Annotated in this window: 52 protein-coding genes (2 of these 52 running past the window's edge); 30 read left to right on the top strand and 22 right to left on the bottom strand. The window is 63.4% G+C overall.

Annotated elements, in window-relative coordinates; all coding sequences use genetic code 11:
• Positions 1–422 carry the beginning of a tryptophan--tRNA ligase gene (gene trpS / locus ACZ7GB_RS06820; protein WP_472158049.1) on the bottom strand. The gene continues 619 nt to the left of window position 1, outside the view, so 422 of the gene's 1,041 nt are visible here — the first part of the coding sequence; its start codon is at positions 420–422; its stop codon lies beyond the left edge, outside the window.
• Positions 423–549: 127 nt separating this feature from the next.
• On the opposite strand from trpS, the gene ACZ7GB_RS06825 reads away from it, so the two are divergent.
• On the top strand, positions 550–1,236 hold the full coding sequence (locus ACZ7GB_RS06825; protein ID WP_078520509.1) for a rhomboid family intramembrane serine protease: 687 nt from the start codon (positions 550–552) through the stop codon (positions 1,234–1,236).
• Positions 1,237–1,312: 76 nt separating this feature from the next.
• On the opposite strand, the gene murJ is transcribed toward ACZ7GB_RS06825, so the two are convergent.
• Genes murJ through ACZ7GB_RS06840 form a run of 3 tightly spaced genes read right to left on the bottom strand, consistent with a single transcriptional unit; the run spans position 1,313 to position 6,864 of the window.
• On the bottom strand, positions 1,313–2,866 hold the full coding sequence (gene murJ / locus ACZ7GB_RS06830; protein ID WP_472158050.1) for a murein biosynthesis integral membrane protein MurJ: 1,554 nt from the start codon (positions 2,864–2,866) through the stop codon (positions 1,313–1,315).
• Between the two features lies 1 nt (position 2,867).
• Positions 2,868–5,630, bottom strand: a complete 2,763-nt coding sequence (locus ACZ7GB_RS06835; RefSeq protein ID WP_472158051.1) for a [protein-PII] uridylyltransferase — start codon at positions 5,628–5,630, stop codon at positions 2,868–2,870.
• A 58-nt stretch (positions 5,631–5,688) separates the two neighbouring features.
• On the bottom strand, positions 5,689–6,864 hold the full coding sequence (locus ACZ7GB_RS06840) for a penicillin-binding protein activator (protein WP_472158052.1): 1,176 nt from the start codon (positions 6,862–6,864) through the stop codon (positions 5,689–5,691).
• A 134-nt stretch (positions 6,865–6,998) separates the two neighbouring features.
• On the opposite strand from ACZ7GB_RS06840, the gene rsmI reads away from it, so the two are divergent.
• The 4 genes from rsmI to ACZ7GB_RS06860 all read left to right on the top strand — a co-directional run bounded on the left by rsmI (position 6,999) and on the right by ACZ7GB_RS06860 (position 10,191).
• Positions 6,999–7,904, top strand: coding sequence for a 16S rRNA (cytidine(1402)-2'-O)-methyltransferase (gene rsmI, locus ACZ7GB_RS06845; RefSeq protein ID WP_078548478.1), 906 nt, complete (start codon positions 6,999–7,001; stop codon positions 7,902–7,904).
• On the top strand, positions 7,901–8,266 hold the full coding sequence (locus tag ACZ7GB_RS06850; protein ID WP_274961825.1) for a YraN family protein: 366 nt from the start codon (positions 7,901–7,903) through the stop codon (positions 8,264–8,266). Before rsmI ends, ACZ7GB_RS06850 begins: the two co-directional genes overlap by 4 nt.
• A gap of 73 nt (positions 8,267–8,339) precedes the next feature.
• A complete protein-coding gene (gene gshB, locus ACZ7GB_RS06855; RefSeq protein ID WP_078604727.1) occupies positions 8,340–9,281 on the top strand; it encodes a glutathione synthase in 942 nt (313 codons plus the stop codon).
• A gap of 1 nt (position 9,282) precedes the next feature.
• On the top strand, positions 9,283–10,191 hold the full coding sequence (locus ACZ7GB_RS06860) for an alpha/beta hydrolase (RefSeq protein ID WP_472158053.1): 909 nt from the start codon (positions 9,283–9,285) through the stop codon (positions 10,189–10,191).
• On the opposite strand, the gene ACZ7GB_RS06865 is transcribed toward ACZ7GB_RS06860, so the two are convergent.
• Positions 10,172–11,683: a YifB family Mg chelatase-like AAA ATPase gene (locus ACZ7GB_RS06865; protein WP_078600254.1), complete on the bottom strand. Its 1,512-nt coding sequence runs from the start codon at positions 11,681–11,683 to the stop codon at positions 10,172–10,174. The two genes, ACZ7GB_RS06860 and ACZ7GB_RS06865, sit on opposite strands and share 20 nt — an antisense overlap.
• Positions 11,684–12,151: 468 nt before the next feature.
• Between ACZ7GB_RS06865 and ACZ7GB_RS06870 the strand changes: the two genes are divergently transcribed.
• The 6 genes from ACZ7GB_RS06870 (at position 12,152) to ACZ7GB_RS06895 (ending at position 18,832) form a co-directional block, all read left to right on the top strand.
• On the top strand, positions 12,152–13,030 hold the full coding sequence (locus ACZ7GB_RS06870) for an RNA polymerase factor sigma-32 (protein WP_152843676.1): 879 nt from the start codon (positions 12,152–12,154) through the stop codon (positions 13,028–13,030).
• Positions 13,027–13,839 (top strand): ChaN family lipoprotein, encoded by an 813-nt coding sequence (locus tag ACZ7GB_RS06875; protein ID WP_472158054.1) that lies wholly within the window; start codon positions 13,027–13,029, stop codon positions 13,837–13,839. The genes ACZ7GB_RS06870 and ACZ7GB_RS06875 overlap by 4 nt, the downstream gene beginning before the upstream one ends.
• Before the next feature lie 59 nt (positions 13,840–13,898).
• The gene (coaBC, locus tag ACZ7GB_RS06880; protein WP_472158055.1) at positions 13,899–15,107 is read left to right on the top strand and encodes a bifunctional phosphopantothenoylcysteine decarboxylase/phosphopantothenate--cysteine ligase CoaBC; all 1,209 of its coding nucleotides are present in this window, start codon (positions 13,899–13,901) and stop codon (positions 15,105–15,107) included.
• Between the two features lie 127 nt (positions 15,108–15,234).
• The gene (gene dut, locus ACZ7GB_RS06885; RefSeq protein ID WP_078600248.1) at positions 15,235–15,705 is read left to right on the top strand and encodes a dUTP diphosphatase; all 471 of its coding nucleotides are present in this window, start codon (positions 15,235–15,237) and stop codon (positions 15,703–15,705) included.
• A gap of 3 nt (positions 15,706–15,708) precedes the next feature.
• On the top strand, positions 15,709–16,773 hold the full coding sequence (locus ACZ7GB_RS06890; protein WP_472158056.1) for a HesA/MoeB/ThiF family protein: 1,065 nt from the start codon (positions 15,709–15,711) through the stop codon (positions 16,771–16,773).
• Between the two features lie 37 nt (positions 16,774–16,810).
• A complete protein-coding gene (locus tag ACZ7GB_RS06895; RefSeq protein WP_472158057.1) occupies positions 16,811–18,832 on the top strand; it encodes a M3 family metallopeptidase in 2,022 nt (673 codons plus the stop codon).
• A gap of 129 nt (positions 18,833–18,961) precedes the next feature.
• Here ACZ7GB_RS06895 and ACZ7GB_RS06900 read toward each other — a convergent pair whose 3' ends face one another.
• Positions 18,962–19,819 (bottom strand): cation diffusion facilitator family transporter, encoded by an 858-nt coding sequence (locus ACZ7GB_RS06900; RefSeq protein ID WP_472158058.1) that lies wholly within the window; start codon positions 19,817–19,819, stop codon positions 18,962–18,964.
• Between the two features lie 75 nt (positions 19,820–19,894).
• Positions 19,895–20,536 (bottom strand): SH3 domain-containing protein, encoded by a 642-nt coding sequence (locus ACZ7GB_RS06905; protein WP_078549772.1) that lies wholly within the window; start codon positions 20,534–20,536, stop codon positions 19,895–19,897.
• 184 nt (positions 20,537–20,720) lie between these two features.
• On the opposite strand from ACZ7GB_RS06905, the gene ACZ7GB_RS06910 reads away from it, so the two are divergent.
• Complete coding sequence (locus tag ACZ7GB_RS06910; RefSeq protein WP_078542061.1) at positions 20,721–21,707, top strand: 2-hydroxyacid dehydrogenase; 987 nt, start codon at positions 20,721–20,723, stop codon at positions 21,705–21,707.
• Between the two features lie 157 nt (positions 21,708–21,864).
• Here the strand turns inward: ACZ7GB_RS06910 and ACZ7GB_RS06915 are convergent, their stop codons facing one another.
• Positions 21,865–23,112, bottom strand: coding sequence for a PRC-barrel domain-containing protein (locus tag ACZ7GB_RS06915; RefSeq protein ID WP_472158059.1), 1,248 nt, complete (start codon positions 23,110–23,112; stop codon positions 21,865–21,867).
• A gap of 369 nt (positions 23,113–23,481) precedes the next feature.
• Here ACZ7GB_RS06915 and ACZ7GB_RS06920 point away from each other — a divergent pair, with 369 nt between their 5' ends.
• From ACZ7GB_RS06920 to ACZ7GB_RS06935, 4 genes are all read left to right on the top strand, one after another.
• A complete protein-coding gene (locus ACZ7GB_RS06920) occupies positions 23,482–25,983 on the top strand; it encodes a GcvT family protein (RefSeq protein ID WP_472158060.1) in 2,502 nt (833 codons plus the stop codon).
• A gap of 277 nt (positions 25,984–26,260) precedes the next feature.
• Positions 26,261–26,605: a carboxymuconolactone decarboxylase family protein gene (locus tag ACZ7GB_RS06925; protein ID WP_472158061.1), complete on the top strand. Its 345-nt coding sequence runs from the start codon at positions 26,261–26,263 to the stop codon at positions 26,603–26,605.
• 93 nt (positions 26,606–26,698) lie between these two features.
• Positions 26,699–27,214, top strand: coding sequence for an EF-hand domain-containing protein (locus ACZ7GB_RS06930; protein WP_472158062.1), 516 nt, complete (start codon positions 26,699–26,701; stop codon positions 27,212–27,214).
• 109 nt (positions 27,215–27,323) lie between these two features.
• The gene (locus ACZ7GB_RS06935; protein ID WP_472158063.1) at positions 27,324–28,154 is read left to right on the top strand and encodes a glycoside hydrolase family 25 protein; all 831 of its coding nucleotides are present in this window, start codon (positions 27,324–27,326) and stop codon (positions 28,152–28,154) included.
• Positions 28,155–28,209: 55 nt separating this feature from the next.
• Here the strand turns inward: ACZ7GB_RS06935 and ACZ7GB_RS06940 are convergent, their stop codons facing one another.
• The 3 genes from ACZ7GB_RS06940 to ACZ7GB_RS06950 form a co-directional block, all read right to left on the bottom strand.
• Positions 28,210–28,905: a porin gene (locus tag ACZ7GB_RS06940; RefSeq protein ID WP_472158064.1), complete on the bottom strand. Its 696-nt coding sequence runs from the start codon at positions 28,903–28,905 to the stop codon at positions 28,210–28,212.
• 141 nt (positions 28,906–29,046) lie between these two features.
• The gene (gene carB, locus ACZ7GB_RS06945; protein WP_472158065.1) at positions 29,047–32,376 is read right to left on the bottom strand and encodes a carbamoyl-phosphate synthase large subunit; all 3,330 of its coding nucleotides are present in this window, start codon (positions 32,374–32,376) and stop codon (positions 29,047–29,049) included.
• A 182-nt stretch (positions 32,377–32,558) separates the two neighbouring features.
• Positions 32,559–33,797 (bottom strand): SAM-dependent methyltransferase, encoded by a 1,239-nt coding sequence (locus tag ACZ7GB_RS06950; RefSeq protein ID WP_078520487.1) that lies wholly within the window; start codon positions 33,795–33,797, stop codon positions 32,559–32,561.
• Between the two features lie 243 nt (positions 33,798–34,040).
• Between ACZ7GB_RS06950 and aspS the strand changes: the two genes are divergently transcribed.
• Positions 34,041–35,819 carry an aspartate--tRNA ligase gene (aspS, locus tag ACZ7GB_RS06955; protein WP_472158066.1) on the top strand — a complete coding sequence of 593 codons (1,779 nt, stop codon included), beginning with the start codon at positions 34,041–34,043 and terminating at the stop codon, positions 35,817–35,819.
• A gap of 154 nt (positions 35,820–35,973) precedes the next feature.
• Here aspS and ACZ7GB_RS06960 read toward each other — a convergent pair whose 3' ends face one another.
• Positions 35,974–36,450, bottom strand: coding sequence for a hemerythrin domain-containing protein (locus ACZ7GB_RS06960; protein WP_078520485.1), 477 nt, complete (start codon positions 36,448–36,450; stop codon positions 35,974–35,976).
• Between the two features lie 68 nt (positions 36,451–36,518).
• Positions 36,519–37,229 (bottom strand): response regulator, encoded by a 711-nt coding sequence (locus ACZ7GB_RS06965; protein WP_078604711.1) that lies wholly within the window; start codon positions 37,227–37,229, stop codon positions 36,519–36,521.
• A 169-nt stretch (positions 37,230–37,398) separates the two neighbouring features.
• Between ACZ7GB_RS06965 and mce the strand changes: the two genes are divergently transcribed.
• The 3 genes from mce (at position 37,399) to ACZ7GB_RS06980 (ending at position 38,806) form a co-directional block, all read left to right on the top strand.
• Positions 37,399–37,803 (top strand): methylmalonyl-CoA epimerase, encoded by a 405-nt coding sequence (gene mce / locus ACZ7GB_RS06970; RefSeq protein ID WP_078542051.1) that lies wholly within the window; start codon positions 37,399–37,401, stop codon positions 37,801–37,803.
• A complete protein-coding gene (locus tag ACZ7GB_RS06975; protein ID WP_472158067.1) occupies positions 37,803–38,072 on the top strand; it encodes a DUF1467 family protein in 270 nt (89 codons plus the stop codon). The genes mce and ACZ7GB_RS06975 overlap by 1 nt, the downstream gene beginning before the upstream one ends.
• A 158-nt stretch (positions 38,073–38,230) precedes the next feature.
• Positions 38,231–38,806: a DUF4396 domain-containing protein gene (locus tag ACZ7GB_RS06980; RefSeq protein WP_472158068.1), complete on the top strand. Its 576-nt coding sequence runs from the start codon at positions 38,231–38,233 to the stop codon at positions 38,804–38,806.
• 22 nt (positions 38,807–38,828) lie between these two features.
• Here the strand turns inward: ACZ7GB_RS06980 and ACZ7GB_RS06985 are convergent, their stop codons facing one another.
• Positions 38,829–39,524 (bottom strand): EI24 domain-containing protein, encoded by a 696-nt coding sequence (locus ACZ7GB_RS06985; RefSeq protein ID WP_472158069.1) that lies wholly within the window; start codon positions 39,522–39,524, stop codon positions 38,829–38,831.
• Complete coding sequence (locus ACZ7GB_RS06990) at positions 39,521–40,123, bottom strand: nitroreductase family protein (RefSeq protein ID WP_472158070.1); 603 nt, start codon at positions 40,121–40,123, stop codon at positions 39,521–39,523. The genes ACZ7GB_RS06985 and ACZ7GB_RS06990 overlap by 4 nt, the downstream gene beginning before the upstream one ends.
• 108 nt (positions 40,124–40,231) lie before the next feature.
• Here ACZ7GB_RS06990 and ACZ7GB_RS06995 point away from each other — a divergent pair, with 108 nt between their 5' ends.
• The gene (locus ACZ7GB_RS06995) at positions 40,232–40,480 is read left to right on the top strand and encodes a DUF167 domain-containing protein (protein ID WP_472158071.1); all 249 of its coding nucleotides are present in this window, start codon (positions 40,232–40,234) and stop codon (positions 40,478–40,480) included.
• 27 nt (positions 40,481–40,507) lie between these two features.
• On the opposite strand, the gene ACZ7GB_RS07000 is transcribed toward ACZ7GB_RS06995, so the two are convergent.
• Positions 40,508–40,774 (bottom strand): hypothetical protein, encoded by a 267-nt coding sequence (locus tag ACZ7GB_RS07000; RefSeq protein ID WP_078569947.1) that lies wholly within the window; start codon positions 40,772–40,774, stop codon positions 40,508–40,510.
• 141 nt (positions 40,775–40,915) lie between these two features.
• Here ACZ7GB_RS07000 and ACZ7GB_RS07005 point away from each other — a divergent pair, with 141 nt between their 5' ends.
• From ACZ7GB_RS07005 to ACZ7GB_RS07025, 5 genes are all read left to right on the top strand, one after another.
• A complete protein-coding gene (locus ACZ7GB_RS07005; protein ID WP_472158072.1) occupies positions 40,916–41,653 on the top strand; it encodes a M48 family metallopeptidase in 738 nt (245 codons plus the stop codon).
• A gap of 99 nt (positions 41,654–41,752) precedes the next feature.
• A complete protein-coding gene (locus ACZ7GB_RS07010) occupies positions 41,753–43,081 on the top strand; it encodes a DUF2254 domain-containing protein (protein WP_472158073.1) in 1,329 nt (442 codons plus the stop codon).
• 76 nt (positions 43,082–43,157) lie between these two features.
• The gene (locus ACZ7GB_RS07015) at positions 43,158–43,451 is read left to right on the top strand and encodes a DUF6455 family protein (protein ID WP_083075796.1); all 294 of its coding nucleotides are present in this window, start codon (positions 43,158–43,160) and stop codon (positions 43,449–43,451) included.
• Positions 43,451–43,711, top strand: coding sequence for a DUF6455 family protein (locus ACZ7GB_RS07020; protein ID WP_078520474.1), 261 nt, complete (start codon positions 43,451–43,453; stop codon positions 43,709–43,711). Before ACZ7GB_RS07015 ends, ACZ7GB_RS07020 begins: the two co-directional genes overlap by 1 nt.
• 286 nt (positions 43,712–43,997) lie before the next feature.
• Positions 43,998–45,125, top strand: a complete 1,128-nt coding sequence (locus tag ACZ7GB_RS07025; protein ID WP_472158074.1) for an acyltransferase family protein — start codon at positions 43,998–44,000, stop codon at positions 45,123–45,125.
• A gap of 59 nt (positions 45,126–45,184) precedes the next feature.
• Here the strand turns inward: ACZ7GB_RS07025 and ACZ7GB_RS07030 are convergent, their stop codons facing one another.
• Together ACZ7GB_RS07030 and ACZ7GB_RS07035 are read right to left on the bottom strand one after the other, a co-directional pair.
• Positions 45,185–46,105, bottom strand: coding sequence for a glycosyltransferase family 8 protein (locus tag ACZ7GB_RS07030; protein ID WP_472158075.1), 921 nt, complete (start codon positions 46,103–46,105; stop codon positions 45,185–45,187).
• 28 nt (positions 46,106–46,133) lie between these two features.
• Positions 46,134–47,213 carry a glycosyltransferase family A protein gene (locus tag ACZ7GB_RS07035; protein WP_146673545.1) on the bottom strand — a complete coding sequence of 360 codons (1,080 nt, stop codon included), beginning with the start codon at positions 47,211–47,213 and terminating at the stop codon, positions 46,134–46,136.
• A 108-nt stretch (positions 47,214–47,321) separates the two neighbouring features.
• On the opposite strand from ACZ7GB_RS07035, the gene ACZ7GB_RS07040 reads away from it, so the two are divergent.
• Positions 47,322–48,092 carry a sulfotransferase gene (locus ACZ7GB_RS07040; RefSeq protein ID WP_472158076.1) on the top strand — a complete coding sequence of 257 codons (771 nt, stop codon included), beginning with the start codon at positions 47,322–47,324 and terminating at the stop codon, positions 48,090–48,092.
• On the opposite strand, the gene ACZ7GB_RS07045 is transcribed toward ACZ7GB_RS07040, so the two are convergent.
• Together ACZ7GB_RS07045 and ACZ7GB_RS07050 are read right to left on the bottom strand one after the other, a co-directional pair.
• The gene (locus ACZ7GB_RS07045) at positions 48,058–49,569 is read right to left on the bottom strand and encodes a lipopolysaccharide biosynthesis protein (RefSeq protein ID WP_472158077.1); all 1,512 of its coding nucleotides are present in this window, start codon (positions 49,567–49,569) and stop codon (positions 48,058–48,060) included. The two genes, ACZ7GB_RS07040 and ACZ7GB_RS07045, sit on opposite strands and share 35 nt — an antisense overlap.
• A 53-nt stretch (positions 49,570–49,622) precedes the next feature.
• Positions 49,623–50,525, bottom strand: coding sequence for a hypothetical protein (locus ACZ7GB_RS07050; protein ID WP_472158078.1), 903 nt, complete (start codon positions 50,523–50,525; stop codon positions 49,623–49,625).
• A gap of 518 nt (positions 50,526–51,043) precedes the next feature.
• Between ACZ7GB_RS07050 and ACZ7GB_RS07055 the strand changes: the two genes are divergently transcribed.
• On the top strand, positions 51,044–51,742 hold the full coding sequence (locus tag ACZ7GB_RS07055; protein ID WP_078548390.1) for a sugar transferase: 699 nt from the start codon (positions 51,044–51,046) through the stop codon (positions 51,740–51,742).
• Positions 51,667–53,022 (top strand): polysaccharide biosynthesis/export family protein, encoded by a 1,356-nt coding sequence (locus tag ACZ7GB_RS07060; protein ID WP_472158079.1) that lies wholly within the window; start codon positions 51,667–51,669, stop codon positions 53,020–53,022. Before ACZ7GB_RS07055 ends, ACZ7GB_RS07060 begins: the two co-directional genes overlap by 76 nt.
• Positions 53,023–53,048: 26 nt before the next feature.
• On the opposite strand, the gene ACZ7GB_RS07065 is transcribed toward ACZ7GB_RS07060, so the two are convergent.
• The gene (locus ACZ7GB_RS07065) at positions 53,049–54,266 is read right to left on the bottom strand and encodes an O-antigen ligase family protein (protein ID WP_472158080.1); all 1,218 of its coding nucleotides are present in this window, start codon (positions 54,264–54,266) and stop codon (positions 53,049–53,051) included.
• A complete protein-coding gene (locus ACZ7GB_RS07070) occupies positions 54,263–55,033 on the bottom strand; it encodes a family 16 glycosylhydrolase (RefSeq protein ID WP_078542035.1) in 771 nt (256 codons plus the stop codon). The genes ACZ7GB_RS07065 and ACZ7GB_RS07070 overlap by 4 nt, the downstream gene beginning before the upstream one ends.
• A 232-nt stretch (positions 55,034–55,265) precedes the next feature.
• Here ACZ7GB_RS07070 and ACZ7GB_RS07075 point away from each other — a divergent pair, with 232 nt between their 5' ends.
• Positions 55,266–55,455, top strand: partial view of a glycosyltransferase family 2 protein gene (locus tag ACZ7GB_RS07075; RefSeq protein ID WP_472158081.1) — the start only. 1,010 nt of this gene lie beyond the right edge of the window; the window shows 190 of its 1,200 coding nt (coding positions 1–190); the start codon lies at positions 55,266–55,268; its stop codon lies off the right edge, out of view.

Raw genomic sequence — 55,455 nt, forward strand, 5'->3', positions numbered from 1 at the left:
GCGGGGTAGGCGTAGAGGCCGAGGCTGGCCTTCTCGGCGTTCTTGCCCGCCTTGTCCTTGAACTGGGTCATCCGGTTCATCCAGCCCAGACGCGCGACGCAATTGAACGCCCAGGCCAGTTCGGCATGTGCCGAGACCTGGCTCTGGTTGAACAGGATCGAGCGTTTCGGATCGACGCCCGAGGCGATGAAGGCGGCAGCCGCCTCGCGGGTGTTGCGGCGCAGCGCGTCGGGCTCCTGCCAGACCGTGATCGCGTGCAGGTCGACGAGGCAGTAGATCGTCTCGATCCCTTCGTCCTGCTTCTGGGCAAAGCGCTTGAGCGCGCCCAGATAGTTGCCCAGCGTCAGCCCGCCAGAAGGCTGGATGCCGGAGAAGATCCGCGGTTTGAAATTGGCGTTGAGGGGTTGCGCTTGCTCGCTCATCTGATGCTCCTGATCTGCGGGGGGTGGAAGCCCGCCATTGAGGATCTCCCGGGGTGGAAATCCGCTCTCCGCTCGCTTATCGCTAAAGCGCAAAGGGCGCAACTGAGCCCGCGAGCAGGAGAGCGATATGCGCGACGGCTATGACGAACACCCGATGAACCCGCTGCCGCCAGTGGTCTGGCTTCTGGCGCTGCCGATCATCGCGACGGAGCTGTTCTTCGCGATGGGTCAGTCGGGGCTGATCGGTGGGGCGCAGGCGGCGGGCTGGCGGCTCGACGCGCTGCAGAAATTCGCTTTCTCGCCGCAGGTGATGCGCGCAATGTTCGAAACCGGTCAATATCCGCCGGAGCAGATGATGCGGATTTTGACCTATCCTTTCGTGAACGCCTCGGTGACGCAGGCGATCTTCGTGCTCGTGTTCCTCCTAGCGCTGGGCAAGATGGTGGGGGAGATCTTCTCAGGCCTCGCCGTGGCGATCGTGTTCTTCGGCGCGACGATCCTTGGCGCGCTGGTCTATGCGGCGCTGCCGTTTACGCAGATCGGGCTCTATGGCGGCTATCCGGGCGATTACGGGCTGATCGGGGCCTTCACGTGGATCTTGTGGACGCGGCTGGGGCAGGAGAATGCGAACCAGCTGCGGGCGTTCTCGCTGATCGGGGCGCTGATGGGCATCCAGCTGATCTTTGCTATGATCTTCGGCGCGCGGCCCGACTGGATCGCGGATATCGTGGGCTTTGTTGCGGGCTTCGTGCTGAGCTTCTTCGTGGCGCCCGGCGGGATGCAACGGACCTTGCAGCGGCTGCGGCGGCGGTGAAGGCTTAGGGGCGCGCCCTCCCGTGGGGAGGGTCGGGCGCGGCCCGGGGCTGGTCGCCCCGTGCCAAAGTAGCCCCTCACGCCCCGCCCGGACCGCGGCGCATCGCACCTTTCAGATCGGCCATATGCATCGCACCGATGGCGATAGCCGTGCCGAAATAGACGAGCATCCCGAACAGCACGAGCCCCAGCAGCGCCAGCGCGCGCAGGCCCGGCACGGCGAACACGCCCGGCACCGCCCAGGTCACCGCCCAGATCGCAGCCCCCATCACCAGCGCCGCGATCACGATGCGGGGCAGGCGGCGGTAGAAGCGGTGATCGAAGCTCGCGGCCTCGCCCATCGGTCGCGCGCCGAGCCAGAGCTGGCCGACCATCGCCCAGGCCGCGAGCGTCGTGCCCACCGCGGCGGCCAGATAGCCGATCACGAAAGACAGCCCGATCGCCAGCACCGCGTTCACCACCATCGCGACCAGCGCGTAGTTGAACGGCGTGCGCGTGTTCTCGCGGGCGAAATACAGGGGCTGCAGGACTTTCTGCAGCACGAAGGCGGGCAGGCCGAGCCCGTAGATCGCGGTGGCCCAGGCTGTGGCGATCGTGTCTTCATGGGTGAACTGGCCGCGCTCGAACAGGACCGAGACGATGGGTTGAGCCGCCACCAGAAGTGCTACGGCGGGGCCGACGGTGAAGAGGAGCGCAAATTCGCCTGCGCGCGAGAAGGAATAGCGGCTGCCAGCCGTATCGCCGCCGCGCAAGCGGCGAGACAGGTCGGGCAGCAGCACTACGCCGATCGCGATCCCAACCACGCCCAGCGGAAGCTGATAGAGACGGTCGGCATAGTTCAGCCACGCGATCGCGCCGTCGAAATGCGAGGCGACCTGACGGCCCACCAGAAGGTTGATCTGGACGACGCCGCCCGCCAGCATCGCCGGGATCGCGATCCGTATCAGGCGCTTCATATCCGGCGAGAGGCGCGGGCGCTTCGGCACGATCTTGAAACCCGCGCGCCATGCGGCGACCCAGACGAGCGCAAGCTGCGCCACGCCCGCGACCGGCACAGCCCAGGCCAGCGCATCGCCCACCGGCCAGCCTGCCTGATCGGCCATGAGCATCGCGATCACGAAGGTGATGTTCAGCAGCACTGGCGCGGCGGCTGCGGCGGCGAAGTGACCGGCTGCGTTCAGCACCCCCGACAGAAGCGCGCTGAGCGAGATGAAGAGGATGTAGGGAAAGGCGATCCGGCCATAACTCGTGGCGATCGTGAATCGCTCATCGCCCGCGAAACCCGAGGCCATCGCCAGCACCAGCCACGGCATCGCCGCCGAGGCCACCAGCGTCAGCAAGATCAGCACCGAAGCCAATCCCCCCATCGCCTCGCGTGCGAAGCCCTGCGCGTTCTCTCCGCCCTCCAGCTTCTTCGAGAAGATCGGGATGAAGGCGGTGTTGAACGCGCCCTCCGCGAAGAAGCGCCGGAACAGGTTGGGCAGCGAGAAGGCCACGAGGAAGGCCTCGGCCACCGGACCCGCACCCAGGTAGGCCGCGATCATCATGTCGCGCGCAAACCCGAGGATGCGGCTCGCCATGGTCCAGCCGCCCACCGTGAGGAAGCCGCGCACCAGCCGGATTGGTTTCATATTAGTTGCCCGCCCGTTTCGCGCCCGACGCGATGGCGTCCATCAGCTTCTTCTCGAGCGCCTCTTGGCGGGGTTTGGAATGCAGTTTCAGGCCGAACATGTCTTTCACATAGAAGCTGTCCACGACCTGCGCGCCATAGGTGGCGATCACCGCCGAGGAGATCGAAATATTGTTCGACGCCAGCGCCCGGGTCAGGTCGTAGAGAAGGCCGGGCCGGTCGCGGGTATCGACTTCGATGATCGTGTAGATATCCGATCCTTCGTTGTCGATGGTGATATGGGTCGGGAACTTGAACTCGCGCTCACGCTTCTTGAGCTTGTCGCGATCCTTGAGCGCCTCGCGGGCGACGACCTCGCCTTTCAGCGTCTTCTCGATCATGCCGCGCAGACGGGTCAGTTTCGACGCCTCGTAGGGGTGGCCTTCGGCATCCTGCACCCAGAAGACGGCGGTCGCGTAGCCGTCCTTCGAGGTATAGGTGCGCGCGTCGACCACATTCGCGCCGACCAGTGCGAGCGCGCCGGAGAGCCGCGAGAAGATACCGGGGTGATCGGCCAGCGCGAAGCTCACGCGGGTCGCGTCGTGATCGTCGTCGGGATGCAGGTCGATACGGATCTCGTCATCGCCCAGATCGCGCAGCAACCGCGCGAAGATCTCGTGATTGACCGTGGCGAGCGCCTGCCAATAGGGCGCGTAATGGCGGGCGAGCTCGGCGCGAATCTGTGCCTTGTCCCAGTTGTCATCCGCCTCCAGAACTTCGCGCAACGCGCGTTTGGCTTCGTCGGTGCGCTGTTCGCGATTGACCGCTTCCAGCCCGTGCTCCAGCGCCATCGCGGTCTCGGAATGCAGCTTGCGCAGCAGGGTGGCTTTCCAGTTGTTCCAGACATTCGGGCCGACGCCGCGAATGTCGCAGACCGTCAGCACGGTCAGCAGGTCGAGCCGCTTGCGCGACTTCACGCGCTTGGCGAAATCGCGGATCGTGCGCGGGTCCGACAGGTCGCGTTTCTGCGCCACGTCCGACATCAGCAGGTGGTGGCGCACCAGCCATTCGACGGTCTCGGAATCCTCCTGGTTCAGCCCCAGCCGCGGCGCGACCTTGCGGGCGATCTTCGCACCGAGGATCGAGTGATCCTCGGGTCGTCCCTTGCCGATGTCATGCACCAGCAGCGCGACATAGAGGACCTTGCGATTGATGCCTTCTTCGAGGATGTGCGACGAGAGCGGGAGATCCTCGACCAGTTCGCCGCGCTCGATCTGCGCCAGCGTCGAGACGACCTGAATCGTGTGCTCGTCCACCGTGTAGCTGTGATACATGTTGAACTGCATCATCGCGACGATCGGCTCGAATTCCGGGATGAAGGCGGCCAGCACGCCCAGCTCGTTCATCCGCCGCAGCGCGCGTTCCGGGTTGCCGTGCTTGAGCAACAGGTCGAGGAAGATGCGCTGCGCCTCGCGGTTGTTGCGCACCTTGTCGTCGATCAGGTCGAGATTGGCCGAGACGAGCCGCATCGCGTCGGGGTGGATCAGCATCCCCGAGCGCAGCCCTTCCTCGAACAGCCGCAGCAGGTTCACCGGATCGGAGAGGAACGCCTTCTCGTCGGCGACATTTATGCGCCCGTTCTCTTCGCAATAGGGGGCTTTCAGTTTGCGCCGCCTGCGGAAAATCCGCTGCAGCATCGGCGCGCTTTTCACGTGCTGCGCTTCGAGTTTCGTCAGGAAGATGCGGGTCACGTCGCCCACGGCGGTCGCGTGGCGGAAGTAATCCTGCATGAAGACCTCGACCGCGCGGCGGCCCGCCAGATCGCGATAGCCCATGCGCTCGGCCACTTCGACCTGCATGTCGAAGGTCAGCTGATCCGAAGCCCGGCCCGAGATCAGATGCAGGTGGCAGCGCACCGCCCAGAGGTAGTTCTCGGCCTCGTGGAAGGTCTCGTATTCCTCGGGGGAGAAGGCGCCGATCTTCATCAATTCGCGGGCGCGGCCCACGTGATGGATATATTTGCCGATCCAGTAGAGGGTCTGCAGGTCGCGCAAGCCCCCCTTGCCCTCTTTCACATTGGGTTCGAGCACGTAGCGCTGCCCGCCCTGACGGCGGTGGCGTTGCGAGCGTTCCTCCAGCTTGGCCTCGATGAACTCGGCCTCGCTGCCCTCGAAGAGATCGTGACGAAGGCGAAGCGACAGCGCCTCGGCCAGCTTCTCGTCGCCGCCCACGCAGCGATGCTCGAGAAGGGCAGTGCGGATCGTGATGTCTTCGCGCCCGAGCCGGATGCAGTCGTCGAGCGTACGGGACGAGTGACCCACCTTCAGCTTAAGATCCCAAAGCATGTAGAGCATCGACTCGATGACGCTCTCGGCCCAGGGGGTGACCTTGTAGGGGGTGAGAAACAGCAGATCGACATCGGAATGCGGTGCCATCTCGGCCCGGCCATAGCCGCCCACGGCGAGCACCGCGAAACGCTCCGCCTCGGTCCGGATGCCGCTGGGGTGCAGGCGCTCCGTCGCGATGCGCAGCACCGAGCGGACGATGCCGTCGGTCATCTGGGCATAGGCTTCGACCGTGTCGCGCGCAGCGCGCGGATGGGTTTCGAAATCGGCCTCGATCGCGGCGGCGGCGGCGCGGCGTTCCTCGGAGAGGAAGGTCACCGTCGCGGCCCGGATGTCCTTCGGGTCGCGCATGTCAGAGGTCGCTGCGTCGAGCGCCTCGAACAAACGCTGTTGATTTAGAAGGAGGGGCGCCCCGGTCGATGCCGGGGCGGGGTCTGTCATGCTGGTCACTGCGCAGTCTTGTCCCTTGACGGGCCCTTTCGTTTGAAGGCGGTCCGGGTCAGAACCCGAACCCGCCGAAGTTGCGCGGCGCCGGGTCTATCACGACCGCCTGGCCGTTGCGGACCTGCGCCACGGCGAGCGCCCGTTCGTTGGTGCCGTCGGGCAGGAAGCGGAAGACGCCGTTGACGCCCACGAAGCCCGAACGCTGGGTCAGGCCCTGCTTGGTCAGCGCGCTCGGATTGCCGGACTTCACCAGCGCGCCGATGGCCGCGATCCCGTCATAGGCGAGGCCTGCGATCGGGTGGGGTGCTTGGCCGTAAGCGGCGCTGTAGCGCGAGACGAACTGCTGTTGCAGTGCCGGATCGGGCTCGGCGAACCAGCCGCCCTGGGTGCCCGGCAGCGACAGCGTCGCCGGCGGAATGTCCCAGCGGGTCAGGCCGATATATTGCGTCATCTGCGGGGTCACGCCCTGCTCGCCCATCAGCTGTGTGAGCAGAGGGAGCGCGCCTGCTGTATCGGCCGTCAGGAACAGCGCATCGACGTCACCGGACTTCACGCGGCTTGCGATCTGCGGCGTCGCGTCGACCACGCCCTGCTGCGAGAACGGGTAGGAGGCCACGCCTGCGAGCGAAGCGCCCGAGCGTGCGACCGCGGTCTGGATCGCCTGTGCGCCGATCTCGCCCGCCGTGGTCTGCTCATGCACGACCATGATCCGCTTCTTGCCCTGACGTGTCGCGAAGCTCACGAGGCGGTTGGCGGTGTTCTGGAAGGTCGGGCCGAGCACGAAGACGTTGCCGCCCGCGACGTTGGTGTTGTTCGAAAACGCAAGCACGTTGATGTTGCGCGAGGCGACCGCAAGACCTGCGGCATTCGCCGATTGCGCATAGACCGGGCCGACGATGATCTTGGCGCCCTCGTCGGCGGCCTTGGTGGCCATCGCGGCCGCTTGCTGCGGATTGCCGGCGGTGTTGTAGACCTGCAGGTCGATCCGTGCGCCTTGCAGATCCTGAATCGCGAGATTTGCCGCATTCTGCAGCGCCCGCGCGAGCGTCTCGTCGCCAGCGTTGCCGGACCCGGCCGGAACCAGAAGCGCGACCTTGACCGGTGCGCTGGTGTCGATCTTCTGACCGGAATTGCCCATCGGCCCCGGCTGACAGGCCGCAAGCCAGACCAATGCGAGGAGGGCTGCGATTCGCGCGGCGAGGGCGCGGGGGTTACGAATGAGATTAAACATGATACGTCCTTTTGGGCGTTGGCGTCCGGTCCGGGCACTGAAGCAACGCCTGCGAACCGCGAGGAAATGACGCGGTCGAGACTACGCACAAGCAGGCGTGAAGTAAACGTTCCACACAAGTGATGAGGCGGGCGATGGGCGAGGGTGTTGTATCTGATGCAAACGCGGAAAATAAGGGAACCAGGAGTGTTCCGGCGCCGTTAAGCCCGGGGCTTCATTTCATTGCCACACCCATCGGAGCCGCCCGCGACATCACCTTGCGCGCCCTCGACATGCTGCGCGCAGCCGACGTTCTGGCGGCCGAGGATACGCGCAGCCTGCGGCACCTGATGGAGATTCACGGCGTGCCGTTGAACGGGCGTCAGGTGCTCGCCTATCACGACCATAACGGCGCCGCGATGCGCCCGAAAATCCTCGCAGCCCTGGAGGCGGGGAAATCGGTGGTCTACGCCTCCGAGGCAGGCACGCCGCTGGTCGCTGATCCGGGCTATCAGCTTGGCCGCGCGGTAATCGAGGCCGGGCTGCCGCTCTATAGCGCACCGGGCCCCTCGGCGGTGCTGACGGCGCTGACCCTGTCGGGCCTGCCAACGGATCGCTTCCTCTTCGCGGGGTTTGCCCCGAACAGCAAAGGCGCGCGGCGCAACTGGCTCGCGGAGTTCAAGGAAATTCCGGCGACGCTGGTTTTCTATGAAAGCCCCAAACGCATTAGGGAAATGTTAGCTGACGCGGCCCATAGTCTGGGAAAAGAGAGACAAGCGGCGCTGTGCCGGGAGTTGACGAAACGCTTCGAAGAGGTCCGCCGGGGCACGCTGGAAGAGCTTGCGGAAAGCGTGGCTGAGTCGCCGGTCAAGGGCGAAATCGTCGTCGTGGTCGACAGGCCGCATGCAGTCGAAATCGACGACGCCCAACTGGAAGAGCGCCTCGAAGCGGCATTGGCGCGCGAGTCGCTTCGCGACGCGGTCGACGCCGTCGCAGGGGCGACCGGGTTGCCGCGGCGCAAGGTATATCAGGCCGCTCTGGCCATGGAGAAAAAGAGATGAGTGGATCGCTGTCATATCATTCCGGTCTCGCCGCCGAAGAGCAAGTGATGCTGCATTACGAACGGGCAGGGCGCGCGGTCTCGGAACATCGCTGGCGGGGCAAGTATGGCGGCGAGATCGATCTGATCGCGCGCGATGGCGATACCCTGATCTTCGTCGAGGTGAAGAAATCGCGCAGCCATGCCCGCGCCGCGGAACGCCTCTCGCAGCGCCAGATGCGCCGTATATGCATTTCGGTCGAAGAATATCTGATGCGACATCCCGCTCCGGCAAACTGCAATCGCAAGGTCCGGTTCGATCTCGCCCTGGTCAATGAGGTCGGGGAGATCAAGGTGCTGGAGAACGCCTATTTCGGAATGTGACCGGCCCGTGGGTTGAGGTTGCATCCGGACGCGCCACATTGCATCAAGATTGCAGTCTAATGAGGGGGCGCGGATGGGATTGAAAGTTGCGATCCAGATGGATCCGATCGAAGCGGTCAATATCGAGGCTGACAGCACGTTTCGGATCGCCGAAGAGGCGCAGGCGCGTGGGCACGAGCTATTCTACTACACGCCGGATCGCCTGATCTACCGCGAGGGGCACGTCTATGCACGTGGCTGGCCTCTGGTGGTGCGGCGTGAGAAGGGCAACCACTTCACGCTGGGCGAAGAGACCGAGATCGATCTGGGCGACTGGGATGTGGTTTGGCTGCGGCAGGACCCGCCCTTCGATATGGGCTATATCACGACGACCCATCTGCTGGAGCGGATCCATCCCGAGACGCTGGTCGTCAACGATCCGTTCTGGGTCCGGAACTCGCCCGAGAAGCTTCTCGTTCTGGATTTCCCTGACCTGACGCCGCCGACCTTGATCGCGCGCGATTTGGAGGCCATTCGGGCCTTCAAGGCGGAGCACGGCGATATCATTCTCAAGCCGCTCTACGGCAATGGCGGGGCGGGAGTGTTCCGGCTCGATCCGAACGATCGCAACCTGTCGTCGCTGCACGAGCTGTTCATCGGCATCAACAACGAGCCTCTGATCGCGCAGAAATTCCTGCCTGCCGTTTCGAAGGGCGACAAGCGGATCATTCTCGTCGACGGCGAGCCGGTGGGCGCGATCAACCGGGTGCCGGCGGCGGGCGAGACGCGGTCGAACATGCATGTCGGCGGCCGGCCCGAGAAAGTCGAGCTGACCGCGCGTGATCGCGAAATCTGCGAGCGGATCGGCCCGTATCTGCGTGAGAAGGGTCAGATCTTCGTTGGTATCGACGTGATCGGCGACTGGCTGACCGAAATCAACGTCACCTCGCCGACGGGCATTCAGGAGCTTGAGCGGTTCGACGGCGTGAATATCACCGCCCGCATCTGGGAGGCGATCGAAGCGAAACGGAGCTGATATGTCGATCCGGCTGGTCTTTCTCAATCTTTGGCTGCGCAGCATCGCGAAACCGATGGTGCGACGGTTCCACGGGGCTGCGCAAACGCGGCGCGCGACGGAGAGATTGGCCAGCTGGGTCGTGCGCGAGCCCACCGGGCTTTGCCGTCTGCCGACCAAGCTGGCCGGGCGCAATGCGCTGTCGCTGCGCGCGGGGCGGTCCTCGGTTGGGCGCATCATTCTCTATCTTCATGGCGGCGGTTACGTCACCGGCTCCCCGTGGATGTATCGCGGTCTCGCGGGGCGTTTGGCGAAGCTGAGCGGTCTCGAGGTGGTCGTGCCGGATTATCGGCTTGCGCCCGAGGCGCCGGTCGGTGCCGCGCTCGAGGATGCGACCGCAGCTTTCGATGCGCTGGTGGAGATGGGGTACGACCCGAGCGCGATCGTTATCGCGGGCGACAGCGCGGGGGGCGGTCTGACATTGGCGCTTCTGAGCGTGCTGTGCCAGCGCGGCACGCGGCCTGCCGGGGCGATTACCTTCTGCCCGTGGACGGACCTGACCTGTTCGGGCGAGAGCCTCCGCGTCAATGCCGCGAAAGACGCGATGCTGCCTGTGGAGCGGCTTGGCGATACCTGCGAGATGGTGCTGCGCGGGCATGACGCGAGTGATCCGCGCTTTTCGCCGCTTTTCGCGGAGTTCCCCGATCCGCCTCCGGTGCTGATCCAGCATTCGATGGGGGAGATCCTGAGCGACGATGCGCTGCGCATGGCCGAGCGGCTGCGCAGCTTCGACGCGGATGTCACGGTGCAAAGCTGGCCCGACGCGCCGCATGTCTGGCAATTCTTCGACGGTCGGGTGCCCGAGGCGCGCGAGGCACTGGAGGATGCGGCGGCGGCGGCGCGCCGGATGCTCAACCTGCCACGGCGCTGAGCCGATAGCTCAACGCCTCGGCGATATGGGGCTGGCGCACGTGCTCGGCATGGTCGAGATCGGCGATGGTGCGCGCAACCCGTAGAACCCGGTGGTAACCGCGCGCCGACAGTCCGACCCGCTCGGCCATCCGGGCCAGCAGATCTCGCCCCTGCGCATCCGGCGTCGCGATGTCCTCGAGCAACTGTCCTTCGGCTTCGGCATTGACGCGGATCGCGGGGTGATCCGCGAAGCGCTGGGCCTGCCGCTCGCGCGCTTCCGCGACGCGGGCCGCGACCTCGGTGGAGCTGTCGCCGGAGGCTGGCAGGTCGAGATCGGCATAGCGCACCGGGGGCACCTCTATTCGTAGGTCGAACCGGTCCATCAGAGGCCCTGAAATCCGCCCCAGATAGTCGTCGCCGCAGCCGGGCGCGCGGGCGCAGGCGCGTTCTGCATCGCCGAGATATCCGCATTTACACGGATTCGCTGCCGCGATCAGAAGGAAGCGGCAGGGATAGCGGGTATGGGCATTGGCGCGCGAGACGACGACTTCGCCGGTCTCGATCGGCTGGCGCAGGGTTTCCAGCACGGCGCGGGGAAATTCGGGGAACTCGTCCATGAACAGCACGCCGTTATGGGCAAGGCTGACCTCGCCGGGGCGGGCGCCGCGCCCGCCGCCGATCATTGCCGCCATCGAGGCGGTGTGATGCGGTTCGCGAAACGGGCGCGTGCGCGAGATGCCGCCCTCGGCCAGCAGCCCCGACAGCGATTGGATCATCGAGGTTTCCAGCATCTCCTCGGGGCGCATCTCGGGCAGGATCGAGGGCAGCCGCGCGGCCAGCATGGATTTGCCCGAGCCGGGCGTGCCGATCATCATCAGGTGGTGGCGACCGGCAGCGGCGATCTCCAGCGCGCGCTTGGCCCGTTCCTGACCCTTCACATCGCGCAGGTCGCGCGGATGCGGTGCGTCCCGGACGAGACCCGGGCGGGCGGGTTCCAGCGGCAGGCGACCGCTGAGATGGTCGATCGCGGCGCCGAGCGTCTCCGGGGCTGTCACCTCGGCCGCCCCGACCCAGGCCGCTTCTGCCCCCGAGCCCTTCGGGCAGATCAGCCCCTTGTCCTGCGCGGCGGCCGCCATCGCAGCGGGCAGGGCACCCGCGACCGGCAGGAGCCGCCCGTCGAGCGACAGCTCCCCCACGGCGACGAGCGCCTCGATCCGGTCGCGCGGCACGACCCCGATCGCGCCCAGCAGCGCCAGCGCGATGGGCAGGTCGAAATGCGAGCCCTCTTTCGGCAGGTCGGCAGGCGAGAGGTTCACGGTGATCTTCTGCATCGGCAGCGCGATCCCCAGCGCGCCGAGCGCCGCGCGCACCCGTTCGCGCGCCTCGGACACGGCCTTGTCGGGCAGGCCTACGACCGCGAAGCCGGGCATGCCTTCGGAGAGCGCGCATTGCACCTCCACGAGGCGGGCCTCCACCCCCTCGAACGCGACCGTATAGCTCTGGCTGACCATCGGCTCTCCTGCGCCTCTTCGTCGAGGGGTAGCGCAGCCGTGGTTTAGGAATGGTTAACGGCTGCAAGGGCGGGAGCCGCGTCTTTTGCCCCTCGACTCGGAGACGAATGCGCCGCTCGAAACATCAGTGGAAATAGAGGGATAAAGGTGCAATTCCTGCATATCTGCACAGCCATCGCTTCAGTTTCGCGCACAAGATCAACATGTTGCGTTACAGTCGCTCAAGTGTCCGTGAGCACGCTTATGATATGCGGTGCTCAAGAAGGAGTGATGGCCTTCCCGTAGCGGCATGAATTTCTTCCATTTTTCGCTTGAAAACGTCGTCAAGTGCGCCACGCGCACAAAGTTTCAGGCAAAATTCAACATTTCCGTGAGGAACCAAAACATGTCATTCGCATTGGGTGGGCAAAGCAGCCACCCAATTCAAGGTTGCGCCGGTTTGGGCTGGACACCCCAGGGAGATTGTAAATGGCACTCGATGGTATGACCGATGAAACCCTGCCACGCCAAGCAATGCGGGCAGAGTTCCTGGATGCAGAAACCGAAGCGGAACTGGCGCGAGCGTGGCGCGACAATCGGGACGAACAGGCGTTGCACCGGCTTGTGACGGCCTATATGCGCCTCGCGATCTCGATGGCTTCGAAGTTCCGCCGCTACGGCGCGCCCATGAACGATCTGATCCAGGAAGCTTCACTTGGTCTGATGAAAGCCGCTGACAAGTTCGACCCGGAACGCGGCGTGCGGTTCTCGACCTATGCGGTGTGGTGGATAAAAGCCTCGATCCAGGAATTCGTGATGCGCAACTGGTCGATGGTGCGCACCGGCTCGACCTCCTCGCAGAAGGCCCTGTTCTTCAACATGCGCCGCGTTCAGGCCCAGCTGACCCGCGAAGCGCAGCAAGAGGGCGAACAGCTCGATGCGATGCAGCTGCGTCAGCGCGTGGCCGAAGTGATCGGTGTGCCGCTCGCAGATGTCGAGATGATGGAAGGCCGCCTGTCCGGCTCCGACTTCTCGCTCAATGCCACGCAGTCCAGTGAAGACGAAGGCCGCGAATGGGTCGATACGCTGGAAGATGACGGCGCGAGCCCTGAGGAAACCGTGGCCGATAGCCATGACGGTCAGACGATGAAAGTCTGGCTGGGCGAGGCGATGGGCCGGTTGACCGACCGCGAAGCCTACATCGTCCGCGAGCGTCGTTTGATCGAAGATCCGCGCACTTTGGAAAGCCTCGGTGAAGAGTTGGGGCTTTCGAAAGAGCGTATTCGTCAGCTCGAAGCGCAGGCTTTCGGCAAGATGCGCAAATCGCTTGAAACCCATCAGGGCGAGGTGCAAAGCTTCTTCGTATGAAGAAGTTTCTTGCCGCGCTCTGCCTGCTGTCTCTGACAGGTCCTGCCCTTGCAGCGGAAATATCGCCCGCCCAGCTGGATACGCTGTCGGGCGATATTGTCGTTCTGGGCGAGATTCACGACAACCCGACCCATCACCTCAATCAGGCGCGTGCGATCAAGGCGCTGAAGCCCGCCGCCGTGGTGTTCGAGCAATTGACGCCCGAGCAGGCGGCGAAGATCACGCCAGCGCTCTTGAAGGATGAGGGCGCGTTGGAAAAAGCGCTGGACTGGGACAATTCGGGCTGGCCCGATTTCGCGATCTATTATCCGATTTTCGCCGCTTTGGGCGATGCGAAGGTCTATGGCGCCGCGCAGCCGCGCGAGACCGTACGCGCCGCGATGACCAAGCCGCTGCCGGAGGTTTTCGGGCCGAATGCGGCACGCTACGGGCTCGACAAAGCCTATCCGGAAGACCTGCAGGCCAAGCTGGAAGCGGAGTCGCAAGAGGATCATTGCAACGCGCTGCCGCCCGATCTGCTGCCCGGCATGGTCGCGGCGCAACGCTTCCGCGATGCGGTCTTCGCGCGGGTGGCGCTCGAGGCGCTGAAGGAGACCGGCGGGCCGGTCGCGGTCATCACCGGATCTGGCCATGCGAAGACCGACCTCGCCGTTCCCGCGCTTCTGCGCAAGGCGGACCCGCAGGCGAAGGTCGTGGCGATCGGTCAGATCGAGGCGGAGCCGGGCACCGATCCCGGCACGCAGCCCTTTGACGACTGGATCATCACGCCGCCGACCGAACGCGCCGATCCCTGCGCCGCGTTCAAGTGATCCTTGCGCCAATGCGCCCCGGCGCTTAGACCATCTGAGAGAGTTTCACGGAGAGGCAAATGCTTGCGGGCAAACGCATCCTGTTGATCATCGGCGGCGGTATCGCGGCCTTCAAGGCGCCCGAGCTGATCCGTCTGCTGCGCGGGGCAGGGGCCTCGGTGAGCCCGGTCCTGACCAAGGCCGGGGCCGAGTTCGTCACGCCGCTGACCGTCTCCTCGCTTGCGGGTGAGGCGGTTCATTCCGACCTCTTCGATCTGACGCATGAGTCCGAGATCGGTCATATTCAGCTGTCGCGCGCCGCCGATCTGGTGGTCGTCGTGGCCGCCACCGCCGATCTGATGGCGAAGATGGCGAACGGTCTGGCCAATGATCTCGCCTCGACCCTGCTGCTTGCCACCGACAAGCGCGTGCTGATCGCGCCCGCGATGAATGTGCGGATGTGGGAGCACCCCGCAACGCAGCGCAATATCACGACGCTCAAATCCGATGGCGTGATCTTTGCAGGCCCGACCGAAGGCGACATGGCCTGTGGCGAATTCGGCGAGGGCCGGATGATCGAGCCCGAGGCGATCCTCGCCGCGATCGATACCGCGCTGTCGGACGGTCCGCTGAAAGGCCGCCACATCCTCGTGACGTCGGGGCCCACCCATGAGCCGATTGACCCGGTGCGCTATATCGCGAACCGCTCGTCGGGCGCACAGGGCACGGCCCTTGCCGCGGCGCTGCGGGACCTCGGTGCGACTGTTACCTTCGTCACCGGCCCCGCGATGGTCGCGCCGCCTGCGGGCGTGCGGGTGATCAAGGTCGAGACCGCGCGCGAAATGCTGGACGCGGTGCAGACCGCGCTGCCTGCCGAAGCGGCGATTTTCGCTGCCGCCGTGGCCGATTGGCGCGTGGCGAACGCGGCCGAGCGGAAGATGAAGAAGGACGGCACCGGCGCGCCGCCCGCGCTCGAATTCGCCGAGAATCCCGACATCCTCGCCATGGTCTCGAAGATGGGCGAAGGTCGACCGGGGCTCGTGGTGGGCTTCGCGGCCGAGACCCATGACGTCGCGCGGTTTGCGGCCGATAAACGCGCCCGCAAGGGCTGCGACTGGATCGTCGCCAATGACGTGAGCCCCGCGACCGGGATCATGGGCGGGACCGAGAACGCGGTGACGATCATCGACGAGACCGGCGCGGAAAGCTGGGACCGGATGGGCAAGCAAGAGGTCGCGCGGCGGTTGGCTGCGCGCATCGCAGAAAGCTTGGGCGCGGCTGGCGCCTGAGGGACGCTCCGCGGGGGATATTTATGCCAAGCCGAAACGAAATGCGCCTCTTTCGGCTTGGTCCAAATATCCCCGCCGGAGGCATCCGCATTTGACGCCCGCGCGACATCGGGCAGGAGAGAGACACGTGAGCACACCGATCATCAAGGTTTTGCGCGAGGACTGGGCCGATCCCGAGATTGCGCTGCCGCGCTACGAGACCCATGGCGCCGCCGGGGCCGATCTGCGCGCTAATCTCGCCCCCGAGGATCGAGAAGGGGGCATAACGCTCGCCCCGATGCAGCGCGCGATCATCCCGACCGGGCTGCGCGTCGAGATCCCCGAAGGGTTCGAGATGCAGATTCGGCCGCGCTCGGGGCTGGCGCTGAAACACGGGATCAGCCTGCCCAACACGCCCGGCACGATCGACGCCGATTATCGCGGGCCGCTGGGTGTGCTGCTGATCAATCTTGGCACCGAGCCCTACCTGATCGAGCATGGTGCCCGCATCGCGCAGGCGATCGTCGCCCCGGTGGTGCAGGCGCGCTTCGAGGTCACGGACGCTCTGGGCGACACCGCACGGGGCGCAGGCGGCTTCGGCTCGACCGGCAAGGGCTGAGGCATGCTCGGGCTGGTTCTGATGGCGGCGATCGTGGGGCTCGGGCTGGTGCTCAAGGCCTCCGCGCGTGCGATCTTCGGGATGCTCGTGCTGATCTGGGCGGCTTTGGTGATCGCGCATCTGCCCATCCCCGGATTTGGGCCGCTGGGGCGCGTTCTGGGCGGTTCGCTTGCGGGTTGGATTGGCCTCGGTGTCGTCGTCGCGCTGGTGCTGATCTATCGCCGGATGCTCGGGGCGATCCGGGCGAAGGCCGAGGTGAAGGAGCCCGAAGCGCCCGCGCCCAAACCGGGCAGCTTTTCCGAGGCCGAACTGGATCGCTATGCGCGCCACATCATGCTGCGCGAGATCGGCGGGCCGGGGCAGAAGCGCCTCAAGCAGGCTAAGGTTCTGGTGGTCGGGGCCGGGGGGCTCGGTTCGCCTGCGCTTTTGTATCTCGCCGCGGCCGGGGTGGGGCGGATCGGGGTCGTGGATGACGATATCGTCTCGAACTCCAACCTGCAGCGGCAGGTGATCCATCGCGATGCCGATCTCGGGATGCCCAAGGTCTTCTCCGCGAAAAAGGCGATGCTTGCGCTCAACCCGCATATCGAGGTGCTACCCTATAACCGTCGCCTGAGCGCCGAGGATGCCGAAGGGCTGATCGCCGAATATGACCTCGTCCTCGACGGGACTGACAATTTCGACACGCGCTATCTGGTGAATGCAGCCTGCGTGGCGACCCGCACGCCGCTGATCTCCGGCGCGATCACGCAATGGGAAGGGCAGCTGTCGCTGTACGATCCGGCGAAGGGTGCGCCCTGCTATGCCTGCGTCTTCCCCGAAGCGCCTGCCGCCGGGCTTGCGCCGAGCTGTGCCGAGGCGGGCGTGGTTGGCGCGTTGCCCGGCGTGGTGGGTTCGATGATGGCGACCGAGGCGATCAAGGAGATCACCGGCGCGGGCCAATCCGCGCGCGGGCGACTGATGATCTATGATGCGCTTTGGGGCGAGAGCCGTCAGTTCGGCGTGAAGCGGCGTGCCGATTGCGCGGTTTGCGGAGAAGTTCACGGGGCGGGGGATGGTCAATCCTGAGCACGCGCCCTAGCTTGCGATGCAAAGGAGACCCGCCATGACCAACCCGCTTCTCGCCGACTGGACCGGCCCCTACGAACTGCCGCCCTTTGCTGAGATTTCCGATGCCGATTTTGCGCCTGCTTTCGATGCGGCGCTGGCCGAGGCGCGCGCCAATATCGCGGCGATCGCGGACTCGCCCGACGCCCCGACATTCGCCAATACGATCGAGGCGATGGAGCTGGCGGAAGAGGCGCTCGAGAAGGTCGCGGGCGTGTTCTACAACCTCGCCGGTGCCGATGCGACGCCCGCGCGGCAGGAGCTGATGCGCGATCTGGCGCCGAAGCTCGCGGCGTTTTCCTCCGAGATCACGATGAACACCGCGCTGTTCGGGCGGATCGACCAGCTGTGGCAGAGCCGCGAGAGCCTCGGACTTGGCCCGGAGCAGGCGCGGCTTCTGGAGCAGTATTACCAGATGTTCACCCGATCGGGCGCGGCGCTGGAAGGGGATGCGGCCGAGCGGATGCGCGAGATCAAGCAGCGCTTCGCCTCGATCACCACGCAGTTCAGCCAGAACCTTCTGGCCGATGAAAGCGGCTGGTTCCGCCCGCTGGTCGAGGAAGACCTCGAAGGGCTGCCCGATTTCATCGTGGACACCGCCCGCGCGGCAGGCAAGGAGCGCGGGCAGGACGGGCCGGTGCTGACGCTCTCGCGCTCGCTGATCGTGCCTTTCCTGCAATTCTCGCCCAAGCGCGAGCTGCGGCGGATCGCCTATGAAGCCTGGACGTCACGCGGGGCAAACGGGGGCGAGACCGACAATCGCGAGATCGCCGCCGAGGTGCTGAAGTTGCGCGAGGAGCGTGCGAAGCTACTGGGGTACGAGAGCTTCGCCGCCTACAAGCTGGAACCCGAGATGGCCAAGACGCCCGAGGCCGTGCGCGGTCTTCTGATGCGCGTCTGGGAGCCTGCGAAGGCTGCCGCCGAGGCGGATGCCGTGAAGTTGGCCGAGATGATGCATGCCGACGGGATCAACGGCGATCTCGAGCCGTGGGACTGGCGCTACTATGCCGAGAAGCGCCGCGTGGCCGAGCATGATTTCGACGAGGGGCAGATCAAACCCTACCTCTCGCTCGACGCGATGATCGGGGCTGCTTTCGATACGGCGAACCGCCTCTTCGGACTGGAGTTCAAGGAGATTGACGGGCCGTTCTATCACCCGGACGTGCGCGGCTGGGAAGTGTCGCGCGGCGGCGAAGTGCTGGCCGTGTTCCTGGGCGATTATTTCGCGCGCGGTTCGAAACGCTCTGGCGCGTGGTGCTCGGCGATGCGCTCGCAGCGCAAGCTGGGTGGCGCGCCGGTGCCGATCGTGGTGAACGTGTGTAACTTCGCGAAGGGCGATCCGGCACTGCTAAGCCATGACGACGCGCGCACGCTGTTCCACGAATTCGGCCATGCGCTGCACCAGATGATGTCGGATGTGACCTATCAGTTCCTGTCGGGCACCTCGGTCGCGCGCGATTTCGTGGAACTCCCGAGCCAGCTTTACGAGCATTGGCTCGACGTGCCCGAGACGCTGGAAAAGCACGCGCTCCACTACAAGACTGGCGAGTCGATGCCGATGGAGCTGCGCGAGAAGCTGAAAGGGGCTGCCACCTTCGATCAGGGTTTCTCGACGGTGGAATATCTCGGCTCGGCGCTGGTCGATCTGGCCTTCCACGAGGGTGCGGCCCCGGAAGATCCGATGGCGAAACAGGCCGAGGTGCTGCGCGAGATCGGCATGCCGCATGCGATCCGGATGCGCCACGCGACGCCGCATTTCGCCCATGTCTTCTCGGGCGACGGCTATTCCTCTGGTTATTACAGCTACATGTGGTCGGAAGTGATGGATGCCGATGCGTTCGAAGCCTTCGAGGAGGCAGGCGACGTGTTCGATCCGGAAACGGCGGCGAAGCTCGAACGCTTCGTGCTGTCCGCAGGCAATTCGCGGCCGCCGGAGGAGCTTTACACCGAGTTCCGGGGCAAGATGCCGGGGGTCGAGCCTCTGCTGAAGGGCCGCGGGCTGCTTGATCCGGCCGCCTGAGCGGCTGGTGATGCCGGAGCCTCCGGCGGGGATATTTAGGGCAGTTGGAAGCAGGACGATCTGCTTTCCAACTGCTCGAAATATCCCCGGGGGGCGCCGCAAGCCGTGGGGGCAGCGCCCCCTCCGCGCTCAGCCCCGATAGACGTCCTTATGAATGATGACATCGGCCTGCGGATAGGCCTCGACGATGGCGCGTTTGAGCGCGGCGCCGATGTCATGGGCCTCTTCCAGCGTCTGATCCCCGTCGAGTTCGATATGCAGGTTCACGAAGATCTGCGCGCCTGCCGTCCTGGTCTTGAGATCGTGGAAGCCGCGCACGCCGGGCCAGTCGCGGGCGATCTTGGCGATGCCTTCGATCACGTCGTCAGGGGCCGCGCGGTCCATCAGCGCGTGCCATGCGCCAATGAAGATCTTCGCCGCGCCAGCTAGCATGATCGCCGCGGCGATCAGCGCGACAATGCTGTCCACGTCGCCCCAGCCGAACGCATGCGAGAGCCAGAGCGCGAGGATCGCGCCCAGTGTCGGCAGCAGGTCGCCCACATAGTGCAGCCGGTCGGCGGCGACGACCTTGTTGCCGGTCTTGCGCGCCACGCGGCCCTGCCACCAGATCAGGCCGAAGGTGATCGCCGCAGAGGCGACCATGACCGCGATCCCAATACCTTCGGCGGCAAGCGGGGGCGGGGTCGGGGCCAGCAGGCGCTGAACGCCGGTGATGCCGATCGTGATGCCCGCGCCCAGCACGATCAGCGCCTGACCGAGGGCTGCGAGGTCTTCGGCGGAGCTATGCCCAAAGGCGTGATCGTCATCGGCAGGCTTCGCGGCATAGAGGATCGCCAGCAGCCCCGCACCCGAGATCAGCAGGTCCACTGCGCTGTCGGCGAGCGAGGCGCCGACCGAGAGCGCTCCGGTCTGCCATAGCGCCCAGGCCTTGATCGCCACAAGCAGTGCGGCGGTGCCGACCGAGGCCAGACCCGCCGAGGTGTTCATTCGGTTTTCGTTGTCACTATAGGCCATCGCTGCCATCTCTACCTTTGCGCCGATCCTCTAGCGCAGGTGAGCGTCTCAGTCACGGGTCTCGTCGGGGTCGACGCCCCAGATTTCGGTTTTCGGCAACCAGCCATCCGCGCCAGAGCCTTCGATTTCGCACCAATCGTGGGTGCAGGCGCCGAGGCCTGCGATCGCTCCGGCCTGCGCCTTGGCGGTGACTGCGGATTTCGGGTCGGGACGGGCGTGGAGCGACACCATGTCCTGCATGACGATCACGTTGCGCACGCCCGAAATCAGCGTGTAGTGAATCCAGCCGCCCTGACCTTCGTTATCCTCGACGCGCCGCCAATGGCCGAATTCGGCGGTGACTTTCAACGGCATGCCGGGATGGGTGAAGACCCAGTCGATCCGGTGCGAGAGCGAGGGCCCGCGACGTACATTGCCCTTGGAGCCTTTCAGCGAGACATAGCGCGGGATCGGCAGGTGGGTGACCGGGCCACGGCGTTGCGGTTTCGCCAGTTGCACGTCGGGGCCGTTGGGGGCGGGCTTGGCCGCGGGCTTCGCTTGCGGCTTGGTGGTTTGGCTGGTCGCAGCAGGCTGAGCGGCGGGGGCGTTTGATTTCGACTGCGCGCCCGAGGCATTGCCCGACACGCTCCAGATTGCGCCGACCAGAATCGCAATTGAGGATACCGCCGCGAGGATTTTGCTGCCCGTCATCGTCCGCCTCATATCCCGGCCCGCCCGCTGGCTGATCCGCGGGTCTGCAACATCCGGCGCGCAATAAAATTGCGCTCCCATGTTGATTTCGGCCATTACTGCTCTTGCCGGGCCTTGTGCCTGCCCGCTTTGAGGGGCAGTTTGCATCCAACCGCCCCGCGATGGAAGAGAGGAGAGGACCGAGATGCCTGCACCGCGCCTGAGTGTTGTCGTGACGCGACGCCTGCCCGAGGTCGTCGAGACCCGGATGAAGGAATTGTTCGAGGTCGAGCTCAATCACGACGATCGCAAGATGACCCGGGAGGAGCTGGTCGAGGCGATGAAACGCGCCGATGTCCTCGTGCCCTGCGTGACCGACCGGATCGACGCGTCGATGATCTCGCAGGCGGGCGAGCGGCTGAAATTGATCGCGAATTACGGTGCCGGGGTCGATCACATTGACGTTTCCTCGGCGCGTCAGCGCGGGGTGCTGGTGTCGAATACGCCCGGCGTCGTCACCGATGATACGGCCGATATGACCATAGCGCTGATGCTGGCGGTGACGCGGCGCATTCCCGAAGGGCTTGCGCATATGCAGGCGGGCAATTGGGAGGGCTGGGCGCCCACCGCCTTCATGGGCCATCGCATCGGCGGCAAGCGGCTGGGCATTCTCGGCATGGGCCGGATCGGTCAGGCGGTGGCGCGGCGCGCCAAAGCCTTCGGGATGCAGATCCACTATCACAACCGCACCAAAGTGCACCCCGATATCGAGGAGGAGCTGGAAGCGACCTACTGGGACAGTCTCGACCAGATGGTGAGCCGGATGGACGTGATCTCGGTGAACTGCCCTCACACGCCCTCGACCTTCCACCTGCTCAACGCGCGGCGGCTGAAGATGCTCAAGCCCGAGGCGGTAATCGTGAATACTTCGCGGGGCGAGGTGATCGACGAGAACGCGCTGACGCGGGCGTTGCGCGCGGGCGAGCTGGCCGGGGCCGGTCTCGACGTGTTCGAGCATGGCGCGGAGGTCAATCCGCGGCTGCGCGAGCTGTCGAACGTGGTGCTGCTGCCGCATATGGGCTCGGCCACCGTCGAGGGGCGCGTGGAGATGGGCGAGAAGGTTCTGGTCAACATCAAGACCTTCGCCGACGGGCACCGCCCGCCGGATCTGGTCGTGCCGTCGATGACCTGATCCGCGCGAAACTGTTTTGAGGCCCCGGTGAGATCCGGGGCCTTTTCATTTGGGCTTCGGTTGAGTCGGGCCAGAAATGACGAAAGGCCCCGGGACACGCCCGGGGCCTTCGCTGGGAGCAGGGGCTGCCCCCGCTCTCCGTCACATCATCCGAAGATTACTTCGCTTCGTATTTCGGAAGCTTCTTCAGTTGCTCTTCGGTCAGACCGGTATGCACGGTGATCGAGGTGTCGTTCTGCAGAACGGTCAGCTCGCTCGCCTTGATTTCGACCGGCTTGGCGCCAATGCCGAGGAAGCCACCCACGTCGATCACGACGCCCGAGACTTTACCGTCATTGCCCTGAACCAGCTCGGACACGTCGCCGACCTTGTCGTCGTTCGGGCCATAGACGCCTTCACCACGCAGCGTGTCGGGAGCGACCGAAGCGATATCGACTTTCTGGCCGTCTTCCTGGTCAGCTTGACCCATGGTGCCCACGGCAGCGGCAGTGCTGTCGACAGCGTCGTCGATCGCGTTGCCGGTCTCGTTCGCGGCTTCCTTGGTCGCTTCGCCAGCGTTGTCAGCCGCGTTCTCGACGGCTTGGCCAGTCGCGTTTGCAGCTTCCTTGGTGTTCTGAGCGGCGTCTTTCGCCATCTCTTCGGTCTTGTCGCCAGCGTTGTTCATCGCCTGCTCGGTTTCCTGCGCGGCGTTCTGAGCAGCGTCGGCAGTGTTCTCGGCGGCGTTGTCCATCGCTTCGCCTGCGTTGTCGGCAGCCTGAGCGGTCTTGTCGGCAGCTTCGTTCGCAGCGGCGCCTGCAGCAGCGGCGGTCGCGGTGGCAGCGGCTTCGGCGTTGTCGCCAGCCTCATCCATCTTCTGCGACGCGTCGGCGTTCTGCATGTCTTCGCCGTTGCCGTTCATATCGCCATTGGCATCCGCGCTGAACGCGGTCTGCATTTCGGCGTCATATTTCGGCGCTTGGTCCAGCTGGTCCTTGCTGCCCTGAGCGACGACGAAATAGGAATTATCGGTGTCGCCATCGGGGATCAGGTTGAGCGAATCCATCGAGATCGCGACGGTTTTCTCGCCAATGCCGAGGAAACCACCCACGTCGACGAGCACGGCATCGACTTCGCCGTTGGTGCCGATCACGACGTCGCTGACTTCGCCAACGTCATCCCAGCTGTCCTGCGCTTCGTTGATCGCGGTCTTGGCGTCGACCTCGTCCTTCGAGATGTAAACGCGCTTGCCCATGAGGCCCGAGGCGTTGAAGGAGTCCGGAATCGACTTCATGAACATGTCGCCCGACATGTTGGCCGAAGCATTTGCGTTGGCTTCAGCCGTCGCGTTTGCATTTGCTTTGTCTTCGGCATGTGCGGGCAGGGCAAGCATCAGGCCGATGGCGGTAGTGGTGATGAGCTTTTTCATATCTCGTCTCCCTTTCGTTTTACGTGAGGCGCGTCGGTCCCGGTTTCTGGTTTCCCCGGCCTCTGATGGTCTCAAAACTGGTGAAACCGCGCACAGTTCCTGTGCAAATGGGGGAAAAATTTTTGCAAATCGCGGGAACAAAACACGGATTCGCGACTCGCCTCACGGAAGCGTCATCCCTCGGTTTGCGTGCGTCCAATGGGGCTTGAGCTTTCATAATCGGGTCCCGCCGGGCAGGCGCCGCGCCCCCAAAGCGCCGCGCGTGCGCTTTTGTCGTTTTTGTCGCGCGAATGTCGCCCGGATCGGATTGCGTTTGCGAATATGAGGGTCAATCTGCCCCTACGTCCGTATCGGCAAGGAGGCCCCGCGATGAAATCCCATGTGAAAGCTTTGGTCGTCGGTGGCGGCGCAGTCGGGTGCGGTGTCGCCTACCATCTTGCCAAGGCGGGCTGGGACACGCTGCTGATCGAGCGCGACGAGCTGACCTCAGGCTCGACTTGGCACGCGGCGGGTCTGCTGCCGCTGTTCAACATGAGCTACGCGACGACCCACATCCACAAATACTCGGTCGATTTCTACAAGACGCTTGAGGCCGAGACCGGTTTGAACGCGGGTTTCGCGATCGTGGGCAACCTGCGCATGGCGCAGACGCAAGAGCGGATGGACGAGTACAAGCTCTATTCCTCCGTCGCCGAGACCGCGGATGTCTATCACGAGTTCCTGACGCCCGCGCAGATGAAGGAGCGTTGGCCGCTTCTGAACACCGAAGACCTCAAGGGCGCGCTGTTCCACCCGCAGGACGGCTATATCAACCCCGCGGACGTGACGCAGGCGATGGCCAAGGGCGCGCGCCAGCACGGCGCCGAGATCGCGCGCAAGCTGCAGGTCAACGCCTATCGCTGGACCGGCTCGGAATGGGTCGTCACGCTCGAGAAGATGGTCGAGAAGGGCGGCAACCTCGTCGGCTCCGGCGAAGAGATTGAGATCCGCGCCGAGCATGTCGTGACCTGCACCGGCAACCACGCACAGCGCACCGCACGCCTGCTGGGCATCAAGATTCCCGCGATCCCGGTCGAGCACCAGTTCATCGTCACCGATGCCGACCCGGCGCTGGTCAAATGGCGCGCCGAGGGCAATCTCGAGCACCCGGTGCTGCGCGATGCCGATGCGAAATGGTATGTCCGCGAGGAACGCGGCGGCTGGATTCTCGGCCCCTACGAGCGCAACGCCCCCGCGCGCTTCCTCTATGACGTGCCGGAGACCTTCCGCGCCGATCTGTTCCAGCTCGATCTGGAGCGTATCGAAGAAGAATACATGTCGATGATCCATCGCCTGCCGACCTCCGAGGAAGTCGGCCTGAAGGACGATTTCAACGGCCCGATCTGCTACACGCCCGATGGCAACCCGCTGGTGGGCCCCGCGCCGGGCCTGCGCAACATGTGGCTGGCGGAAGGCTTCTCCTTCGGCATCACCGCCGCAGGCGGCACCGGCTATTACCTCGCGCAGATGATGGTCGAGGGCGAGGCCGAGATCGACATGGCTTCGCTCGATCCCAAGCGCTACGGCAGCTGGATGACCACCGAATACGCAGCGCGCAAGAACGAAGAGGCCTATGAGCACGTCTTCATCCTGCACCACCCCGATGAAGAGCGCGAAGCCTGCCGTCCGCTGCGCACCGCCCCCGCCTATGATCGCCAGATAGCGGCAGGCGCGCAGATGGGCCAGACCAACGGCTGGGAACGCCCGAACTATTACGGCCCCAAGGATGCGCCCTCGAGCTTCGATCATGACAGCCGCTCGTTCCGTCGCGGCGAATGGTGGCAATATGCCAAGGCCGAGGCTGAGGCGTTGCGCGACACGGCCGGTCTGATCGACGCCTCCGCCTTTACCAAACATATGGTGCGCGGCCCCGGCGCGACCGCTTTCCTCGATGCCTTCACCTGCAACAAGCTGCCGAAAGTGGGCCGGATCAACCTGACCTACGCGCTGACCGAAGCCGGCACGACCCGCACCGAATACACGATCGTGCGTCTGGCCGAGGATGAGTACTACCTGATCTCGGCCGGTGCATGGACCGATTACGACGGCGACTTCCTGCGCAAATCGATCGAGGATTTCCGCGCGTCGGGCGGCGATTATGTCGATTGCCACGACGTGACCACCCAATGGGGCGTCTTCGCGCTGGCGGGCCCCAATGCGCGCAAGATCCTGCAGGAGGTGGTCAAGGACGCCTATCCGGAGACGGTGCTGTCGAACAAGCGCTTCCCGTGGCTCTCGATGCGCAATATCGAGCTGGGCATGTGCCCGGTCCGCGCCGTGCGCGTGGCCTATACGGGCGAGCTGGGCTGGGAACTGCATCACCCGGTCGAATTCGGCCGCTACCTCTGGGACCTGCTGGTCGAGGCGGGCGAGAAGCACGGCATGAAGCTCGTCGGCGCACGCGCGCAGAACTGGCTGCGTCAGGAGAAGAGCTATCGCGCCTTCGGCAACGAGCTGGGCCGCGACGCGACCCCGCAGGAAGCCGGTCTCGACCGCTTCATCGACCTCGAGAAGGAGTTCACCGGAAAGCAGGCGATGCTCGACACCGGCATCCGCTCGAAATGCGTGACGCTTCTGATCGACGGGCCGGACGATGCCGATCCCTGGGGCAAGGAAGTCATCAAAAAGGATGGCGAGCGTGTCGGGCGTCTGACCTCGGGCGGCTGGTCGGTGGCCTTCGGCAAGCAGATCGGCATGGGCTATGTGCGCCCCGATCTGGCGGAGCCGGGCACCAAGCTGAGCGTGCGTATCCTCGGCGCCGATTACCCGGCGGAAGTGACCGAGGACAGCCCGCACGATCCGAGCAACGCGCGCATCCGCGTCGACGGCTGAGCCTCGATTGATTGAGACCGGAGAAGGGGGGCGCTGCCCCCCTTTTCGCTGCGCGAATTCACCCCCCGGGATATTTGCGCCAAGGCGAAGGGGGAAACTCTGCGGTCTTCGCCTTGGTGTAAATATCCCGGGGGAGGCGCGCGTCTCGCGCCGGGGGCGGAGCCCCCTCAACTTTGGTCACATCACGCAGCGCCATCCCTTTGGGTTGACGCAGGTCAAGGATTTCGCCCGCGCCCCGTGTCACGCCGCGAGGGACGAAATGCGAAGGAGACCTGCGATGAGCTACAAGGCGAAAATCGACGAGATGCGCAACGAGCTACGCGTGATGAACAAGACGATACCCGACGCTGTCGGCGGTTTCGGTGTGCTGTCGAAAGCGGTGAAGGAGAACGGGCCGCTCGATGTGAAGGCCAAGGAATTCATCGCGCTCGGCATGGCGGTCGTGCTGCGCTGCGAGCCCTGCATCATGTTCCATGTCGAAGCGCTGATGAAGGCAGGCGGCACGCGCGAGGAGCTGGGCGACGTGCTGGCCATGGCGATCCAGATGGGCGGTGGCCCGGGTGTGATGTATGCCGGCCACGCGCTGGCCTGCTGGGACGAGCTGGCCGCCGCGAAAGGCTGAGCCGGTCCGCTCTGCGACATGTTGTCAGGCCCGCGCCGGAAAGGCGCGGGCCGTTTCGTTTCATTCACGACATATCCATTGAAGGACAGACAGATGAAACGCATCGCTTCTCTCGCCGCCCCGTTTGCCGCCGCACTGCTGCTCGGTGCCGCTCCGGGTTTCGCGCAAACCGCCCCGGTGCCGGGGCAGGAATTTCTCCTGCAATGGGATCTCGATGGCGATGGCGGCGTCACGCTGTCCGAAGCCCGCGAGCGGCGCGGCGACATCTTCACGATGTTCGACGCGAACGAGGATGACGCCTACTCCGTCGCGGAAATCGCGATGATCGACGAGCATAAGGAAATGGAGCGCGAGGCTGGCAAAGGTCCGGGGCATCAGGTGCCCGAGGGCATGGGGCAGGGGCCCGGCAAGCGACAGGGTCAGGGCCGCAACGCGATGCGTTCGGGGCATGATATTCCGACCGCCGAGGGGCTGCGGGCCTTCGATGCGAATGGCGACGGGGTGATCTCGCGCGCGGAATTCGTGGGTGGCACCGATCAGTGGTTTGCGATGCGTGATCGCAACGGGGATGGCGTGCTGACCCAAGCCGATTTCGGCCCCCGGAGCTAATCGCGCCCTCTTAGGCGAAGCCTCGCCGATGTCAAAAGACGCCCGCCTGTCAGCGATGACAGGCGGGCGTTTGCATGAGAGGCTGGGAAAAAATCACGGGGGAGTGAGCATGGGGATTTCACGCAGGTTCTTCGTCTCGGGCGCAGCCTTGGCCTTGGCGGGCTGCGGCGGCGCGCCAAGTGGCAAGCAGGCCAAATTGATGCGTCCGGCAGTGTTGTCGGCCTCGAACTACCGGGCGAGCGGTATCCCCGCGCGCTTCGGCGATACCGATCCGCATGATTGGGAAGGTCTGGCGCCGGCGCGGCTGCCGGTCCACGGGATCGACGCGGCGCGCTATCAGGGTGAGATCGACTGGCGCCGGGCGCGCGCGGCGGGGGTGTCCTTCGCGTGGCTCAAGGCGACCGAGGGCGGCGATCACTCCGATCCGGGTTTCCACATCAACGCGACCCGCGCGCGGGCGGCGGGCGTGCCGGTCGGGGCCTATCACTTCTACTATTTCTGCCGCTCCCCCGAAGAGCAGGCCGATTGGTATATCCGCAACGTGCCGCGCCGCCGGGGCGATCTGCCGCCGGTGCTGGATATCGAGTGGAACCACACCTCGCGTACCTGCCAGCGTCGCCCCGCGGCCCATGTCACCCGCGCCGAGATGCACCGCTTCCTCGCGGCCCTGACGCGTCATTACGGCACGCGCCCGGTGATCTACACCACGATCGATTTCTGGCGGGACAACGATCTGTCGCGCTTCTCCGGCTATGAGATGTGGCTGCGCTCGGTCACCGCGCACCCGATGGAGCGCTACCCCGGCGCCGATTGGAGCTTCTGGCAGTATAGCGGCACGGGTGTCGTGCCGGGCGTGCCGGGGAACGTGGACATGAACGCTTTCGCGGGCTCTCCGGCCGCGTGGCAAAGCTGGCTCGCGCGGCGGGCGCAGCGGGTCTGAGTATATAAAAAAGGCGGCCCCGAAAGGCCGCCTTTCCCCTGCAAGCGCGTCGCGGTCAGAGACCGGGGATGACGCGGATCAGATCACGCTGCTTGAACGTGGTGCGCCGCTGCGGACCGAAGGCGAAGGTCGCGCCGATCGAGACGTAGTTGCTCGACCCCAGATCGTCGCCATCGGCATGGCCGAAATCGCCGCTCAGCGTCACATTGCCGAGCTTGTAGTCGACGCCGATCTGCGTGCGGTTCGCGTCGAAGCTCTCGACGTCGATATGGTCATAGCCCGCAGTCACGCCGAACGCGTCGTTGACGGCATAGCGCCCCGACAGGCCGAACAGGTTGCCGCTGACGCCGTCTTCCTTGGCGTGCGAGACATAGGCTTCGCCGCCGAACTGGCCGTAGGAATGACCCGCTTCGAGGCCATAGTAATCCAGTCCTGCGCCTTCAGCGTGGTCGTGGCCCGCAAAGGCGCCGAAGGAGGTGGCCGGACCGGCGTGGTAGATCGCGTGAAGTGCGACGTTGTTGGCGTCGGTGTCGCTTGCGCCGAAGCTCGCGAAGGCGAGATCGCCTTGCAGCGAGAATTGCCGGTTGAACCCGACTTCGAGCGAGCCGGTGGCCGAGGTCTTGTCGAGATCGCCGTCATCGGTGAATTGCGAAAAGCCGATGCCGACGGTGCCGCCGGTGATTTCAGCCGCGCTGGAGATTTGCGGGAGCGCCGCGAAAAGGGCCGCGGCTGCGAAAACGCATTTCTTCATAAACTTGCCTCATGAAATTGTTTTTAGGCTTTAGCCATGCGTGAGCCACCGAGGCGCAGCAAGATCACCCTCGAGTTGAAAAAGAAACTCGCGGAAACCGTGTTCCGCGAGTCGCATCATTTCTCTAATTGTATCCGTCGCTTACTGCAGCGAGCGGACGTTCACCTCGCCCTCTTTCCGGCTCTTGATCGCCGAGACGGCGGCGATGGAGGCGGCGGCGGTGGTGAAGTAGGGGATCTTGTCATAGAGCGCGACCGCGCGGATGTCGCGGCTGTCCGAGATCGCCTGGCTGCCGTCGGTGGTGTTGAAGACGAGGTCGATCTCGTCATTCTTCAGCCGGTCGACGATGTTCGGGCGGCCCTCATAGACCTTCAGAACCTTCTCGCTTTCCACGCCATGCTCGGCGAGCCATGCGGCGGTGCCGCCGGTGGCGACGATGGTGAAGCCCATCGAGACCAGCGAGGCGGCGGCTTCGGCCAGATCGTCGGTCTTGTTCGAGTCCTTGATCGAGAAGAACACGCGACCGCTTTCGGGCAGTACGGTGCCCGCGCCGAGCTGGGCTTTCCAGAAGGCCGAAGGGAAGTCGCGATCCCAGCCCATCACCTCGCCGGTCGAGCGCATTTCCGGGCCGAGCAGCGTGTCGACGCCCGGGAAACGGGCGAAGGGCAGCACGGCCTCCTTGACCGAGAACCACGGCGTTTGCGGGTCGGCCAGCGTCAGCGGATCGGCGAAGGGCAGCGGCGTGTCGGGGCCAACGCCTTCGGGATAGGGCGGGCGCGCCGGGAAGGCCGACAGCTTCTCGCCCGCCATCAGGCGCGCTGCGATCGACGCGATGGCCGAGTCGGTGGCTTTCGCGACGAAGGGCACGGTGCGCGAGGCGCGCGGGTTGACCTCGAGGACGTAGATATCGCCGTCCTTGATCGCGAACTGCACGTTCATCAGGCCGACCACGTTGAGGCCCTTGGCCATCTTCTCGGTCTGCACCTTCAGCTCGGCCACGATCTCGGGGCTCAGCGAGTAGGGCGGCAGCGAGCAGGCCGAGTCGCCCGAGTGGACGCCAGCTTCCTCGATATGCTGCATGATGCCCGCGACATGGACGCTTTCGCCGTCGCAGAGCGCATCGACGTCGACCTCGATCGCGCCCGCCAGATAGCTGTCCAGCAGCACCGGGTTGTCGCCCGAGACCACCACGGCCTCTTTGATGTAGCGCTTGAGGTGGTCGAGGTCGCGCACGATCTCCATCGCGCGGCCGCCCAGCACGTAGGAGGGGCGGATCACTAGCGGATAGCCGACGCGGCCGGCGATCTCGAAGGCTTGCTCGTCCGAGCTTGCGATGCCGTTGACGGGCTGCTTCAGGTCCAGACGGTTGAGCAGGTCCTGGAACCGCTCGCGGTCTTCGGCGAGGTCGATCGCGTCGGGCGTGGTGCCGAGGATCGGGATGCCTTCGGCCTCCAGCGCGTTCGCGAGCTTCAGGGGCGTCTGGCCGCCGAACTGCACGATCACGCCATGCAGCGTGCCGTTATCCTGCTCCACCCGTAGGATTTCGAGCACATGTTCCAGTGTCAGAGGCTCGAAATACAGGCGATCCGAGGTGTCGTAGTCGGTCGACACGGTCTCGGGGTTACAGTTGACCATGATGGTCTCGTAACCCGCATCGGTCAGCGCGAAACAGGCGTGGCAGCAGCAATAGTCGAACTCGATCCCCTGGCCGATCCGGTTCGGACCGCCGCCAAGGATGACGACTTTCTTGTTGTCGGAGGGCCGTGCCTCGCATTCGACCTCGCCCATCGCGGGGGCTTCATAGGTCGAATACATGTAGGGCGTCTGCGCTTCGAATTCGGCGGCGCAGGTGTCGATGCGCTTGAAGACCGCGGTGACGCCGAGGTTGCGGCGGGCCCGGCGGACCTGCGCCTCGTCGCGGCCGGTCAGCGTGGCCAGACGCGCATCCGAGAAGCCCATCATCTTGAGATTGCGCAGGCCCTTCTCGTCGAGCGGCAGGCCCTTCTTGCGAATCTCGTTCTCGGCCTCGACGATTTCGCGGATCCGGGCGAGGAACCACGGATCGAAGGAGGTCGCGTGCTGGATCTCGTCATTGCTCAGCCCGTGGCGCATCGCCTGTGCGATCAGGCGCATCCGGTCGGGCGTCTGCTGCGAGATCGCCTTGATGACGGCGGCCTTCTCCGGCGCGCCTTCGATCTCGATCTCGTCGAAGCCGCTCAGGCCCGTCTCCATCGACGCCAGAGCTTTCTGCACGGATTCGTGGAAGGTCCGGCCGATCGCCATCGCCTCGCCCACCGATTTCATCGCGGTGGTCAGTTCGGGCTTCGAGCCTGCGAATTTCTCGAAGGCGAAGCGCGGGATCTTGGTGACGACGTAGTCGATGGTCGGCTCGAACGAGGCGGGCGTGACCTTGGTGATGTCGTTGTCCAGCTCATCGAGCGTGTAGCCCACGGCGAGCTTCGCCGCGATCTTCGCGATCGGGAAGCCGGTGGCCTTCGAGGCCAGCGCCGAGGAGCGCGACACGCGCGGGTTCATTTCGATCACGACCATGCGGCCGTCTTCGGGGTTGATCGCCCATTGCACGTTCGAGCCGCCGGTCTCGACGCCGATCTCGCGCAGCACGGCGATCGAGCCGTTGCGCATGATCTGGTATTCCTTGTCGGTCAGCGTCAGCGCGGGCGCCACGGTGATCGAGTCGCCGGTATGGACGCCCATCGGGTCCACGTTCTCGATGGCGCAGACGATGATCGCGTTGTCGGCCTTGTCGCGCACGACCTCCATCTCGAATTCTTTCCAGCCCAGCAGCGACTCGTCGACGAGGATCTGGCTCATGGGGGAGGCGTCGAGACCCGAGCGGCAGATGCGCTCGTAATCTTCGCGGTTATAGGCGACGCCGCCGCCGGTGCCGCCCAGCGTGAAGGCGGGGCGGATGATCGCGGGCAGGCCGATATGCTCCAGCTCGAGCAGCGCCTGACGCACGCCCTCGTTGACGTCATAGGTGCCGTTCTTGCGCTTGGGCGAGGACACGATGGTCGCTTTCGGGTTCTCGAGGCCGATCCGGTCCATCGCTTCGCGGAAGAGCTTCCGATCTTCGGCCATCTCGATCGCGTCGCGGTTCGCGCCGATCAGCTCGACGCCGAATTTCTCCAGCACGCCCATATCGGCCAGCGCCAGCGCGGTGTTCAGGCCGGTCTGGCCGCCCATCGTCGGCAGCACCGCGTCGGGGCGCTCGGCCTCGATAATCTTGGCCACGACTTCCGGCGTGATCGGTTCGATATAGGTGGCGTCGGCGAGCCCCGGATCGGTCATGATCGTCGCCGGGTTCGAGTTCACGAGGATGACGCGGTAGCCTTCTTCGCGAAGGGCTTTGCAGGCCTGGGCGCCCGAGTAGTCGAACTCGCAGGCTTGCCCGATCACAATGGGCCCGGCGCCGATGATGAGGATTGACGTGATGTCTGTTCTCTTCGGCATGGGAATCCCCTCTGGTCACTGCGCAAATTGAGGCGCTTTATACGCAAAGGGTCAGGCGTCGCAAGAGGGTCAGGACGCGATAGCCGGGTTGCAGGGTGACGCGAGGGCGCGCGCGCAAGTCGGTCAGGCTGCGCGCCGGGAGGAGCGCAGCCTGATTTCAGCCCGGTCAGGGAGTGGTCGACTTACTCGGCGGCCAGCCGATGTTCCTGTTCGTCTTCGTCGCGATAGAGGTAGTCGCGGGTCAGCGGCACGTCGCCCACTTCATGGGCCAGCTGATACTGGAACACGACCTGCCCGCCATGGCGGAAAGCCATCTCCGAGGCCACGAGGTAGAAGCGCCACATCCGGCAGAACCGCTCGTCGTAAAGTGCGACGGCCTTGTCGATATTCGCTTCGAACCGATCGCACCAATGGCGCAGGGTTTCCGCGTAATGCAGCCGCCAGACCTCGAGATCGGTGGTAATGAGGCCTTCATGTTCGACCGCGTTCGACGCTTCCGACATCGCCGGGCAATAGCCGCCGGGGAAGATGTATTTCGTGATGAAATCGGCGGTCGCGCCACCGGGGCCCGAGCGTCCGATGAAATGGATCAGCGAGACGCCGCCCGGTTTGAGCAGCTCGCGCACCTTCGAGAAATATTCGCGGTAATGCGGCACGCCGACATGTTCGAACATGCCGACCGAGACGATCCGGTCGAATTTGTCGGTCACATCGCGGTAATCGGTCAGGCGGATGTCGATCTTGTCTTCGAGGCCGGCCTCTTTGACACGTTTGCGGGCCAGCGCGTGCTGTTCGGTAGAAAGTGTCACGCCGACGACATTCGCGCCGAAATCGCGTGCCAGCGTCAGCGCCATGCCACCCCAGCCGCAGCCGATATCGAGAACGGTCATGCCCGGTTCGATCAGCAGCTTCTTGGCGATATGGTGTTTCTTGGCCTCCTGCGCCTCTTCCAGCGTCATGTCGGGGCGCTCGAAATAGGCGCAGCTATATTGCCGGTCCTCGTCGAGGAAGAGGTCGTAGAGCTCGCCCGACAGGTCATAGTGATGCGCGACGTTGGTGCGCGCCTTGTTGACCGGGTTGAACTGCGCGAAGCGGCGCCCGAAGAAACGGCTCGCCTCGCGCGGTTTCTCGAACCACGGCATGCCGGATCCGGTCTGGTTGCGGATCGCGAGGGCGAGAAAGCCACGCAGATCGTCATTCGCGATCGTGTAGTCGCCGTTCATATACCCTTCGCCGACGCCGAGATCGGGCCGGAGCACGATCCTGCGCGTCACGTCGGGGTTTTCGATGGTGACGCGGACCGGGTCCCCGGTGCCGTCGCCGTAGCGTCTGAGCGTCTCGTCCGAATAGACGAGTTCGAGCGTGCCCCTGCGGATCAGGTGGCGCAACATACGGTCGAGAAGCGAGTCCCAAGCTCTCATATGGTCTCTCCGGATCATGCCGGGGCTTGGCAGGCTCCAGCGTTAGCCTTCATGACGGCAACCTTTGTGAAATTACCAAAGTTCCCGTTGTCTCTGAAGTTAACCGAAAATTTACATTTTTTCGAGCCACGCGCGCGTGAACAGCTCGAGACGGGTCTGTGTGCCTCCGCACAGCTTGACTTTTGCGCGCTCAACGGGTGTATCGGCGCGACTATACGCAATTCTCGATCCGGGGAGCCTCCCATGCATGCCTTTCGCAGCCATACCTGCGCAGATCTGAGCGCCGCCAACGCCGGTGAGACCGTCCGCCTTGCGGGCTGGGTCCATCGCGTGCGCGATCACGGGGGGGTGCTCTTCATCGATCTTCGCGATCATTACGGTATGACGCAGGTGCTCTGTGACGGCGACAGCCCGGCGTTCAAGACGATGGAAAAAACGCGCTCCGAATGGGTGATCCGCATCGACGGCACCGTGAAGCTGCGCGACGAGAGCCTGATCAACCCGAAGATCCCGACCGGCGAGATCGAGGTCTATGTCCGCGACATCGAAATCCTGGGCGAGTCCGAGGAACTGCCGCTGCCGGTCTTCGGCGAGCTGGAATATCCCGAAGAGACCCGTCTGTCCTATCGCTTCCTCGACCTGCGTCGCGAGAGCCTGCATGACAAGATGATCCTGCGCTCCAACGTCGTGAAATCCATGCGTAAACGCATGTGGGACGCCGATTTCAACGAGTTCCAGACGCCGATCATCACCGCGTCGTCGCCGGAAGGCGCGCGCGACTTCCTCGTGCCGTCGCGTCTGCATCCGGGCAAGTTCTACGCGCTGCCGCAGGCGCCGCAGCAGTTCAAGCAGCTGATCATGGTCGGCGGCTTCGACAAGTACTTCCAGATCGCACCGTGCTTCCGTGACGAAGACCCGCGCGCCGACCGCTCGCCCACCGACTTCTACCAGCTGGACGTCGAGATGAGCTTCGTCGAGCAGGAAGACATCTTCAACGTGATGCAGCCGGTGATCCAGGGTGTGTTTGAGGAATTCGCCGACGGTCGTACGGTCGATCCGAACTGGCCGCGCATTCCCTATGCCGAGTCGATGCTGAAATACGGCTCCGACAAGCCCGACCTGCGCAACCCGATCGAGATGCAGGTGGTCTCCGATCACTTCCGCGACTCGGGCTTCGCGATCTTCGCGAAACTGCTCGAGCAGGACGGCACCGAAATCCGCGCGATCCCGGCCCCCACGGGCGGTTCGCGCAAGTTCTGCGACCGGATGAACAAGTTCGCCCAAGAACAGGGCCTGCCGGGCATGGGCTATATCTTCTGGCGCAAGGGCGAGGATGGCTCGCTCGAAGGCGCAGGTCCGCTGGCCAAGAATATCGGCCCCGAGCGAACCGAAGCGGTTCGCGCGCAGCTGGGTCTGGGCGAGGGCGATGCGGCCTTCTTCCTCGGCGGTGCGCCGTCGAGCTTCGAAGGCGTCGCAGGCCGTGCGCGCAACGTGATCGGCGAAGAACTGGGCCTGACCGACAAGACCAAGTTCAAGTTCGCCTGGGTCGTCGATTTCCCGATGTACGAGGCCGATGACGAGGGCAAGATCGACTTCTCGCATAACCCGTTCTCGATGCCGCAAGGCGGGATGGAGGCGCTGGAAGGCGACCCGCTGCAGGTCAAGGGCTACCAGTACGACCTCGCCTGCAACGGCTACGAAATCCTCTCGGGCGCGATCCGGAACCACAAGCTCGAGACCATGTACAAGGCGTTCGAGATCGCGGGCTATCCGGCCTCCGAAGTCGAGAAACGTTTCGGCGGCATGGTCAAGGCGTTCAAATACGGCGCTCCGCCGCACGGTGGGTGCGCCGCCGGCATCGACCGGATCGTGATGATCCTCGCCGATACCGCGAATATCCGTGAAGTCATCATGTTCCCGATGAACCAGCGCGCCGAAGACCTGATGATGGGCGCGCCGTCGGAGCCGATGAACGAACAGCTGCGCGAGTTGCGCCTGCGGGTTCTGCCGCAAGAGGACTGATCCTCGCACGGTTACCGATTTAAAAGGCCCCGTTCCGGATGGAGCGGGGCCTTTTTCTATTCGCGGCGGAGGAGCGCGCCAGCGCAAAAGGTGCAGATGGGTCAGGCGAAGGGGCTCTGGCCGAAGCCGAGCCACCCTGAGCCTCAGACCCCGATTAGTCTTCGAGACTGTCTTTCTTCTTCTCGTCGACCAGCTTCATTTCCTTCTTCTTACGCTCGAGGAATTTCTCGCCGTAATTCTCGATTTCGCTTTCGTCGATCACGTCCTTGGCGCGGCCGAAGATCTCGTCTTCTTCCTCGTCCATGTGGTGATTGTAGTCATGCTCGAGCTTGTGGAACTTGTTCAGCCAGCCGGGGCTCGCCATGTCCATCTCGTTGAGTTCTTCGAGCAGATCGTCGAGCTCGGCATGTTCCTCGACCGAGTGACGCGCCGAATCCTGACCCCAGGTCTTGGTCATCAGCTTGGAATAGAAGGTCTCTTCCTCGGCGGCGGCGTGGGACTTGATGTCGTAATAGAACTCATTCCACGCCTGCGTGCGCTCTGCGCTGTCGCCGGACGTATCGGCGATCTTCTTCATCAGGGCGCGGTGATTGTCGTGATCTTGCTTGATGGCGTCGTAGATCGAGCTCATCGGGCTGTCCTCCGGTTGCTTTGACTTGTTTGAGCAACGCGAAGTCGATCAGGCAGTTCCCGGCTGCGTCAGAACGCCCCGGCCGCCGCGATCCGCGCATCTATGATCTGCGTGACCCGGGTCATATCCTCGCGTGAGGGGCCGCCGGATCGTCTCAGGCGCTGCGCCGCATCGTCCAGCGCCGCATCATGAGCCGAGCACGCGATGCTATGAAGGAAATGCGCGGCATAGGGCAGGGCGCGCGTGTCGGCCCCCTTTGTGTCGCGCAGCAGCTCCGAGAGGTGCTGCAGGTCGTCGCGCAGCGCGAGCGGGTCTGGCGCGATCACAAGATCGGCAAGCGCGCGCAGGCCGAGCGGTCGCATCTCTTCGGGCAGGGTCGACAGGATCGCTTCTTGGAATACGGCAAGGCTTTCGATCGGCTTTTCCAAAAACCCGTCCGCGCCCGCCGCGAGGGCCGCACTTTTCAGGTCGGGGTCGCCCGAGGTCCCAAGGATCACCGGATGCGGCCCGCGCGTCCCGCGTATCTCGGCGATCAGGTCGCTTCCCGAGCCATCGGGCAGGCCCATATCCACGATCACGATCGAGGGCCGGTAGGTCTTGAGATGCCGATCTGCCGAGGCGAGGCAATCGGCGCGCCGGATTCGCGCGCCCGAGCGCAGGCACAACAGCCGCACGGCTTCCGAGGCGAAGCGGCTGTCTTCAACCAAGAGCACCGTCAGCCCGGTCAGCGGGCGTTCGGGGGTCGGCATGCGGGTCAGGGTCGGGATCGTGTCGCTCATGTCATGGCCCCTTCGGCTGCGATCGGATTCGGCTTGTCCGATCAGTAGGGCGCAGATTGCCTAACACTGGGTTAATCCGAACCGGGTTCACAACTGTCCCCGCAAGGCTTGCGCGAAGCCGCGCGCCCGGCTACCCCTTTTAACGCCCGCGTTACCGGAGGAGACCCAGATGATCGGACGCCTGAACCATGTCGCCATTGCCGTGCCTGATCTCGAGGCGGCCTCGGCCAAGTATCGCGACACGCTGGGTGCCAATGTCGGCGCGCCGCAGGACGAGCCCGATCACGGCGTCACGGTGGTTTTCATCGAGCTGCCCAACACCAAGATCGAACTGCTCTACCCGCTGGGCGAGGACAGCCCGATCAACGGTTTTCTGGAAAAGAACCCCGCAGGCGGCATTCATCACATGTGCTTCGAGGTGGAGGACATTATCGAGGCGCGCGACAAGCTGAAGGCCGATGGCGCGCGGGTTCTGGGCAATGGCGAGCCGAAGATCGGCGCGCATGGCAAGCCCGTGCTGTTTCTGCACCCGAAAGATTTCAACGGCTGCCTCGTCGAACTGGAGCAGGTCTGATGAGCCTCACGGGCGGCATCATCCTCTTCGCAGTCATCTGGTTCATGATCTTCTTCATGGTCTTGCCGGTTCGCCTCAAGACGCAAGGCGATGTGGACGAGGTCGTGCCGGGCACTCCCGCAGGGGCGCCGCATGAGGCGCATCTGGGCGCGAAGGTGAAGATAACCACCGTTGTCACCATCGTGCTCTGGGCGATCATCGCGTCGGTGTTGCTGTCGGGGATCATCACCTTGGAAGATATCGACTTCTTCGGACAGTTGCGCCGTTAAGCGGGCAGGGAACCGTATCTGATCAGCGTTGGTTGGGAGACTAAAAGGAGCCTCCCATGACACCAAACTGGTTTACCGTTCTGAGCTGGTTATCGCTTGCTGTAGGCGTTCTCTCATTTCTCTATCTTCTCGTTCAAGTCCGTCGGAACCCGCCTCATATGGCCATCATGGCGTGGGTCTGGCCGATTTGCGGGTTGTTCGGCGGACCGCTGGTCATCTGGTTGCATGGTCGCTTTCCGGGCCATGGCAATGCGCCCTTCCCGGTCTCGGTCGCGAAGGGGACGCTCCATTGCGGCGCAGGCTGCACTCTTGGCGATATTCTGGCCGAGAACCTCGCGCTCGCGGTCCCCGCGGTTCTGATCGCATTCGGCTGGCCAGGTTTATGGGAAGACAAGATCTTTGCGGTTTGGGGGCTCGATTACGTCTTCGCCCTCGTGATCGGGATCGTGTTCCAGTATTTCTCGATCGCCCCGATGCGCGGTCTCGGCCTCGCCAAAGGCCTCAAAGAGGCAGCGAAAGCCGACGTGGCCTCACTCACCTCGTGGCAGATCGGTATGTACGGGATGATGGCGATCTTCCATTTCGCCGTGTTCAAAGGGCTCTGGGGCGCTGAGATCACCGCCGCCGACCCGGAATTCTGGTTCGCCATGCAGATCGCGATGATGGCTGGTTTCGTGACCGCCTATCCGGTGAACTGGCTGCTGATCCGCAAGGGCATCAAGGAAGAGATGTGAGCGGCGCGTTGGCGCCGCCCCGTCACCCGCGGCGACCGGTGATCGCGTGGAACAGGTGGGTGAAGCCCGCAGCGCCCAGAACCGGCACGAAGAGGTTCACCAGAGGGATCGACAGCGGCACCGCCATCAGCGCGCCCGCGGCCCAGATCGTGACCTTGTTGCGCTCGTAAAGCTCGAGTGCCGCTTCGCGCTCCATCCGCCGGAAGGCCGCCATCTGGAAATATTCACGCCCGAGAAGGTAGCCGTTCAGCCCGAAGAACAGAAACGGCGCTAGCGGGATCACGAAAGGGTAGATCATCAGCGCGATGACGTTGGCTACGAGGATCACGCCGAAAAACCGGACCGTGTCGCGCATCCCTTCGGCGAAGGTGAGTTTGCGCACCGGCGGCAGGGTCGGGTAGTGCACGTCCTCCACCATCTCGGCCACGTCTTCGAGGAAAAAGCCGGTGAAGGCGGAGGCCACGGGCACCATCAGGAAGATCGAGGCAAACAGGATCACGCCCGCCGAGACGATCGACAGCGCGGTATCGATATGGCCGATCTCGCCGATGAAGGGCAGCGAGAAGCTGTCCGGCACCAGCCAGCCGATCAACATCACCATCGCCACATAGATCGCGACCAGAAGGCCCAGCGAGAGGGCCACGCCGAAGCCAACGACTTTCATCGCACCGGGCCGCAGCAGGTCGGCCCAGGCTTTCACATAGCTCGAGATGATCATTCCGAAATCCGCGTCGTGATCGCGTCGAGGTCGGGGCGGGGGCGTTCGGGAGGCGCGACGCCTTCGGTTCCCAGATGGATGAAGCCCGCGACGCTTTCGCCCTCCTTGAGGCCCAGCATTTCGCGCCCGAAGGCCTCGTCATGCGCGGCCCAGCCGGTGAGCCAGTTCGCGCCCCAGCCTGCGGCGAGGGCGGCGTTCAGAAGCGACAGGCAAACCGCGCCCGCCGAATAGAGCTGCTCGACCTGCGGGACTTTCTCGCTCTCCTTGGGGGAGAAGACCACGGCCACGCAAAGCTGGCTGTCATGGAATTGCTTGCCAGCCTTTGCGATCTTTTCTTCGGGCAGGCCCTGCGCCTTGGCGCGGGTCTCGGCCTCGCTGCCCAGACGCTGCGCGGCCTCGCGGGTGATGGTGATGAAGCGCCACGGCTCCAGCTTCCCGTGATCGGGCGTGCGCGCGGCGGCGGTCAGGATCTCGCGCAGCGCGGCCTCATCGGGGGCAGGGGCCTTGAGGGTCTTGGCCGGGCGCGACCGGCGGGTCAGAAGGAAAGCTATCGCCGCGTCATTGCGCTCGGCCGGGTTCACTTCGGGCAGTTCAGTCATGAAAATCTCCGTCTGTTGCGCCAGATATCGGGCGCTCGGCGCGCGATTGCAACCGCAGCATGGGCAACTGGCTTGTGCGCCATTGAGCAGGGTCTATGCTGCGCGGCGATGACGGATCTCAGCCACCTTGCCATTCCGGGCAGCGAAATCGCGCTGCGCGTGACGCCGAAAGCGTCGCGCAACGAGATTCGGGAAAGCGAAGAAGGGCTTCGGGCCTATGTCACGGTCGTGCCGGAGAACGGCAAGGCCAATACGGCGGTCGTCAAATTGCTGGCAAAGGCGCTGGGCGTCGCGAAATCGCGACTGACGCTGATCCGGGGCGAGACCGCGCGCGACAAGGTGTTCCGCCTCGATTGAGCGTGTATCGCGGCGCGGGCAGGGGGGTCAGCCGTCCTCGCTGGAGGTGCTTCCGGTCTGCTTCAGGCGATAGACGCCTTCGGGCAGGTTGAGCGCCGCCGCGAGTTCGCGCAGCTGGGCATGGCTGAAGGTGATTGTCTGCACCTGCTCGGTCTGCTCGTCGAGCTGTTCGACCACGACGCAGTCCTCGAAGGAACTGATCGTGATGTCTTCCTGCAGATAATCAAGCGGATCCGTCCCCTCGTCGACAAGGGTGATCACGGTCGCGTCGAATTCGTGTTCGATGGTAAACATGTCCTCATGCTAGCGCGGCTTTTCGATCCGAAAAAGCGAAATCACGCCGCTGCTTGCAGGCGATCGCGTGCAGGAGGCTATGCTGCTGCGAGCCAAGTGGTTAAGCTGGGCGAAATCCTCTTTCAGGGGCGCTTCCCGTCGATGCCTTCCTTCCGTTTTCTCCTCGTGATCCTGTCGCTCGCCGTGACGCTGCTTTCGGGCTGCGTGCAGACGATGACGCCTATGCCACAGACCGAAATCTCGCCCGAAGACAGGCAACGCGCCGAAGTGGCCGTATCGCGGCTGGTCGCTGTGGGCGACCGGATGGAGCCGCAGATCGAGCAGGAATGCCGAAAGCGCACGCGCAAGCTCAACTGCGATTACCTCTTCGTGGTCGATGACCGGCTCGATCTGGATGCGAATGCGTTTCAGACCACCGATCGCTCGGGCCGTCCGGTGATCGGGGTGACGCTTGCGATGATCGCCGAGGTGCGCAATGCCGACGAACTGGCCTTCGTGATCGGCCACGAGGCCGCCCATCACATCGCGGGTCATATCGCGGCGCGCGAACGCGATGCCGCGGTGGGCGCGGCCTATCTGGGCCGTGCGGTGCAGGCACAGGGCGCCGATCCTCTGACCGTGCAGCGCGCGCGGCGGATCGGGGCCGAGATCGGCTCGCGGCTCTATTCCAAGGATTACGAGCTGGAGGCCGACCGGCTCGGCACGATCATCACATGGGACGCGGGCTACGATCCGCTCAAAGGCGCGCAGTTCTTCCTGCGCCTGCCCGATCCGGGCGACAAGACGCTGGGTACCCATCCGCCCAATCAGCTGCGCTTCGACGTGGTGCGCGACACCGTCGCCCAGTTGCGTGCGGGCAAGATCCCGGCGGGCAGCTGAGGGAACCCGTTCAGGGCCTGCGCACTTGGGATTTGACATAGAGGCCCCCGGCAAAGGCGGGTCCGGGACGCGGGGACTGGGGACGGGGACAAAGAACCAATGGCAATCTTTTCGCGACTGCGCTGGCGGCTGAAGGTCATCCTGCGCGAGATCTGGGTGCGGGTGACGGCCTTCGGTGTGCTGGGGGTCCTGACCGCGTTGGGATCGGCTGGTTTCGGGTATCTCGTGCCGCCGGATCTCGGCTACAAGATGGGCGCGGGCTCGGTGGAGCCGATCCTGAAGATCATCGCGACCGCGATGCTGACCGTCACCACCTTTTCGCTGCAGATCATGATTACCGCGTTCAGTTCGGCCCAGACAGGGGCGACGCCGCGCGCGATCAAGCTGATGCAGACCGACCGCGTCACGCAGAACGTGCTGGCGAGCTTCATCGGCTCCTTCGTCTTCTCTCTGGTAGGGATCATCGCGCTCGAGACGAATGTCTATGACGACTCGGGGCGGTTCATCCTTCTGGTGGTGACGCTTGGCGTGGTGGCGATGGTGGTGATCTCGCTGTTGCGCTGGGTGCAGCATCTGAGCGAATTCGGCCGGCTCGGCGATGTGATCAGCCGGGTCGAGACTGCGGCGAGCACGGCGCTGAAGGCACGCTGCGAGCGGCCGTGGCTCGGCGGCAAGGAATGGGAGGAGCCGCCCGTGGGGGTCTTCGGGATCACCTCGACGCGGACCGGCCATGTGCAGCATGTCGATATGGGCGCGCTGCAAAAGGTCGCCGAGGCGCATGACTGCCGGATCTGGCTTTGCGCGCGGCCCGGCGAATTCGTCCATGGGGCGTCTCATTTGGTCCAATGCGATGCGCTGCCGGGCGATACCGAGACCCGCGAGGAGATCGAAGAGGCCGCGCGCGACGCCTTCACCATCGACCATGCCCGTGACTATGATCAGGATCCGCAATTCGGCCTGATCGCTTTGGCCGAGATCGCCTCTCGCGCGCTTTCGCCTGCGATCAACGACCCCGGCACTGGTATCGATATTCTCGGGCGTCTGGCGAGGGTGCTGGCCGAATGGCACCCGCCGAACAGCCCCGAATGCGTGTTCGACCGCGTCTATGTGCGCGCGGTGACGCCCGAGCAATATACCGAGGATGCTTTCGCCGCGATCGGGCGCGATGGGGCGGGGCATCTGGAAGTCGCTCTGCGCCAGCAGGAAGTGCTGGAAGCCGTGGCCGAGATGCATCCCGATCACTTCGGCCGTCCCGCCGCGCATCAGGCGCTGCGCGCCGCAGCTCATTCGCAATCCGGGATGACCTTGAGGCGCGACCGCGCCGTGGTCGCAGAGGAAGCGCAGGCGTTGGCCGCGCGCTTCGCGCCCGATCTGGACTGCAATGTCGGACATGAAATCGACGGCGATACCTCGGATCGCGACGCTTGATCTGAATCATATCGAAATTGCGGACCCTAGGGCAGAGTCCCCCCATCACCGGGATGACTGTTCAAGGGAGGCCGCCATGACCGCTGCCAAACATCTCAATCGCCACGCGGCGATGATGAACCGGATGGCCCAGCAGATGGGCGGCGATCTCAGCATGGAAATGGCCAGCGGACGGCTCAGTGGCGAGGGCTGGAGAGACGCGCTGATCCGCTGCACCAAGTGCCGCGAGGCCGGGGCCTGCCTGCTCTGGCTGGCCGAGCATGACCCGCAAAGCAACCCCGCGAAGGCACCTCCCGCCTATTGCGAAAACCGCCTGATGATGTCGCGACTGCGCGCCACCGTCGGCGCCGAACCCCAAGGAGTGGAATGATGGGAATGCAAAGCGAAATCGATCTGAACTTCTGGGTGACGCGCGGCATGGCGCGGCGTCTTGGCGTGAATATCTCCGAAGCGATGCATAACGGCTTCCTCACGCAAGCCGATTTCGCCGAGATGATCACCACCTGCCGCACCTGTGGACGCACCGAGTTCTGCCTCGCTGTTTTGGCGGAGAAGGGCGAAGGCCCGCAGGCCATTCCGTCGGATTGCCCCAATTACGAGGTCCTGACCTCTCTGCGCGCCCTGCAATAACTGAGGGCACCGTTAACGTCGCGAAGCATGTGAGGGGCGGTCTTGCCCCCGTGCAGGGCGGATCGCTGGTCCTTTCAAATCTGCGTGTTCATCGCTTGCGTAATTTCTTCGCATGCAGACCAACAATGCTTCATTGCGCCTGTGTGGTTCCTTGGTCTTGGATGGCCGCGATGAGCAATACTTGCCTTGCGGATGGTATGTGCGCTCCCTGAGTTGAGGGAGCGCGGCACCCAAGTTTTATTCGCATCGAAATCGCCCTGCCCCGTTCGAGCTACGAGGGCGCGCAATGGCACAGAAGATTGTAGGTCTCGACTGGCTTCGCGCAATCGCCGCGATATTGGTGATGATCGGCCACGCGAGAGCTTTCCTTTTCGTCGACTTCTCCGAGCTTGCGAACGACCCGTCGGTCGTCGCCAAAGTCTTCTATTTGATCACCGGTCTCGGCACCTATTCCGTAATCATTTTCTTCGTGCTCTCAGGCTATCTGGTCGCTGGCTCCGTGGATCGGGCCTATCACGAAGGTCGATGGTCGTGGAAAGAGTACGCGGTTCACAGGGTCGTCCGTTTGGGTATCGTCTTGCTCCCGGTACTCGTCATGACAGCAATGTTCGACTGGCTTGGAGCATCTCAATTTGACCCGGCTTACTATCGAGGTGAGTTTGGGGCCGAGTTCGCGAGCGCCCCGAACGAGCCGGTGGCCAACGGCGTCCTCGTTTTTCTGGGCAATGCCTTCTTCCTGCACAATATTATCGTTCCCGTTTACGGGAGTAATGGACCGCTTTGGAGCATCGCCTACGAATTTTGGTATTACGTCGCTTTTCCGCTCGGCTTTTTTGCATTGAAACCAGGTCGTTATCAGCTCTTTTTTGCCGCGCTCTTCGTTCTGACGATGTGGTTCATCGGGCTCGACTTGGCAGTACTCTTTCCGACTTGGTTGTTTGGATACTTTGCGTGGAAAGCACGCGACGGGCTTCTCGGACGCCTTGTTGCAACGAAAGCGATCTACGCGCTCGCGGTGGTCTTCGCGCTTTTCGTCGTCATGTCCGCTCTCAAGTTCGTTAATGATTACTCAATCGGCTCACTCTACATCACGGCTGTTGCGGCGTTTTTCGCAGTGATCGCGCTCTCAAATCCGGTTTTCGACCACGGCGCGCGGCTGGCAGAGTTCCTCTCCAAGATCTCTTACTCTCTGTATCTTGTTCATTTCCCTCTGATGGCCTTGCTCAGTTCGATGCGTCATGTCGCGAGGTTCGACGCTTTGGGGAACGGGATGGTCCTGTTCGGGGTGTATATTCTGTCCTCCTTCTTGCTCGCGTGGTGTGTTCATTGGCTTTTTGAGCGTCATACCGCGACACTCCAGAGAGCTATCCTTAGAAGCATGCGCCAGCGTCCTAGGCTCGGGGCTGCGGGATGAGTTGAGAGTGTAGCTCGTCACCGGCCTTGTTTGCCTTCCGGCGCCGGCATTCTATTCGCTCAGGAGCGCGGTTTCTTCAGGTGAAACTTCAGCCAGAACTTCAGAAGCCTGAGCCAACCGACCTTCTCGCGCTTCATGACCTCTTCGAGAAAGGGCGTGCGGCGGAGATATTTCCAGTAGAGCCACGCATAGGGGTGCCATTCGGCTGCCTGCCAGGGTTTCGGCGACTCCGTGAAATGAATGATCCGCGGCAAAGCCTGAGCCAGAGGGACCGAAGAGGTGTAGTCGCACCCTTCCCAGAGAAAGAGGCGTTGGAAATTCCACTTCGCGTCCAGCGCCGACCAGTTCTCCCAGAATACCTTGTTCAATGCGTCCTGATCCGCGAACTCGTATTTCTCGGGCGCGGCCAGGAGCATGTCGAGCGCTTGGGACAATGCGTCCGTGGCCCGGATCGCTTCGAGATCGAACAGGAGGACACCGGCATTGAAATAAGTGCCCTCGCTCGGCAGCTCATGTTGCCGCGCGAAGTTCGTCGGGTCCACGAACGCGTCTTGCACGGCTCCGCAGGCCATACCATTCAGATCGGTGCTCCAGAGGTCGACGAGACTTCCGGTCACAACCATGTCGATATCCAGGTAGATCACGCGTGAGATGTCCTGCGGCAGAAGCTCTGCCATGATGAGGCGCAGGTAGGTCGCGCGACTGATATGCAGGATCGGCGGAAGCTTCAGCGCCTTATGATCCGCAACGTGATAGGGATGGATTTCGAGACCCGTAGCAGTCTCTGCGATCTTCGAGAACCGCGCCTCATCGACGGAATCGAGTATCGCGTGAACGCGGATCTTCTCCGCGCCTTTGCCCGCCTCGATGGATTTCAGCAGCGACACGAAATGCGGCGCATAGTTGGAATCGGTCACGCAAACGATGTCGATCACGTTCGGGTCATACGCGGCATGCGGCTCGCGGACGTCGTACATCATTCGGAGTCCTTTGCGATCAGTTCGCCTGTTAGAAATATCGGGACTGTCTCTTGGGAGGCTTGAAATTCGCTGCCAGCAGAGCTTTGGCGATCGCGAAATGCATCCGGGCACGATCGGGGCGGCGGCGGATGGTGGCGAGCACACCGCGCAGAAAACGTGCGGCGATCCGGTCGGGCATCACCAATCTTCGATTCACGAAATGCCCGATCGCGAGTTCTTCATTGAGAAGTTTGGCCTGACTCCAGACGGTCTCTCCGTGATTGGGGTTGAGGTAGCGGAACTTCTCGCTCTCGATCCGGAGCACGGGCCGCTTGAAGCGCTTCAGATAGTAACGCGTCCATTCCTGATCCTCGGCTGAGAAGACCTCTTCGCGGAAAGGGCGTTCGCGCATCAAAGCCGTGGGTGCCAACGCTGCGCTATTCGAAATCCCGTTGCGCCCGTTGAAGAGCCGAGGGGTGATCGAGACGGGTTCGAGCTTGCTCGGGTCCGGGCATTCGGAATGCGCCGGCGCCCAGTAGACGATCTCGAGATCTCGCGCTTTCATCTCCCGCCAGCCGTTTTCCACGAACTTCGGATCGTCGAAGACAACATGGCTGCTGAAGATCAGCGTATAGGGAAGCGTGTTCGCCGCGACGCCGACGTTGATCGCCTTGGAATAGTTGAACTCGGTGTCGTCGTAAGGCGCGACGGTCGCGCCCAGGGCAGCGAACTGGTCGCGCACCGCTGCATCATGCGAGGAATCCACGATGATGATGTCCTCTGGCGGGAAGCTCTGCTCGCGGAGTTTCGCGATTACCTCTGCAAGCAGCGGCGGGCATTCATAGGCCCTGATCAGCGCCGCATATCGCGGGGACGCGTCGTCGCGTGGAAGCTGCTCGGCTAAAGGTCGGGACTGTGAGGCCATCGTTTCTTGCCGCAATTTGAAAACGCTTTCCTGAAGGCAGGCACGGGCAGGTTTCCGTTCCTGAGTATCGCTTCGAAAAACGGTAGGAGGGCTGCCCCAGCCGAGCAAGACAGCCCGCGCGCCGGAGCCCTCGGTGGCCGACTCGCATATGAGATGCGCCGGTTTCTTATCCGTCGCGCCCGCATCTGCCCAAATAAATTGCAACTCGGGGTCGGATCGGAGGCGCGAGAACCGTCACGCGGTGAAGAGGGCGCAGGGCTCGCTTAGGTTCGAGTGGGGAGTGCTCGAAACAGTTCAAAGGTAGCCCAGAGAATGCAGTATCTTTTTGTCGTCACTTACGGTCGGTCCGGTTCAACGGTCCTGCTCAACTTGCTCAACAGGTTGGAGGGGTATTGCATTCGCGGCGAGAATAACGGGATTGCCAACCATCTTGGTATGAGCGTCTCCGTGCTTGCCGAGGCGCAGGAGCACCCGCATGCAAAGTCCCACAATCCGGACGCGCCCTGGTTCGGGATCAACGATCCGAAGGTCGACAGCTGGGGCCAAAAGCTGGCGGGTGCGTTCGTTGAAGAGATTCTACGCCCGGACCCGGACACACGCGTCACCGGCTTCAAGGAAATCCGGTTCACCGCCCATGAGACTACGCTGGCAGAGTATGAGAGCTCCATCGCGTTCCTGACGCAATATTTTCCCGGCGCGCGTATCGTCTTCAACACGCGCGATTGGCGCGAGGTCGCAGAGTCCGGCTGGTGGCGCTACGAGTCGAACATGAAACGGATCCGCGATCTGATCGAGGATGCGGACCGCCGTTTCGAGGCGTCGGCCAAGGCGCTCGGAGATCGGGCCTTCTTGATCGACTATGCCGAGTACAAGGGCAAACCGGACGGGTTCCGCCCTTTGCTCGAGTGGCTTGGGGAAGAGGTCGACGAGGCCCTGTTGGCTTCGGTGTCGCAGAATTGGCTCGTTCACCTGCAGAAGTCACACGATGACCGCGGGAAATTCCTCCGCCTGAAACGCGCGCTTTCGAAGCGTTTCGCGGAGCGCGCCATCAAGAAGTCCGGCGAAACTTCGATGCTTTCGTGAACAGCGCCTTCAACAACTGAGCCATTTCGAGTTCCGGCCCCGCTTTGCGCCCGTTGAACTGCCAGAGCGCGGCGACCGCAGCCACGTAGGCCATGCCGCCTATCGTAATCAGGCTCACCAGACGCACCGCCTCCAGAGGGACGCTCGACGGCTTCTCCCACAGGCTACCGGTGAGCCAGACGACCAGGGCCATGAAGGCCACCGCGATCGCCGGGGTCAGGGTGAGTTGCAGCTGCTCGCGCAGCCTGATGCCTGCGATCTGCGTGACCAGGGTCATGTTCCAGATAATGTTGATGACGACCGCCACCGCGCCGCCAATCAGGGCGCCGATGAGCATGCCGTAGTAGCTCGCGCTGCCGAGATACATCCCGAGCAGGATCAGTGGCCATCGAATGAAGAACGCGCGCAGGTCGCGGAAAAAGAGATGCCGGGTGTCTCCCGTTGCCATGGCGATCGGCTGGATCGCCACCGTCGCCTGCAAGGCTAGGATGATCGCCTGTATCTGAATGACGGGGACGGCGGGCATCCACTTCTCTCCCAAGACCAACGCGACAAGGTCATGGGCGACCACCGCGAGGCCGAAGCCGAAGGGGAAAATCCACAGACAAGCAACGCCCTGCACACGTTTATAGGCGGATACGAGTTTTTGCCGATCGTTCTTCACCCGGGAAAAGGCCGGGAAGAACGTCCTTTGCAGGGGTTGGTTCAACTGAGCGATGACCACATTCGTGATCCGGTTGCCGAAACTGTACTGCCCCAGAATATTGGTTGGCAGCACGGCCCCGAACAGCAGCGGATTGGCACGCCAGTTCATCGCCTGGATCCAGGTGCCCAGTGTGATCCAGATCGAGAAAGAGAGGATCTCGCGATACTTGCTAAAGGTCAGGCGGGGCCGGAAGGGATAGAAGACATAGGAGAGAACGATCCGGGCGACGTCCGAGGCCACGGCGCCCAGCACCAAGGCCCAATAGGATCGAAACACGAGTGCAAGCGTAATTGCGACGATCGTGCCGAAGAGTTTCTCCCCGACCTTCATGAGGACGACTTGATGGAAAACCAGTTCTCGCTCGAACAAGGCGAGTTTTGGATTTGCGAGACCGGCGAAGACGAAGGACCCCGCCATCACGAGCAGGATGTTCTGCAGTCGCATATCGCCATAGAGCAACGCGACCGGGTAGGACAGCGCGGCCACCGCGCCCCCGACGATGAGGCCACGCGCGAAGGACATCGAAAAGACGGTGTTGAAATGCTCTTCGGTCGGGGCGTCATGGCGCACCAGCGTCTCCGACAGGGGCATTTCCGCGAGCGACAGAAGAATGGCCATCACTGCAGCACAGATTGCCACAAGCCCGAAATCCTCGGGCACCAGAAGCCGGGCCATGATGATCGTGTTCAGGAACCCGATTCCGTTCGCGATCATGCTTCCGAGCGCGATCCAGACGGCTCCCTTCAGCAGGCGTGTCCGTGTGTCGGTCATCTGTTCTGGGCGTCCTTTCGCAGCAAGCTATGATCGAGGTGGTCGCCCGACGATCAATGGATGAACGTGATATCCGCGCGCGCTTCGATCGCGGAGATGTCCGAAACGTAGTCTTGCTGCATTTTTCGGAATTGGTCCTCGGGCCATGGGGAGAACCGGTCCTGAGCGCCTTGCACCGGATACTCATGCTCCAGAGCCGCCATTCGAAACCGCCATTCCGTCGCTGAGAGCGGTTCAGCGGTCTCGGCCATGGCGCGGATTGCACTGTCGGAAGCGCTTCCCCGCACAGTAGGGTTCTGCAGCGGCTCAAACGCCTCAGCCTCGACGTCACTCAACCCTTCGAGGATGCGGGGCTCGAGGTCGCGGAAATCCTCGTAGCGCCAGATGAAGACATTCGCGTGCGGCAAGGCATCGCGGATGTCGTCGATGATCTGCAGCCACGCCCCCTTTGGTGAGGAAAAGGCGGATGCGAATTGCTCTGGGGGCGGCACGGGAGAGAAGCGGATCGCTTCGCCATAGATCGATGCCAGAAAGTCGGGATAGGACCGGATGCAGAGCCAGATATCCAAGGGGCGATCCGGCAGGAAAGTCGACAAGAGGCTGAGCCGCGATATCGCCGTCGGATAAAACGCCCCGTCGAGGAATTCACCCGTTTCGCCCAACAGGTTCTCTTCGGAAACAAGCAGTTCGTCCGAGGTGTCGAACAGGCTCGAGATCTTCGATCCAAGCTTGTCGAGGCGCGTTGGACGGCCCGAGAGTGCCTTGAGCTTTTCCGACCTGCTCGTGCCTTCGCTTTCCGCCCATGCCTGATGGAAAAGGGGACGAATGTTGTTGATGGGCCAGAAAGCGACACCTTGCGAGGCAAGAAGCTTCGCGTTCAGTTCGAGGCGCGCCTGGAGATAGGTTGTCGCTGTCTTGTGGGCTCCGAGATGGAGGCGAATTCGGGGCGTCGTCACATCATCCTCCGTCTTCTCACCGTTGCTTCAGACTGCGGTCGGCAGCCGCCGCTGCGTCTGCGGCCTCCTTTGAAAGGGCCGGTCGCGGCATCTTCATACCAATGGCTTACTGAGGAACGGCCCGCGCTGTGAGGTGCAAAGCGCTGAACGGGGCGAGCGCTCTTAATGAAACCGTACGCCTGCCACACAATTGGCCAATTTTCTGGCCATCGCTAAAATAAGTCGCAGGAATTTCTTCGAATTAGGGGTAATTCCGCGATTTAGCGGAATTCTGGGAGAGCGAACGAGCTTCGCACCTGGGATTAAAGGTGATTCTGCCGCCCATAATCCTCAAATTGGATTCCTAGCGCCCGTTTTTCGTGCGGACCGCCTCCAGAATGGCGCAATTTCGCGGATCGGTGATGCGAAATTTATGCTGCAGGTGCGAAAGGGGCATTTGGTCTTGTTCGTTTCGCAAGGTTACCAAATCGTTAATCGAGGGATTTCAAACTGTCGCTCTTTCACTGGGGGGTGAAAACATGACCTTTGAAACGCGTAAGGGGCACTTCTTTGCTCCGACTACAGTCCATAGTGCTGCTTCTGCTGAACCGCTCGTTGAGCGTCCTGCAGGAGATATTGCCAAGCGTGGGCTCGACCTGCTGCTTGTGCTCGTTTTCCTGCCGCTGCTTGTTCCGCTTTTGCTCGGGGTTGCCGCGCTTGTCTGTATGACGAGTTCGGGGCCCGTGCTTTTCGGACACGTCCGCGTCGGTCGGGGCGGCAAGAAGTTTCGGTGCTGGAAATTCCGGACGATGGTCGTCGATGGCGACCGGATCCTGGAAGAGCATTTCCGGCGTTTCCCCGAAGAGCGCACTATCTGGGAAGAAGAGAGAAAGCTGCATGACGACCCGAGGGTCACGTCTTTGGGGGCTGTCCTGCGCAAGCTCAGCCTCGATGAACTTCCGCAGCTGATCAATGTGCTTGTCGGCGAGATGAGCCTCGTCGGGCCGCGTCCCGTCGTTGACGAGGAGATGCGCAAATATGGCCGCTCTGGCCGTCACTATCTGCGCGTGCGTCCCGGTGTGACGGGCCTCTGGCAGATCAGCGGACGTAGCGACACTGGCTACGCGACGCGGGTGCTTCTCGATCGCCACTACGTGATGTCGTGGAACGTGCTCCTGGATATCAAGGTTCTCGTTCTCACGATCCCGGCGGTTCTGTTTGCGAGCGGGGCGAGGTAGCTGTGCCAATGTCCTGTGTCCCGTTACGGCGTTTCCTCTTTCCGTTGGCCGTAACTGCGCTGACTGCATTTCCGGCCTATGCCGAAAAGCTTGAAGCCGGTGATGTTGTCTCGCTCAATATCGTTGAGTGGCGCAGCGTCGCCGGTGAAATGGCGCAATGGGCCGCGCTGAAGGGGCCATATGAAATCTCGTCCGACGGTGCCTTGGATATCGGGTTTATCGGGACGGTCGAGACGAAGGGTCGCGAGGCTGAGGCTGTCGCTGAGGAAATCTCGGCGCGGCTGAAGGATACGTTGGCGCTGACGGAACAGCTCGATGTTCAGCTGAGCATCACCCAGCGTGCGCCGGTGATCGTCGGCGGGCTCGCGAGAAAGCCGGGGCCGGTGGACTTCACATCCGGAATGACTGTCCGTCACGCCCTCGCACTCGCGGGGGGGCTGACGGGCGTCTCCGGCGATGGGACGATGTCCCAATATCTTTCGATCGCGGCACAGGAGGCCCAGCTTGCGCGGCAAGAGGGCGATTTGCGCCTGCGCATCGCGCGTCTCGACGCGGAACAGGCTGGCACCACCGATGCGAATTTTCCGACGGCTGCCTCACTCGGGCAGGATGGAGAGCTGCGCGTTGCACAAGAGCAGTCGCTTCTGAAATTGCGGCTCGACTCGGCGAAGCGCAAAAGCGAACTCGTGGACGGGCAGGTGACCCTCCTGACTCAAGAGATCGACAAGTTGCAGCAAAAATCAAAAGGCTTGGACCACCAACGGGAGTTGATTGCAGAGCAGCGCGACAAGGTTGCGCAGCTCGTTGATCGGGGCCTGAGCCCCAGTAACCGGGCAATCGAAGCCGAACAGAAGCTTGCCGCAATCCAAAGCCAAATCCTCGATGTCGACACTGCGATTTTGCGGTCTCGTCAAGCACTGGCCCGCGCCGAGAATGATCGTCTCGATCTGGGCGCCGGGCGCATCACACAGCTGCTGAACGATAAGCAGAAAGCGGAATCCGAACTTTCCGATGTGCGTGAGCGCCTCGACCTTCAACGTGGGTTGATGCGGCTGGCCGTGCCGAGCGCTATCGGCGCAGGCTTGGCAGGCGAAGAGGGCGGCCCGCAATTGCAGGTCGTCGTCACGCCTGCCGGAGGGGGCACTGCGAAGACCGTTGCCGATTTCGACACGCGGCTTTCGCCGGGTGACCTCGTGGAGGTGACGCTTTCGCGTGACCCCAACGAGACAGCGGCCACGACGGAAGCTCCGCAAAAGCAGGCAGCCGGAAGCAACGGCTGAGGCGCGTCCCGCCTATTCGCCCCGCTTTATTCGCCGCGTCGCAATCGGATCGCGTAAACCATCGCGCCGACCGTGATCACCGTGATCGGATCGAACTGGAAGAAATATGTCACTTCGACCAGCGACAGAACGAACTGACGGATCATGAAGGCCGCGAAAAAGATCGTTTCGGCGCGCACATCGCGGATCGCCCAGACAATCACGACATACCCCGCCCAGAAGACGAGGCCCGTCTGCAGAAGTGCGAAGGGCAGGCCGAGCTCCACGGCGTTCGTGAGCAGGGTGTTGTGGAAGTGGAAACCGGATTTCGACGCGATCCCGAACTGCGCCCAGATTTCCTCCGCGACGGGCTGACCGGGAATCCAGAACGCCTGGAAACCTGTGCCAAGAACCGGACGTTCGGCAATCTGTCTTATCGCGATCGCCCAGAGGTCGGTGCGCCCGGTGAGCGTGACGTCCTTGCCCGTCGAATGGAAGAACCACGACTCGACATGGCTGAAATTCGCCATGATGAGCAGAATTGCCAGAAGCAATAGCATTGACATCATGACGAGCAGGAAGAACCGCTTCCATGCCGAGGTTCGCGAGAGAAGCACGATCCCCACGGCGACGGCCAAAGCCCCCACGCTCGCAAGGATCGCGCCGACGGATTGCGCTTTCACGAGAAGCAGCGCGGCCAGCAGGGTCATCGCCACGCCCGAGTAGCGCAGCCATCGCGGCAGGCTGCGGTCGAAAAACAGCGGCGCCGCCGAGATGAGCAGCATCGAGGCGGTGCTCGCCATTGCGTTCTTGCTGTGGAATATCCCGAGGAAGCCCAGCCCATCCGCGCGCTCCCGACCCAGAACCGCACTGATGATGTTGACCGCGGCGAAAGAATAGAAAACGGCCTTGTAGTAGTTGAGCGGGGACAGGCGCCGCGCAATCAGGATGGCGACCATGAAGGTGAATGTCAGAAGGATGCCGTATCGAAGGCTGAGAGCTGGCGCATCCGACCAGAGCACCGAAAGCACGGTCCAGCCGGGCAGCGCGAGAAGCCACCACATATCGACGATCTCATCGCGCGAACGCCATGGTTGCCGAAGGATCAGGAAGCACCCGACGATCAGAAAGCCGAGCGCGCCCAGCGTCCCGATCTTCGGCGTGATGTGCAGGATGAACAGCGCCAATGTCGCGAAGAGCGCCGTCGGGCTGATCACGATCTCATTTCGATACGGATAGCCGCCATGTGCAGTTTGGGCCGTCATGGTTCCTTGCACAGCATCGATTCAGGGAATTGGCATGTCTCGCCGAGCGGCGTGTAACCGACCCAGTCGATCGTGTAGCGCAAGGGGCCGGGGGGCTTCTTATAGCGCCCCATCCATTCGCTCAGCGTCTGCGTGCTCCAGAAGGACAGATAGATCTTCTGAGCCGCGCTGGGCACGCCTGAAGTGACCTTCAGGATTTCCTTGCCGTCGGCATACCATGTGATCGCGCCCGGCTCCCAGCGGAAGGCAAGCGTCTGGAACCCTTCGGTCGTCGGTTTCGGCAGGGGGAATTCCCCGCCGCCCATCGGTTTGCCCGAGAGGTATCGATTGAGCGAGACTTTCGAGGGGTCTTTGGTGAGGATCTCGATGTCGATCTCGTCATGCGGCATGCCGTGGACCGGCCCGATATAGGTGAAGAACGAAGCGTTGAGCCCCGAATTCTTCGGCGTGTTCAGCCGCACTTCGTAGGTGCCGTAGCTGTATCTAGCGCGGGTCTGAATCTCGGCGCACAGGTTGGTCTTGTCCGGTCCCGCTTCGGGCAGGAAAAACATGACCAGTTTGCTTTTCTCGAGCTTGAGGGCACGCCGCGCCCAGGTGCAGCTCTGGTGGTCGCCGTTGGTCCAGCCATCGGAGATATACCATCGCTTCTTGTTGAAGCTGTCGAAACTGTCGAAGAAGGCACCGCCCAGAGGTTTCTCCGCGCGGGCGAGGCTCGGTGCCAAAATGGCGAGAGCGACGAGACAAGAAAGGATGCGTAAGATCGACATGCAGCCTTTGTACCGCGCCCCGCAGTCGAATCGCTCGGGCTTTGGTGGCACATGCAGGAGGCCTCGGGCGTAGCTGTCTCAAAGCGATGGATTTTTTGGCGTTTCGCTTTCTGTGGCTCGCAAATGCAGCGTGATGCAGACCTGACTTCGGCAGCTTTCTTGTCAGGCGCGCGTGCAGCCGACTCGGCAGCACGCATGGGCTAGCGTGTCTTCATCACTGGTGGAGACTGTCTTGGCCGAGCGCATCACGGTTATCATGGCGAACTGGTGCGGCGCGTCCTATCTCGCGGCTGCAATCGCATCGCTACGCCGCCAAACCGTATCGGACTGGCGGCTGATCGTCTCCGATGATGGATCGGACGATGACAGCGTGGCGATTGCACAGGATTTCGCGCGGCAGGATCCGCGCATCGACGTGCTGA

It is taken from the genome of Thioclava sp. PTB-PU3-1 (assembly GCF_055666785.1).

Bases quoted from the DNA above. Each gene is read 5' to 3' on its own strand.
- mce (WP_078542051.1), top strand. From the start codon at position 37,399: ATGATCGGACGCCTGAACCATGTCGCCATTGCCGTGCCTGATCTCGAG.
- ACZ7GB_RS06895 (WP_472158057.1), top strand. From the start codon at position 16,811: ATGACCAACCCGCTTCTCGCCGACTGGACCGGCCCCTACGAACTGCCG.
- carB (WP_472158065.1), bottom strand. From the start codon at position 32,376: ATGCCGAAGAGAACAGACATCACGTCAATCCTCATCATCGGCGCCGGG.
- ACZ7GB_RS06935 (WP_472158063.1), top strand. From the start codon at position 27,324: ATGGGGATTTCACGCAGGTTCTTCGTCTCGGGCGCAGCCTTGGCCTTG.
- rsmI (WP_078548478.1), top strand. From the start codon at position 6,999: ATGGGCGAGGGTGTTGTATCTGATGCAAACGCGGAAAATAAGGGAACC.
- ACZ7GB_RS07030 (WP_472158075.1), bottom strand. From the start codon at position 46,105: ATGATGTACGACGTCCGCGAGCCGCATGCCGCGTATGACCCGAACGTG.
- ACZ7GB_RS06990 (WP_472158070.1), bottom strand. From the start codon at position 40,123: ATGACTGAACTGCCCGAAGTGAACCCGGCCGAGCGCAATGACGCGGCG.
- ACZ7GB_RS06980 (WP_472158068.1), top strand. From the start codon at position 38,231: ATGGCCATCATGGCGTGGGTCTGGCCGATTTGCGGGTTGTTCGGCGGA.
- ACZ7GB_RS06940 (WP_472158064.1), bottom strand. From the start codon at position 28,905: ATGAAGAAATGCGTTTTCGCAGCCGCGGCCCTTTTCGCGGCGCTCCCG.
- aspS (WP_472158066.1), top strand. From the start codon at position 34,041: ATGCATGCCTTTCGCAGCCATACCTGCGCAGATCTGAGCGCCGCCAAC.
- ACZ7GB_RS07010 (WP_472158073.1), top strand. From the start codon at position 41,753: ATGGCAATCTTTTCGCGACTGCGCTGGCGGCTGAAGGTCATCCTGCGC.
- ACZ7GB_RS06850 (WP_274961825.1), top strand. From the start codon at position 7,901: ATGAGTGGATCGCTGTCATATCATTCCGGTCTCGCCGCCGAAGAGCAA.
- ACZ7GB_RS06915 (WP_472158059.1), bottom strand. From the start codon at position 23,112: ATGAAAAAGCTCATCACCACTACCGCCATCGGCCTGATGCTTGCCCTG.
- ACZ7GB_RS07015 (WP_083075796.1), top strand. From the start codon at position 43,158: ATGACCGCTGCCAAACATCTCAATCGCCACGCGGCGATGATGAACCGG.
- ACZ7GB_RS06925 (WP_472158061.1), top strand. From the start codon at position 26,261: ATGAGCTACAAGGCGAAAATCGACGAGATGCGCAACGAGCTACGCGTG.
- ACZ7GB_RS06905 (WP_078549772.1), bottom strand. From the start codon at position 20,536: ATGACGGGCAGCAAAATCCTCGCGGCGGTATCCTCAATTGCGATTCTG.
- ACZ7GB_RS06975 (WP_472158067.1), top strand. From the start codon at position 37,803: ATGAGCCTCACGGGCGGCATCATCCTCTTCGCAGTCATCTGGTTCATG.
- ACZ7GB_RS07055 (WP_078548390.1), top strand. From the start codon at position 51,044: ATGACCTTTGAAACGCGTAAGGGGCACTTCTTTGCTCCGACTACAGTC.
- gshB (WP_078604727.1), top strand. From the start codon at position 8,340: ATGGGATTGAAAGTTGCGATCCAGATGGATCCGATCGAAGCGGTCAAT.
- ACZ7GB_RS06890 (WP_472158056.1), top strand. From the start codon at position 15,709: ATGCTCGGGCTGGTTCTGATGGCGGCGATCGTGGGGCTCGGGCTGGTG.
- ACZ7GB_RS06995 (WP_472158071.1), top strand. From the start codon at position 40,232: ATGACGGATCTCAGCCACCTTGCCATTCCGGGCAGCGAAATCGCGCTG.
- ACZ7GB_RS07025 (WP_472158074.1), top strand. From the start codon at position 43,998: ATGGCACAGAAGATTGTAGGTCTCGACTGGCTTCGCGCAATCGCCGCG.
- ACZ7GB_RS06900 (WP_472158058.1), bottom strand. From the start codon at position 19,819: ATGAACACCTCGGCGGGTCTGGCCTCGGTCGGCACCGCCGCACTGCTT.
- ACZ7GB_RS06875 (WP_472158054.1), top strand. From the start codon at position 13,027: ATGAAGAAGTTTCTTGCCGCGCTCTGCCTGCTGTCTCTGACAGGTCCT.
- ACZ7GB_RS07000 (WP_078569947.1), bottom strand. From the start codon at position 40,774: ATGTTTACCATCGAACACGAATTCGACGCGACCGTGATCACCCTTGTC.
- ACZ7GB_RS06870 (WP_152843676.1), top strand. From the start codon at position 12,152: ATGGCACTCGATGGTATGACCGATGAAACCCTGCCACGCCAAGCAATG.
- ACZ7GB_RS06920 (WP_472158060.1), top strand. From the start codon at position 23,482: ATGAAATCCCATGTGAAAGCTTTGGTCGTCGGTGGCGGCGCAGTCGGG.
- ACZ7GB_RS06840 (WP_472158052.1), bottom strand. From the start codon at position 6,864: ATGTTTAATCTCATTCGTAACCCCCGCGCCCTCGCCGCGCGAATCGCA.
- ACZ7GB_RS07045 (WP_472158077.1), bottom strand. From the start codon at position 49,569: ATGACCGACACACGGACACGCCTGCTGAAGGGAGCCGTCTGGATCGCG.
- ACZ7GB_RS06860 (WP_472158053.1), top strand. From the start codon at position 9,283: ATGTCGATCCGGCTGGTCTTTCTCAATCTTTGGCTGCGCAGCATCGCG.
- ACZ7GB_RS06960 (WP_078520485.1), bottom strand. From the start codon at position 36,450: ATGAGCTCGATCTACGACGCCATCAAGCAAGATCACGACAATCACCGC.
- ACZ7GB_RS07005 (WP_472158072.1), top strand. From the start codon at position 40,916: ATGCCTTCCTTCCGTTTTCTCCTCGTGATCCTGTCGCTCGCCGTGACG.
- coaBC (WP_472158055.1), top strand. From the start codon at position 13,899: ATGCTTGCGGGCAAACGCATCCTGTTGATCATCGGCGGCGGTATCGCG.
- ACZ7GB_RS06825 (WP_078520509.1), top strand. From the start codon at position 550: ATGCGCGACGGCTATGACGAACACCCGATGAACCCGCTGCCGCCAGTG.
- ACZ7GB_RS07040 (WP_472158076.1), top strand. From the start codon at position 47,322: ATGCAGTATCTTTTTGTCGTCACTTACGGTCGGTCCGGTTCAACGGTC.
- ACZ7GB_RS06985 (WP_472158069.1), bottom strand. From the start codon at position 39,524: ATGATCATCTCGAGCTATGTGAAAGCCTGGGCCGACCTGCTGCGGCCC.
- ACZ7GB_RS06835 (WP_472158051.1), bottom strand. From the start codon at position 5,630: ATGACAGACCCCGCCCCGGCATCGACCGGGGCGCCCCTCCTTCTAAAT.
- ACZ7GB_RS07070 (WP_078542035.1), bottom strand. From the start codon at position 55,033: ATGTCGATCTTACGCATCCTTTCTTGTCTCGTCGCTCTCGCCATTTTG.
- ACZ7GB_RS07020 (WP_078520474.1), top strand. From the start codon at position 43,451: ATGGGAATGCAAAGCGAAATCGATCTGAACTTCTGGGTGACGCGCGGC.
- ACZ7GB_RS06865 (WP_078600254.1), bottom strand. From the start codon at position 11,683: ATGGTCAGCCAGAGCTATACGGTCGCGTTCGAGGGGGTGGAGGCCCGC.
- murJ (WP_472158050.1), bottom strand. From the start codon at position 2,866: ATGAAACCAATCCGGCTGGTGCGCGGCTTCCTCACGGTGGGCGGCTGG.
- ACZ7GB_RS06950 (WP_078520487.1), bottom strand. From the start codon at position 33,797: ATGAGAGCTTGGGACTCGCTTCTCGACCGTATGTTGCGCCACCTGATC.
- ACZ7GB_RS07065 (WP_472158080.1), bottom strand. From the start codon at position 54,266: ATGACGGCCCAAACTGCACATGGCGGCTATCCGTATCGAAATGAGATC.
- ACZ7GB_RS06930 (WP_472158062.1), top strand. From the start codon at position 26,699: ATGAAACGCATCGCTTCTCTCGCCGCCCCGTTTGCCGCCGCACTGCTG.
- ACZ7GB_RS06910 (WP_078542061.1), top strand. From the start codon at position 20,721: ATGCCTGCACCGCGCCTGAGTGTTGTCGTGACGCGACGCCTGCCCGAG.
- ACZ7GB_RS06965 (WP_078604711.1), bottom strand. From the start codon at position 37,229: ATGAGCGACACGATCCCGACCCTGACCCGCATGCCGACCCCCGAACGC.